Source organism: Viridibacillus sp. FSL R5-0888 (assembly GCF_038009105.1).
In the GTDB taxonomy this organism is placed as follows: domain Bacteria; phylum Bacillota; class Bacilli; order Bacillales_A; family Planococcaceae; genus Viridibacillus; species Viridibacillus arenosi.
Genome location: NZ_JBBPAU010000001.1, coordinates 2,479,877 through 2,537,547, shown reverse-complemented (window position 1 = coordinate 2,537,547; position 57,671 = coordinate 2,479,877). Strand labels below are relative to the sequence as shown.

Genomic DNA, 57,671 nt, shown 5'->3' with positions numbered 1-57,671 from the left:
TATACGAAATATACAACACGCATATCCCGAGGACTTGGAAGTTTTAGAGAAATTTTTGAAATAGAGATTATTATTATTTTGTGTGTAATATTTTTACTAACGGGGCTTTACTTGAAGATCATTGAGCTGCATATGCAGTTCTTTTTTTCTTTATTGAACTAACGGGGCAGTTTAGTTGAAGAGTGTTGTTTAACTTTAGTTCAACAATCTGGCCATATTGTTGAGTAAATATTTACTTGTATAGCATTATACAAGCTGAAAAGTATCGCAAATAGTGGTGAAACAAAGGGTAGATCTAACTATAAATAGCCATTGGCTGTCGAAGATTAATTAAATGTAATCAATATATTTTCTAATTTATATCTTCTAATGAATTTGGCGAGAAGCGAAAACTTTCTTGCCAAGTTCTTTTTTTATTTCACAACTAAAGAAATATGTGTTAATGAGAAATAAGTAATATAAATTTGTAATTTTTTTGTTAACCTTTTTATTATTGAAACGTTTTAAAGGTAGGAGGTTTGAAATGAACGATTCCATGATGGGAAAAAAACTAAATGAGATACTAAAATTTGTCTACTCTTACCTAATAAAAATGGGTGCATCAAAGGAAGATGCAGAAGATATTATTCAAAATACTGCTTATAAATTTTTACAATATATAGACTCAATCCATAATACCCAAAGTTGGCTTTTTAGAGTAGCAGTAAATCAATATTATGATATGTCTCGTAAGAAATCTAGGCGAAGAGATATATTATTGAAATTCAACTTACAAGAAATATTTGAGGAAGAAACACCTGAAAAAGCCCTCATGCAAAGTGAATTAGAAAGGGATATTCATGAAATCTTAACTAATTTAAAACCAAAATACAGGCAGTTACTTCTTCTAAAATATAGTACAGGATTAAAAATAAATGAGATAGCAGAGCTGTATAGCATGAAAGAAGGATCTGTTAAGACTATTCTTCATAGGGCAAGAAAAGAATTTATAGAACAATATAGGAGGTATGAAAATGAACAAGGAAAATGAGTTTTTTCCAAAAGATTTTGAGTTTGAGAAATTGGTGAAAAAAGCAAAGAAACGTTCAATGATAAAAGTGGTGCTCATTTCATTAGTTATTAGTCTGATTGTTTTAACTGGTCTATATTTTATTGGAGATACAGTGATGAAAATAAAAATGGAAAAGGAGACCAGCTTAGATTCGACCTGGAATGGAATTATGGGCGCCAACATTGAAGAACAAGGTACAACATATAATTATTCTCTAACTTCAGCAACAGCAAAAACGAAATTAGTAAAAAAAGTCGGAGGAGTTCCAATTCCATGGGGTGAACAGGAAAAGGTCTTTCCTGTTTTGGGGACATCTAGATTGATTACTATTGATGGTCCTTCTGGATCAGGCAGCATAGAGGATGAGCGAATTCCTTTATATTATCAAGGAGAAAGAGTAGTTGAATTTTTTCATCCACAAGTTAACTATAAGCAAATATTTGATGATAGGACTGTACTGAATATTATTGACGATAACACTGTTGTAGAAATGGCTTTTTCATTTAATGATGGATACTCAATTGAGGAAGTAAACCAAGTATTTAAAGAACAATTAGCATGGTATTGGGTAGATACTTTTAGTAAAGATGACATAAAAGATGATAATAAGTTTAACGAAGATGAGAATTTTCCTAGAGACTCTTCGGTAAATGGCTTTCAAGCATATGGCTTTCAATATAACCAACACCCAAAGGCTAATCCGGCATCTAACTTTATATCGATATTAGAGATGGTAAAGGAGGATGGTGGTAATTATCAAAGCGATGCAGAGAAAATTATTAATAGCATAACTAATCAGGGCAAAATAAAACTAGAACCTCAGAACCTTAAAATTATTGGTGTAGTGGTTACAGGAAAACCGAGTGATTTAATAAAGTTTAGTGATGAATCTATGATTCGCGGTGCTACATTAGGAGCAACAACAGACCTATATTAAACTGTAGTGAATACCAATGAAACTGACTTATGAGGAGAGGTGCTACGATAAGGTGGCATCGTTTTTAAAGGATAAAGAACTAAACACTGAGAATTCAGTTTATCTTTTCTTACAAGACGATCTTCCTCCTTTTAGTACATTACCTTGGGTGAAGACGCCACTATCAAAGGTTATTGAAAATATTGCTCATCTAGCAGCAAAAGACTCCTATCAACAGTATATATTTTCCCAACACCTAAATTTGTAATAGAATTCGTTGAACCAGACTTAATAACCATTGCTTGGTAATTGGGCGTTACCTGATGGATACATATTTTCACTAACGTGGGCTTTACTTCAATAAGGAGTAGAGCCTTTTTCTTATTCAACTAACGAGGCAGTTTAGTTGAATAAGTTATATTAGTATAAATGTGGTAAAGTATAGTAAAATCGAAAGAAACAATAACTCAAACGTATTTTGTTCAACTTCCTCTATTGGACCAAGTGAGTTACATTTTAGGGGGTTTTTAAATGGAGAAAATCTTAGTGAAAACAGGGGTATATTCATTTGTTGTTACTTTCTTCATATTAGTCGCTTTTATGCAAATAGAAGAAAGTACAACTGATGTAGAGGGGATGACTTCATTTGTTGTAACACCTTATCCAGAGTTTTTCTTTCATATTTTTAGATATTCTATAATTACTTCAATCATTGCGGTTATACTTGGATGTGTTTATATACTATCAAATAAGAAAAAAGAGTAACAAACTCAACAGGTGAAGGAAATGTACTTAAAGTAATGGGTGCTTAGTACAAGATCGTTAGAGCTGTCCAGAACAGCTCTTTTTTCTTATTCAACTAAAGGGGCAGGTTAGTTCAATAAGACTTTGTTAATGGGAAGGAGAGGACTAATTTATGTTATTTATGCTTTTGCTTGTCATTCCATTATTAGGCGTTTTCTGGTTTTTAAATTTTACTACGTTCTTTAAGAACCTAAAGAATGGAAAAAGCACTCATAACCAAAATGTTTTTGGAGCAGTCTTAAATACCCCTATTAGGAAAACACAAACGCCTATAATTACATCTTAGGTCTCACTTCTAAAATGACACAATTGTCCGCGTGTGGTCAAAAGGTATAAAGTCGGGTGTAATAAAGAGCGCTATAAAGAATGGATATTTAGAACCTGGGGAGAAATATAAGATCAAAAAGTCACCTGGTGCACCTGGTTATTAGGATCAATGTTGGGATATTTTCCATTTACAGAAGACACTTGTAACGGTAAGAATAGACCAATGGACTTAACGTGGTGGGATAATGATGATGGTGAATATTGGCATGACTTTGTATTACACCTAGAACGTGAAAATTATTTCAAAAAAGATGAAGAAACTTTGGAGAAGCTTTTTTGTGAACGCGAGTATACTCCGTCTAATATTATTGGGATAATGAATGTACGTAATCAAAAAAGGATTGAAGAACTACTTACACAAGCAAAAAGTATGTGCAAAGTTGCTAATGCTTTACTAATTTTCAAAACAAATTCTAGCGGAAAAAGTCAAAAGTATTTTGATGAAGTTTATGCTTATTTACTAAATAAGCATAATATTGTTGAATCAAATACTGATTACGTTTCTGATATTTCTGGGACTTTATATATGTATTATAAAAATGAAAAATAACTTTTATTATAGACTCCTATTTGGAGTCTTTTATTTTTATGCTTGTTTATGATAAATAGTATTATTATAAAAAGGAAGAATATTCCGATATAATTATATGAAAAGAACAGAAGACGGTTGTGAGGAACACAATCAAACTATATGAATTAACTCTTAATAATAAGAGCTTTGTATATATTAAATACTAGGAGATGATTAAATGGGGAAATTAAGTAAAAGTATTATGTTAGGTATGTTAAGTACTGGATTACTATTATCCAGCGTAGTTGTAGTAGACACTGAATCTACTGTTCAAGCAGCTAGTACTATTAATAATAGCAAGGAAGTTAGTCAAAAAGCGTATGTTTCGTCCGCAAAGAAAAAATTAAGTGTGTATAAGAAGCGCTTGGACGAAAATATTCCTAAATTTAATGAGTATACTGCTATTCGAAAGAATTTACCTGCACTAGGTAATTTAGAAGACGAAGACTACTACTTTGAAGTGAGACATTATTATATAGTTCCAGATTATATGAGTTACGAAAGATCAAAGTATATATCTAAAATACGTGATACAAATAAAATTAACCTTTTAGACGATTACTCGCCTAAATATCCGTCTAGAAAAATACTTGATGAATTCGAAAAAGTAGAGTTGGAGTTAAAAAAGAAGAAAATAGATAGAAAAAAGGTAGATAGTCTTCTGGACAATATAAAATCATCATTACCTTCAAGCAGTACATTCATGGATTTTCCGTATAATTTAGTACTAAAAGTTAACTTTGATCGTAAAGAATTGAGATTCTTACATAGTGAGATGTACGGTGGAAATGATGAAAGAAGTAATGTAGTAAAGAAGTTCACTCCTATAGAATTAAATTATATTAAACTCATGGAAACTAAACGTGTGGAGCTATCTTCTCTGAATACTCGCTATTTGGAAACAAGGAATTCCATTGAAAATCGTACAGATGAATTAGAGAACTATACAAAATTAAATAAATACGGTGAATACCTTAAAAACCTTGTATACGATACCAGTGCATATAGTAAATTAGCTGTAAAACAGAGAGAGAACGTAATGGCAGCACTTGATTGTTATAGAAATACGAGAGCTGAATTGATGAATAATGGTATATACAGTGAAGATGATATAAGTAAAAGAAAAGAAGATATGCTAAAAAGGACCGAAGAATACTACGAGGTATACTCAAAAGCCTCTGAAGAGGTAAAAAATACGAACGGTAAGAAGAGCGGTAAGATTGATATATACAACAAAGCAGCTACTGACATGGTGTTCAACATACAACTGGCTAATGATATTTACGACCATTGGAACGAGGTAACGAGTACACAACCGATTCAAACTATGTCTTCGCTATTGAAAAAAGCAGGAATGGATATGGAAGAATAAAGAGTAGATAAAACCAACCAAAAACAACTAATGCAGAACGAGAGCTGATTTATATTAATAAGGAGATGATACAATGGGGAAATTTAGTAAAAGCGTTTTGTTAGGAGTATTAAGTACAGGAATACTATTATCTAGTGTAGTTGTAGAAAGTCCTAAATCTACAGTTCAAGCAGCTAGTACTATTACCGATAAAGTAGTAAGTCAAAAAGCGTATATTTCGTCTGTTAACAAAAAAATCGAACTATATAAGAAACGTATAAAAGAAAATGAGGTAAAATATCAAATATTTTATGGTATGCAAAAGGATTTGAAACCTCTGCATAAAGAAGTATTCAGTAAAATACCAAAGGAAGATATAAACAGGGGAGAAAAGTATTACACTGAACTTACACCTTATGTCAGCTTTGAAAAATCGAAATATTTATATAGAGTAAATAATGTAGGTTCTATTAATAGATACCAATCATTTGCAGATCAAAACAAGAAATACCCGACAAAAAGCGTAACTGATGAATTCAAGATAATAGAGAAGGAACTAAAGAAGAAAAAGATTAATAGAACAAAAGTAGATCGACATTTGCGCTATGCAAAATCAGCGATACATTCAGCCTATTCATCCATAAAACTAATGAATACTGCAACTTCACGAACTACCTTTTATATAAAAGAATTGAATTTCTTGCACAGTGAACTGTTTGGTGGAGACGTTAAACGTAGTAATGTAGTAAAGAAATTTACTCCTGCCGAGTTACATTATATTGATTATATGTCTAGAGCCAACAGAAAACTATCGTTGAGCTACGCGAGTAGTATAAAGTCCTTGGATGAATTAGATACCTATACAAAATTGAACAAATACGGTGAATACCTAAACGATATAGTAAACGATGACAACGTATACAGTAAATTAAGTGTAAAACAACGAAATAACGTAAGTCGCGCACTTAAGCTTTATGAAGAAACCAGAGATGAACAAATAAAGAATGGTATATATAGCGAAGATGATATAAGTAAAAGAAAAGAAGAAGTATTAAAAAGAATGGAAGATTATTATGACCGTAATGTTAAAGCGTTCGATGTATTAGTAAAAACGTACGGTAAGACAAGCGGAAAAATTGATGATTACATCAAATCGTCAACTGACATGACCACGAGTACGATTATGATGGACGCTACGCGTGACAATTGGCACAAAGCGTTTAGAGAACAAACGATTAAAGATATCTCTTGGTACTTGAAAGAGGTAGGGCTGGATATGGAAGACTGATAGAAGATAAAAATAAACTTAAAAACCACAAAGAATAATAATTTTTCTGTGGTTTTTATGATTATTTTACTTGTTAATCCACAGCGTGTGCAACTGTATTTTAATCAAACTTTATTACTAAGTTACAGTAACTTTATAAAAAAATTGATAAAAATCACCTCTTGAGTTTTTCTTAGAGGTGATTTTTTATTGGATATTTATGTTAAAATAAATGTAAAGCTTGTGAAGAAATGTACTTAAACTAACGGGTGCTTTACTTCAATAAGGAGTAGAGCCTTTTTCTTATGGAACTAACGGGGCAGGATTGTTGAAGCAAGAATTGAATATTAATAATAGTGATTTATTGAAGAATAAGGAAGTGGAAATAACAATGAACTACATAATAAGATTAGCGAATGAAAACGACATATCGGGTTTATGTGATATTAGAAATAATAAAGATTTATTCACGAATTATTTAAAGCAATTTGCAAAAAGGGAAGTATATTTGGCAATCGCTGAACAAGACGCACTTATATTGGGTTTTGGAGTTCTTAAATTAAAAGGCTCTTTGCTTCCTAAATTAAGTGACCTATATGTAAAAGAGGATTATCGGGGCAATGGTATAGGTTCAGATTTGATTCGGTATAGAGAAAATATTGCAAAGGGTTTAGGCCATTTTGAGATATTTGTGAGTGTTGACCCAATAGAAAATCCCAGAATGATAAAGTTAATTAGCAAACACGGTTACGAACCTATCTCCGAACCATATTTAAAAAAAGCCATATTTTATAATGATGATGGTACGACCTATAATAAAGCCTACACAAGAATTGATTTAAAGAAGTTGTTGAACTAACGGTTCAGTTTAATGCAAGAAGGGACGTGTGTTATGAAAGAAATTAAATCGACATCTATTCAACCTAATGTAAGAGAACTTTTATCCTTCGCAACCTCTGAAAAGAATGTCGAGAAAGAATATGAATTATATATGCAATCTCCAGTAAGAGAGTTATATGGATATGACCTTGAATCTGAGTTTGCTAGTTGTATTGGAATAGAATTTTTAAGCCCAAAGTGTTGTGAAATAAAACATATCGCAGTATCTCCAAATCATAGAGGAATAGGTATTGGGAGTAAAATGATTAGCTTTATTTTGGAAAAATATTCTTTATCTTTTATGTTTGCTGAAACCGATAAAGATGCTGTGAATTTTTATAAAAATTATGGATTTAAGATAACGAGTTTAGGTGAAAAATATCCAGGTGTGGAACGATTTCGATGTATTTTAAATAGTTAATAGGACTAAGTCTTCTTCAACTAACGGGGTGCTTTAGTGGAATAAGGAGATTAAAATAATCAAGCTTTTTTATATACAGTAAAATCAAGGAGTTAGAGTGATTTATAATCAAACTCTAAATCAACAAAAAGAAGGAAATCACTTCATTGAAGTTTAGAACGAATCGGTTCCTCAGGATAGTATAGATCTATACGTAGGCAGACATCTCGATGTGTAAGTGTTTCACCTTTAAAACGAATCCAAATCTCATCATCTGCCATGACTCCATGTGTTTTTCGTACAATGCCCCAGCGATTATAAGTTTGCATATCCAGTGAAGCCAGTAATTCTTTTGCGTTGACCCGAGTAGGAGGGAAGGTACGCCATTTTAGCCAACGTTCTATTTCATCTAAGCTAATATGCCCTTCCATATTCGGTGAAAATTGTTTGTTAAAATCATCAATATTGTTAATTACATATGGGGTGCCGCCATTTGCTGGTTTTAAATCAACATGGGCAATAATGTCATCCATCCACATTACGTCAAAAGTCAAGTAATCAATCAATGAATTCACTTCCTTCAATAAATAGGTATTTTAATGCTGGATCCCGCAAATGTGTAAGTAATACGTCCTTAGCACGTCCAAAATCGTACTGAGACTTTTCGATTGCAGTTTAAAATCGTTAATGGTTTGTTAGGCGCATAGTCTTTTTTATCAGATAATAGGCTCAGTCCATTATCAAAAATCGGAGTCAGCTCCTGTTTCAATAAGATGCTTTTAATCAGTTGCTGAACATGGTTAGGGATAAAGTGATCCATGTTGTGTAAACTACACATAGTGCAAAAAGAACTGGAGGAAGAATACGAATGGATAACTGTAAGGATAACGTTCAACAATTTTTTGCATTTTTTGATATGAGTTAAATAAATAATGAGTGAATGTCATTCTTCGCAAAATGAAATTTAACTATACTAAAACTATAGTATTTAAAATCTGCTTAATCCCTTGATACAAAAGGGATTAGGCGCTTTTTTTGTTGTGATATATTGGAACTTAAAGAAGGATTAACGCAAAAACGACTGAAAATCGAGCAAATTAGAAGGAAGAAATGAAGATAAAGCGGTTTTCGCTCGAGTTGAACCTGAATAAAGTGTAGATTTGTAAAAAAGCTTGATTTAATATTGGGAATTTTTGTTACTATCAATATTGAGATTGTGAAAGAATGTACTTCAACTAACGGGGCAGGTTAGTTGAATAAGGGATTAGAAATAATAATGGGTTTTACCAATTTTCAAAGGGGAAAATGGGCATTAGAAAAAGGGTTGATAATTCATCCGTTAGTATGATTTAAAGCCAGGATAACCAATTTATAATATTATAAATGAGGTGATTATATATGTTAGATTTAAAAGAGTTAATGAAATCGAAAACTAAATTTAAAAAGATTTGGGAAAGCCCTTGTAAAAATCATCGTGTTCTGTATTTTCAGATCAATAATGAAGACAATGGAATTAAAGCACATTTTCACCCTTATGGAGAAGATCATGCATTAATTTTAGAAGGAGAATTGACTTATGATGTTTCATTTAAAGAGCAGATAGTTGCTAAAAAAAGTGACCTTGTTTTTGGATGGACAAACTATGTGCATGGTTATCATAATTTCAACGAAAAACCTTTACATATTTTAGTTTTTGCCACACCCGAAAATAATTTATCAGTGTATGATCAAAGTGAACTGCCTATACAAAATGATGCTAATATTAGAATAATTGAAAAGTTACCAAAAGCAGAAAACCTCGCTTCAAATAGAGTGATTTTTTCATCAGTACCTCCAAAAGATTTTTCTAACACTCTTATAATTGATCTTGAAAGTCAAAAGATAGAATATACTCAGTACAAAATGGATAAGGATAATAATAACAATAAATTATATATAACATTCAAATTACCTATACAATAGATGTGGAATTATTCCCTCATGCAAAAACCAAACCCGAAAACTCGTGGGTTTCTTTTCTTTTAAAATCGATGTTTATAGCATACTTTTAATCAAACTTTATTCTAAAGCTACATTTTGAACTAACTTGTGCTTTACTTTAATAAGGAGTAGAGCCTTTTTCTTATTGAACTAACGGGGTAGTTTAGTTTAAAAAAGGTATCTTTTGAAAGTGACAGATTATCAGTGGGAGGAATAAATAAATGGAAGAAAAAAAGTTTGATATTTTAATGTTATTTCAAATAATTTTTGCAATCCTTGTAATGTTAATTAGTATTTACAGTAAGGTTACGGAAAACTACAACTTACTACCATTGATGCTCATACTTCTGAGTATAACGTTACTTATAATGGGATTACGAGAATATAAAAGAACTCAGAGTTTATTGTGGGGTATCTTCATTTTATGCACTTCGTTATACATTTTATTCTCTGCGGTTGAAAGCATTATGATTAATTAAATAGAAGTAATATTGAACTAACGGGTGCTTTGTTTGAAGATCATTGAGTTGCAAATGCAGCTCTTTTTTTCTTATTGAACTAAAGGGGCAGTTTAGTGCAACAAAGAGTACCTTCAGAATTATGGGGATTTACAACGCTAAGAAAAGAAATGTGACCAAACGACATTTTGGTAACTTTAATCTTTAAATGGATATTTATGTTAAAATAACTATTAAGATTGTGGGAAAAAGTACTTAAACTAATGCAGCAGGATTCTTGAAGTAGAAAAGGAGGAGTTTCTGATAGATTTGAAAGTAAATAAGAATTATATTTGGGTATATTTCATAACATTTTTTGCCCTATGGTGTATCAGAGAATTATGGTTAGTTCAATATTTAGATTTAATGGATTCTGTTCCAAGAGCTATAACGTCAGCCGTTATTAAAGTAGTTATTTGGATAATTCCAGTTTTATTATTAGTTAAAATTACGGAAAAAGGTGTTCCATTTTCCTATTTAGGGTTACGTCATAACTATATAAATGGTTTAAAATGGGCATATTTGGTATCTTTAGTATTAATATCTTATTTTGTAATTTTAAATTTCACTATTTTAGATAATAATGTCGATTTTCGAATAGGGTTTAACGAATGGCTTAATACTATTCTATTAGTTGGGATAACTGAAGAAATTGTCTTTAGGGGTTTTTTGTTAAGAAAACTTATGGATTCTATTAAATTTTGGATAGCTAATACCATTACATCTTTACTTTTTGTATCAATTCATTTTCCTATTTGGTTTTATAAAGGTCTTTTCGAATTCCCTTATATTTTTACTGCGTCATTAACAGCTTTTATATTGGGCATTATATTTGGCTATGTGTATAAGAAAAGCGGCTCTCTTTGGTCAGTAATTGTTATCCATTCTTTGTATAATTTGTTAGTATCACTCTTCTACTAACTAATACTTTATTCAAATAACGTTCCCAAATCAAAGTTTTGGGACGAAATAAAACGCTTAAAACGTTGTCATACCAATGTATTAAGTGTTTTTCTGTATTTCATTCATATTCACTTTATTATGCACTATCGTTTGAACATAGATACAACAAAGCTTGAAAACCTGGCGATAACCTCAAAAGCTTACCTATCACTATAATAAGCGTCACTGTTCTTCTTCAACTAACTGGTGCGTTGATCTAAGTAGGATTAACGTTCTTTTTTGGTGGAGTTATTGAACTAACGGGGCAGTTTAGTTTAAGAAGAAGTGCTCAAACAAGGTTGTCAACGTTACAGTTTAAGTAAGTGATTTTTTTAGGGGAGGGATGAATATGTATAAAAAATTAGGCTATGTTAAATCTTATTGTTGATAATAGAATATTCCGAACAACTTCTTGCTGAACGGGTAGTCTTGTTGAACAAGTTGTAAATTTAACATTTTAAAGTAAGAGCAGTAAGAGCATTTCTTTGTAATAAGAAATGCTTTTTATTTTTATCAAAACTAAATGAATATAACAATAATAATATAACAAAAAACGATATTAATTTATTGTATAACGATAAATTTTGTGTTAAAGTCATTTTATTATCAAATCAGTGAGGTGCTTTAAATGAATGTTAAACAAAGTTCAACCACCATCTTAAAGGTAATTATTTTTCTGATTGGAATTGCGATGCTTGCTTTATGTATCTTTTGGTTGCCTGAGATAGCATATAAAGATGCAAAGATACATCCAGATACGGCTTACTTCCTAATCCCATTTTTAGTATGTGCATATGGATTCTGTATTACGTTTTCTGTTGCGTTGTGTCAAGCATTTAAACTACTAACCTATATCGAAAAAAACAATGCTTTCTCTGAATTATCCCTTAAATCTTTGAAAGTTATAAAAAAATGTGCTTTTACAGTCATTTTCTTCATTCTGTTAGGAATAGTTTGCTTAAAGGTACTTGCTAAAGTCACTGGAGATGATGCTGCAGGTCCTATATCATTAAGTCTAATGGGTATTTTAGTGACGAGTATTGTTGCAACATTTGTAAGTGTTCTTCAAAAACCAATTAAAAATTTCCTAGAAAAAAATGAAATAAAAATGTGAGGTGTTATTTTGAGAAAAGTCACAACATTATTTTTAAAAATAGCTGTTTTTATTATAGGACTACCGGTTCTTGCTTTATGTATATTTTTAGTGCCCCATATGGCGAATTTCGCAGCAAAATTGTATCCAAATATTGCCCTAATGAAATATCTCGTTTTCATCGTGATGTATGGAGCGGCTGTGCCTTTTTACTTTGCTCTCTATCAGGCTTTCAATCTTTTACGGTACATTGACGAGAACGCAGCGTTCTCGGAATTATCTGTAAAGGCGTTAAAGAACATAAAGTGCTGTGCGATTACAATCAGTGGTTTGTATGTATTAGGTTTGCCACTCTTTCGTTTTATAGCGAAGGAAGTTGACCCTCCTATTGGATTAATGGGACTCATCATCATTTTTGCTTCGTTGGTTATCGCCGTTTTTGCTGCTATCCTCCAACGGCTACTACAAGAAGCGATTAACATAAAATCAGAAAATGATTTGACGGTCTGAGGTGAATAACATGGCGATTATAATCAATATTGATGTGATGTTAGCTAAAAGAAAAATGAGCGTAACAGCACTTCCGGAGAGTGTTGGAATAACAATGGCTAACCTTTCTATATTGAAAAATGGAAAGACAAAAGCGATTCGTTTATCAACTTTAGAGAGGCTTTGTAAGGCTTTAGAATGTCAGCCTGGAGATATTTTGGCGTACAAAAGCGACGAAGATACTCAATAAAAACAGACAACTAATTAATTTAACTAACGCGTAACGATAGTTAAATTAACCGTCTTTTCAAAGGGGGTTTTCTTTTGGGGCAAAAAAACAACATTAAGATTTAACATAGCCAAAAATTAAGTAATATTGATTTTAAATATTTTATTGGTCAGAAGATTACAGAAGTAAATACAGAAAAGAACTTGCCTTTAGGGATGGCTTTTAAACTTATTGTACTAACGGGGCTTTAGTAGAAGATTTTGAGCTGTTCGTACAGCTCTTTTTTTTCACTAACGGGGCAGGTTAGTTGAAGAAGAAAATTGGAGTGAAAGTAATTCACAAAAAAAGGAGGTATAAAAGGTGGACTTACTACTCTGGATAACTATTGGTTTCATAATAATGGGATTTGTTGTTCTCACTTCTATGAAAAAAGGTATGGAAAGTAAGCTCGCTTTTATAACAGCAAATATGGAAGGCGAGGAAAGTTCAATAAAAGCTAAATCCATAATTTGTTGGATAGTGAGTACCACAGCTTGGGGAATAGTGAGTATGATTCTTATTGTTTGGTGTTTTCATAATCACTTTGGATAACTGTTGGTTTCAAATGTACTTAAACAAACGGGGGCTTTACTTGAAGATCATTGAGTTGCATATGCAGCTCTTTTTTTTTATTGAACTAACGGGGCAGTTTAGTTGTGTAAGGAAAAATGTAGCTTTTGTTGAAATTTATGTAATAATAGATATATTAAAACATAATTCAGGGAGGTTTTTATGCAAACTGAAATACCAGCTAGTGTAGGTAAAATTACAATTCGTGCAAAAAAAGAAAATGGTGAAATTGTATATTTAGATTAGATTGAATGAAGTGCGTTGCTGCGATATGTAGGAACGTTTTTTCAATAATGGGTGCATTAGCAAAAGATTATTGCGCTGCACAGACGGCTCTTTTTTTCTTTTTCAACGAACGGGGCAGGTTAGTTGAAGAGTGTTGTTTATCTTGTGTTCAACAATCGGGCCATTTAATTTAATAAGTGAATATCTGCATCTGTTATAAAGATGCAGTTTTTTTATTGAAAAATGTTGTAACGAAATCAATAAATTTGTGATACATAGGTGAATGGCCAGACGGAAAAGGGAGGGTGGCAGTGGATAAGGACAATATATATCAAGATTATGGGGAATTTATTTTTAAATACTTGTTAACTTTGACAAACAACCTTGATTTAGCTGAGGAGCTAACTCAAGAAACATTTTATCAAGCGATTAAATCCATTAATAACTATCACGATAATGGTAAAGCCAAGTTTTCCACGTGGCTCTGTGCAATTGCTAAAAACTTATGGCTGCAAGAATTAAACCATAAAAATAAAAACCAACAATTGAAGGACTCACTAAAAAGTGAAAGCACAACATTTTACGACTTGGAAGATAAGTATATAAAAAACGAGGATAAAGTTATGTTTTTTAAAAAGGCTCATCAACTCAGTGAGGATAAACGAGAAATACTTTTTTTAAGATTGTTGGGTGACTTATCGTTCAAAGAAATTGGTTCAATTTTTGAAAGGACAGAAAACTGGGCAAGAGTGACTTTTTATAGAGCAAAACTTGAAATCAGAAAGGGTGAGTAAGGTTATGAAACATAGTGTATTTAAGGATTTGGCTCCTGCTTATATTGATAAATTAACAAGTGAAGAAACAAACGAACAGATAGAAAAACATATGGATCAATGTGAAGAATGCCGAAATTATTTAAACAAAATGAAGGGAGATTTATTTTCAGAAGATGAAAATGAGAGAAGAAAAGATAATAGGAACATTGATTATTTCAAAAAGGTACGCTCCAAAAATAGAAAAAAGATCTTAGTTATCGTATCATCACTTCTAGCAATGTTTCTTGTTCTGATAACTGCTTATTACTTTGTGTTTGTAAATATGTGGCAAGCAAGTTCCAGTAATGTTGAAACAAACATTAAGAGTCAGGGCACGATGGCTACGCTCTTATTCAAAGCAAAAAAGGACAATCATTATATAATTTTAACAGATGCAAAAACAGATGAGGAATATACAGATACTATATTTGTGTATGAAAAAAGGAACGATTTCTCTACCCCAGCAAAACTCCTAAAAGATGGGGGTGGCATTTCTTTCACATTTGCAGATGAAAACACACTATTACTGTACAATGGGAAGAAGAAGAAACTAACGGATGAAGATAAGGTAACTATACAATATAAAGATAAAACCGATGTAATACCCATAAAAGATTTATATGATAAAGGTAACGATGCTGAATGATTTAAAAATGGGATAGAAGTTATACCGCAAACGGGCGCGATTGTTGAATAAGCTTCACTTTTCTTGTTCAACTAACGGGTGCTTTACTTCAAGTAGGAGTAAAGCTTTTTTCTTATTGAACTAACGGGGCAGGATAGTTGAATAAGAAGGTATATTTACGTTGTTTATCTAAGAATAAACGTTCCTAATTTAGCTATCAAAAGGAGTGCTTAAATTGACTCTACAAATAAAATTCCCTAATTTAGAAACTGACAGATTGATTTTGCGGAATTTGAGAAATGAGGATATTGACTTTATTTATCGACTCTTCAGCAACGAAAAAGTATGTGATTTTTTATATGATGAAGAATTGTTAACGATTAGAAATGAAGCTACAGAGTTTGTTGAATGGAATTCAAATCCTGAAGAAAAAGGATTTAATCGATGGATATTAGTCTAATCGATTTCTATAATAGTCGTATACTGTTCTATAAATATCAACGTAAAAATACACCAAGCGTAATCTTTATTGCAGGGTTAGGCGATAGCCATGAAACATGGAAAAAAGTCCAAGACAGAATATCTGATGAAACGTCAACCTTGTCCTATTACAGGGCGGGTATTGGCAGGAGTCAAGACGTAGCAGTCCCGCGAACTTGCTGTGATCTTGTCGAGGAGCTCTCCGAATTGTTGCAAGTGCTTGACGTGAAGAAGCCCTATATATTGGTAGGACATTCCTTTGGTGGGTTGTTCGCCAGATTGTATACCAGTCTTTATCCGCTGGATATCTGTGGTTTGGTTTTGGTTGACGCTGCACCGGAATATAAAGAACTTGCCTATGAAAAGGATCTACCAGAAAATCTCCTTGCAGGAAATAGGGAATATTTTGAGAATCCTATGTTGAATAGTGAGAAGATTGATAAAATACAGAGTTATAAGCAAATTGTTGATCATTCAAGACAAAGTGACATCCCTCTCTCAATTGTTACAAGAGGTTTACCCGATAATGGAGAAGATGGATGGCCCTCTCAAGAAATATTAAAAATTGAACAAAGTCTACAAGCAGAATTCCAATGGCTGTCAAGGTCAAGTAAGTTCCGGATTGCTACTCGTAGTGGACATTATATACATCATGATAGCCTGATATTGTGATAGAAGAGATTTTATTAATGTTAAAGGGGATGGGAAAGTGAGCGAAATAAGGCTGGAATTTATGGCGAATTTGAAAAGAATTGAGGAGGAATAATACCAACTTCGTTAAGGTGAGTAGATGAGGAATTTGTAACTTTAATGTTGCAATATATCGGTGATCCCCCTAATTACATATTTGCGTTGAATTTGGTATTGAAATAGCAGATCTTATTCCTCAATCACAGTTAATCATTTTGAGGAATCAAATCATAATCCATTTATTGAGGAAGAAGGGAAGTTTAGAGAGTTTGTAAGGACAACTTTATAATGAGTAACAATAACTAAGAAGTTTTATAACATGTTTTCGCAGAAGTTATTAAGCTAACGGGGCAGTTTAGTTGAAGAAGGGAAGCGAATTTTAGGTAGCGAAATAATAGATAAAGAAACCAATAATTGGAGTTGAAAGGGAGGAACCTTTCAACTCCAAAGTATTTTATATTAAACGGTTATCATACATTAATTGAATTTGTATACCAAATGGGTCTTCAATAATTCCATATGCTTCACTAAAAATATTTTTGTCTAGAGGAACGATTATATTCACTTTACGATCAGATGTTAAATTATAATAAAATCTTTTTATTTCCGATAGATTAGCACTTTGTATACAAAAAGAAGTATTATTTCCAATTTTATAGCTTTCTTTTGGGTTCATTACATCTTCTGCAATCATTAATTTCGTTTTCCCTATTTGTAAAACAGAGTGAGAAATATAATTTTTGTTTTCGTTAGTAATTTCAAACGAACTATCCCTTCTTGCCAAATCTTCATATGTAACAACCATTAATTCATTTGCCTCCAAGTTTTTTTTATAAAACTCTATTGCTTCACGTGCTTTTCCATTCATTGAAAGAAAAATTGCAATCTCTAACGTCATAGCTATCTAGCTCCTTTTCTAATTGATAGTCTTAGTATAAAATAAAAAGGTATCAATATATGACACCTTTTATGGAGAAAATTATGAAGAAAACAGAACGTATAAATGATATGCTCATATTTTTGAATAACAAGAAAAGTTTTAATTTAAGTGATTTAATGGAGAGATATTCTATTTCTAAAAGTACAGCCCTTCGAGATGTTCAATCATTAGAACAAATAGGTATGCCTATATATTCTGAGTTAGGTAGAAATGGAAAATATGAGATATTAGCTAGTAGTATATTGTCACCGATTTTTTTTACTGTAGATGAGATGTATGCATTATATTTTTGTTTACTCACTTTAAATGGGTATAAAACAAAGCCATTTGAAATAGAAAACATCGTATTAGAAAATAAATTTAGTAATATATTACCTGAAAATGTGCGTAATAATATTTTGATTATGAATCAAGTACTTTCATTAGAGGTAACAAATCACAGTAATTTTAGTCCGTACTTAAAAGAAATTTTACAAGGGATTTTTACAGAAAAGGTCTATCGTTTAACCTATTTAAAAAAAGAGAAAAAGAAACAATTAATAGCACAATTTATTCGAATACAATCTAAATTTGGACAATGGTATGCTAAAATTTTTAACTTTACAACAGAGAAGATACAAATACTTCGATGTGATAAAATCCTCTCAGTAATAGAAATTAACGATTTCAAATCTAAAAAATTAGAAGAACTATTAAATTATATCGGTGATTTTCACAAAGAGCATGATGCTATTAATTTTACTATCATCGTTAATAAAGAAGGGAAAGATTTTTTTACTAAGGAAAATTACCCCTCTATGAAAATTCATAATGATAATGAAAATTTCTTAATAACTGGCTATTTTAATAAAGGTGAGGAAGATTTTATAGCTAACTATTTTTTGAAATTTGGACAATCAATTATTTCTATTAGTCCTGTAATGTTAAAAAAATTGATCTATGATAAGGCAAAGTTTATAGAAGAGCACCTAAACTCTTTATGAGTACTGCCCTTTAATTTCAAAACAACAAATTCTTCAACTAACGGGTGCTTTACTTGAAGATTATTGAGTTGCATATGCAGCTCTTTTTTCATTATTGAACTAACGGGGCAGGTTAGTTGAAGAAGGAATTTGTTACATCACGTGTTGAAAAATCATCTCCCGTATCAACTCCTTAAATTCATTCCGCTAACTCTACTGTTGACGCATTATATGGAATTTTTTTAAACGAAGTTCGACATATGTAGCATTTTAAAAGAGATTGATTATTTATAAAAAAGTTTGATAATTAATAAAAAAGATTGATAAAACTTTTAATTCTAATAAAACACATTAGTTGTTTCATGTTTTTATAATAATTATACTTAGATGTATAGTTATTATAAGGGGTGATAGGATGAGTAAGAACTTTATTATATTTGGAGCAAGCCATGGGTTAGGCGATGCATTTGTAAAAGGCTTACCCACTAAGGGAGATACAGTATGGGTGGTATCACGGACACGACCAAGTAGTTTAGATGTAAATGATGGCGTAAATCGTAAATGGGTCGCAATTGATTTATCTAGTCAACAACAAATTCCTTCTTTAAAAGAAACTTTAAAAGACAATCCTATTGATGTATTAATTTATAATGTAGGAGTATGGGAAAAGCGTGGTTTTGAAGATGACTATACGTTTGATAAGGATGAAGTTAGGGACATCTCGAACATAATTAATATTAATTTAACTTCCACTATTACTTATATTCAGGCGCTTTTACCTAATTTAAGACAGGCGGACAATGGGAAAATTATATTAATTGGTTCAACAGCAGGTTTAGATCATACGAATAGTGCACAAGTTTCATTTGTCACATCTAAATTTGGCTTACGTGGTATTACAAATGCTTTACGAGAGCATGTGAGAAAAGATATGATCTCTGTAACGTGTATTAATCCAGGAGAGCTTGCTGCTGAAGTACCATATGAAGAAGGTGCAGAAAAGGCAATTATGTTGTATCAAGGTACACGTATTCCTGTACAAGACATTGTAGCTGTTGTCCATTGCGTTATTAATTTATCGCCTGTTTCATGTGTAAAGGAAATTAATATTCCTGCCATAACAGACTTAAATGCATGATTGTATAACATATGACTAGTACTACATACAGCTCCCATTTTGATCAAACTTTTTTCAAAATGGGAGCTATTTAATTTCCCTAGAATCAATGTTTGCAGTTCCCCTTCTTTAAAGACAATAAAATGCTGGCATATGTCATTATTGAAGATACTAGGAACCCTTTACAAAGGAAGATAAAAAGTTAGAGCCACTTTGTTTTTTAGATGACGAAGATATGGTTGACGATTTACCTGAAGCATTAGTAACAGGACGTGAATATCAGTACTTAAACTACTACTTTAAAAAACTAGCATACAACCCAACATCAATTAAAGAAGAGGATGTAACTGAATACATTCGTCAATATTCTAGACCAGGTGCATTACATGCAGGGTTTAATTATTATCGTACATTGTTAGATGATGGCCAATATAATCAGCAATATAATGAACACAAATTGACGATGCCTATTTTAGCGTATTGCGGTGAAACATCTACAGGGGACTATTTACGTCAATCAATTCTCTCGATTTCGGAACATGTAGAAGGTGGTTCTATTCCAGAATGCGGCCATTATAGCAGAAGAACAACCTGGATTCTTAATTAATGCACTGACAAAATTCTTGAGCCAATCGTAATAAACGCTTTGCTTTTATAATTGAGGCTTTCCCAAATATCGTTGCATAACGATTTTTGAGGTCAGTTTTTTTGTATGTTAATATTTTTTTGCAAAAAGCAAAAAAATCGCTCTCTTCACTATATGAAGTAGAGCGATACTTAATCTTACTGATAAATCACATGTTAAATACCAAATAGCTGATAGTCTAACTATTGGTGTTTTAAAATTGTTAATCCATTTTTCTTACCCGAAGCAATTAATTTTTCCGCTTGTTCTTTTGAAATAGGTTGATTTGGCAATTCAGTTGCAGAAATAGCAGGTCTAGCGATATCACGAATGACATTTTCAAAATCGGTTGATGTAAGTGATAAAATCGCTTTTGCTGTATCTGTTTTTAAACGGAACGTATGAGATTTTCCTCTTGGTACAAAGACTACATCACCAGCAACAGCCTTAATTTCTTGATCCTCTAAATAGAATGTAATTTCTCCTTCAACCACACGCCAAATTTCATCTTCATTTTCATGAATATGAAATGGAGCTTCTAATCCTTTTACTTCATTAAATTCAAACACTGAGAAATTCCCTTCAGATTCTGTACTTAATAATAAAGGTTTTATGCGAGCGCCCAAAAAAATATAATGCTCATTCGTCAATAATTCAGTCATATCATTTTCTCCCTTTGTCGATAACGATGTAAAGTAGTTTAATAATAAAAAGATCCATCACACTTATCATTTTATATATTAAATGATAGATGTTCAAGTGGTACGCCTTCGGAATTAACTTGAATACTATTCCATTGTGATAAAGTGGTAATAGTTTGGCTATATGGGAATTGATATAATGTTTATGATTTATACAAACAGGCGAGAATTCAAGGCAACTTCACGTATGCATTACCAATTGGGCTTACCCATACTGTAAAATGGAGAAGAAATAACCTTTATGAAAAATTTCTATAAGGGATAAAATCAATCTTTAGCAATTACAACAAATATCAATTAATATATAAAGTGATAGGAGATTATTATGAAATACTCATTAAGAAGAATTCGTTTAAGTTATATCACCTGGTTTCGTTACACACGTTTTTTTAACCGTAGTATGACCTGTAGCAATCGTCATTTAGCTAAGTGGGGATTACGAACAGGTCAGTTTGATATTATTAGTCATTTAAAAGAAGGTGAACGAGTTACGCAATCAGAATTAGCCAATCGTCTTGTGGTGACCAATTCAAATATTACTCAAATTTTAAATAAGCTAGAAGATGCGGGCTATATTCTACGCGAACAAGATTGGAAGACAAAATATATTTCACTCACACCAAAAGGCGTAGCACTACGAAACGAAGTTGTCCCTGCACAAGAACAATTCCGCGCATCGCAATTTGCGCATTTAACAGAAGATGAACTCGAACAGCTGAACCACTTACTAAAAAAAACAAATCAAGGAGTGTATGAAGAGTGAATATTTTACGAAACGAACAAGCATATTCAAACGGTGGAGGAGTTTTTTTCCTGAAAATAAGTCGACCAGGTTTAATCGATGGAATCTTTGAGAAAGAGGATCATGCATTTGGCCCACTTCCGAATTGACCACGCAATTGGGCAGATTCCATACGCAAAACTTCCACTAAATCACGAACAGCCCACTTGGCTTGGATGCACCATAAAGGTGGTTTTTAAGAACGAAGATAAATCAAAGTTATTCCATTAAAGGGCTCTTTAGTTTAATAAAGCAACAGTAGAAGAATGATAAGAAAAAAAGGACTCGATTCCTCTAAATAGGAATCGAGCCTATATAATTAAACCCACCAGCACCAATGTGTTGCCACGTACACTCGACACATTGTGAGGCTGTCGAGTGGTTGGAGTTAGTGTAAGTAAATAAAAATAGCTGTGTTGAAAATCCTTATGTGAATCTCAGCCTCTCTGATTTTTTAATTTAAACTTTTAATTAGCTAGCTTTATTTATTCAATTCCTTATATAAAACATATTTTAAAGCAGAAATTTCATCTTCAGACAGTTTACCTTCAATTTCGGATAATACTTCATCCTTACTAATTGAACCGTTTTGCGCTTGTTTCTGAATATCAAGTAAACGATTAACGCCCACTTTTTTTATTAACACACGTGTCGCTTCTTCCTTAGTTTGGAAGGGAAGAGTATCCGGATTTATAGTTGCTGCCTCGCTTACAATTTCTTGAACCTTCGAATCGTTCTCGATATAGGATTTTACTTCTTCTAGATTTTCGTCATCTAAAGTAGATTCCACTTTTTCGATTATTTTTTCGGAAGCGATATTTGTCCCAAAATGCCACACAGCATAGCCAGCTGCTCCGAGTAAAACAAGAATTATTGCGGTAATTGTTAAAAACTTTTTCATCAACTCACTCCTGACACTTTGAATATAGCACAACTTCTCAAAAACCACGAAGAAAAGATGTTTTCTATAATTGGTTTAATTACAATTATTTGCGAACACAGAGCAGATAAGTTTTCACCCTAATATATAGATAGCATAATTATTATCTATTGTAGGTATGTCTATATTTCCATCTGGGTACTTGTTAAACAATCAGGCGCGAGTGTTTAATAAGCGTCTCTGTTCTTCTTCAACTAACGGGGTGCTTTAGTGAAAGTTCGTTGAGCTGCTTATGCGGCTTTTTTTTTATTCAACTAACCCGGCAGATTAGTTGAAGAGCGTTGTTTAACTTTTGTTCAACAATCGGGCCATTTAATGGAATAACAATTTATTAAATACAACTATTGAGTTAGGGTAGTAGCTGTAGAATAAAAGCGTTACTCCACTAGAATAACGCTTTTTAAATTACATTATGATATTTCATTCTTTAATAGCTGCCTAATTATCAAACTTGATCTTCTAAATACTCATCTGGTGATTTACTGCTGTTTTGTTTCCAATCAATTGAAGCTCCGTATACCAACCTACTTAACATGGTACTTCTATTGCCGAAGGGTAAATGCATAAGGAATGAATTTATTGATGGAGCAGTTGGTTTGTAGAGAGAAGGTTAATTAGGTATTAGAAGGGGCAATTAATATAATAGAATGTTATTAAAGGAAGTCTATAACAAATGTTAAAGTCTTCTATTTGTATGGTTAGTTGCACTTATTGAAACAATTATCGTTGATGTAAAATTAAAGTTTTTTTACAAGAAAGATATAAGAAAATGAAAAAAAGATTATAAATTATTTTTTAGTGGATTGATTTTATTATGGAAATTAGTGGACATCTGAAATAAGACTGATTAAAGCCGATAATTTTTAACATAATAAAAGTAATATTAAAAATTAAAGGTGTGATGAGATTGAAAAGAGCAGTTTTTTTAGATCGAGATGGAGTAATAAATGAAGTACTAACTGATCGAGTGAAATTTGTAAACGAACCGAATCAATTTTATTTTTTACCTGGTGTAGAAGAAGCAATTAAAAGTTTAAATGAGTATTTTGATTATGTGTTTGTCGTAACAAATCAAGGTGGAATTGGATTAGGTTATATGAAGGAAAAGCAGTTACATAAAATTCATGACTATATGGTGGCTGAACTGGAGAAAAAGGGAGCAACGATTCATGAGGTTGCCTATTGTCCGCATAAACCAAAGGCTGGATGTGAATGTAGAAAACCAAATAGCAAAATGATTTTAGATTTAGGTGAAAAACACAAAATTGATCTTGAAAAATCATATATGGTTGGAGATACTGATACGGATATTCAGGCAGGTGAAAAAGCAGGTACAAGAACCGTTTTTATTGGTGAGAGTGATCCATTAGCAAATGCAGTGTGTCCAAATTTAAAAGAGGCAGTACAATGGATTATTCATGATATTAAAAATCATAAGAAATAACCCACAGTGGAAAATTATCCATTATGGGTGTTTTTATCTCAACGCATTGTGAAGTGGTCACGGGTTAGAGCCAAAATAATGAATGAAAGAAGAACGGATTCCAAGCGGTGGAATCCGTTCTTTTTCATTGGTTTTTATTAAAGGACAAAAGTTATTTTGGTTGGAGTTTTATTGAACTAACGATAAGCTTAGTTTAATAATCTTATCTAGTTCTGTTCAACTAACGGGTGCTTAGTTGGATCTTTGAGCTAGAGAAGGTAAACATGGAGAAGGTGGGCTGGGCATTTATGTTATCCCAAGAGGTATTACAACAGTAGGTTATCCCTTTTATCTCCTGATATTATCCCGTATGTATGGGGTGTTATTTTTTTCTTGGCTTTTTTCGTAATAATTGTTGCTTTTAAATAAATCGATTTACAATATTATCCACTTATAATAAGATATTTGTAAACAGGATTACAAATACTAGGTTTTAATTAGAAGAGGATGGTAGATATAAGATGATACCAACATTCGAAACAGAAAGATTAGTCATACGACCTTATGTTAAAACTGATGCCGATAAAGTAGAACTGTTAGCAGGGAACCCAATAGTTGCTGAAACAACAGTCGCTATACCACAACCATATCCAAAAGGGTTAGCCGCCTCTTGGATAAGTAAGCATGAGAAAAAGGCTATTGAGATAGGGAGCTATACCTTTGCTGTAGTATTAAAATCGACTAGCGAACTTTAGGAACACTATCCTTTCGCGTGGACATCGATAGGTATATTTTAAAGACTGTCGAAATATTAAAGACGTAAAGATTTAACGTTGTTCATCTAAGAATAAACGATCCTAATTTAGTTATCATAAGGAGTGCTTAAATTGACTGTACATAGTAAATTCCCTAATTTAGAAACTGACAGATTGATTTTGCGGAATGTGGGAAATGAGGATATTGACTTTATTTATCGACACTTCAGCAACGAAAAAGTATGTGAATTTTTATATGATGAAGAATGGTTTACGACTAGAAATGAAGCTACAGAGTTTGTTGAATGGAATTCAAATCCTGAAGAAAAAGGATTTAATCGATGGATATTAGTCGAAAAAAATGATCAGCAAAAAATTGGAACGTGTGGATTTGATTCTTGGGATAGAACGAACCATATAGCGGAGATAGGCTATGATTTATGGTACGAATATTGGGGACAGGGATATATGAAAGAGGGATTGAAAATTGCTATCGAAAGTGGCTTTAATAATATGGCACTGAATAGAATTAACGCATTTGTAGCTTTGGAAAATATCAATTCTATAAAATTATTAGAAAAGCTAGGATTTAAGAATGAAGGGGTTTACAGAGATAAGCATTTATTTAGAGGTAAGTATTATGACCACTACTCTTTTTCTTTGTTAAAAAGAGACTGGAATCAATTCAAGGGTTAATTCAACGATTCGACTAACGATTCCTTTAGTATGTGAATGATTGTACTTAAAGTAACGGAGCAGGTTAGTAGAAGAGCGTTGTTTAACTTGTGTTCAACAATCGGGCTATATTGAGAGTATTTTGTTGGTGACATGAAAACAGAATGAGTGACGCAAGGAATAAATGTTATTTACACTTTACTACGGGGGTACTTATGAAAACTCACTATTATTTAGGTTGGTTTAACAATTTATTTCCAGAGAATCTGGGCATGGTGTTACAGGAGGATATAACTGATAGAAAATCGCTTGCTATGATTAGCTCGAATCCATCTATTTATGAAGATGATGGTGCTACTGAACGCTCGTGGCTTGACCAGGCTGGCATTATGTTTGATGAATATCATTTAATTAATTATCGCGTACAGAAGGAAGATGCCCAAACGATAATTCAAAATGCTTCAGTCATTTTCTTATTGGGTGGGAATACGCTTAAACAAAATGGTTTTTTGATGGAATATGAATTATCGGATTCGATTAAAAAAAGCAGCGCCGTTGTGATGGGAGCAAGCGCTGGTGCAATCAACATGTCCGCTAAATGGTTATGCTCGAAAAACTTTGGATATAAAGTTGAAATGAGCTCTGTTTACGACGGAATCGGTCTTGACAATTTTTCCGTCCTGTCTCATTTTGATCTTGAAAATAACATTGCACTGGTTCAAAGCGAACTATCTCTCCTATCGGAAGAAATAAATATTTATGCGTCGAACAAAGATTGCGCTGTACGTGTAAAGGGAGACAAAATCGACGTTTTGGGCAATGTTTTTTTAATTTCCCACTCAAAGATTCAGAAATTGGATGAGACGCTCTAGTTGTAGTGAATGGCTATAGCTTAATTGAATTAATTTCTTTATGCAAGGCCTCTATTTTTAAATTTAGTGAAGGAGAACTAGGTAAAATAGGATTGTCCGGAAAGCATAGATGTGCAGAACGGTCTACTGCTATCGGTGCGAGTGTTGAATATGCGTCTCTTTTTTCTTCTTCAACTAACGAGGGCTTTACTTCAATAAGGAGTAGAGCCTTTTTCTTATTGAACTAACCGGGCAGTTTAGTTGAATAAGCACTTAAAAAAGAGACAGTACCTATTTTGGGTACTGCCTCTTTTTCCTTAATACATTTACTTTTATAAACTAACTGCAAAGTAGGGAATTTTAATTGTTCAGTTGTAAAGAGAGCCCAAATGTAATTCCAATAACTACTAGTTAATTTTCTGGTTTAATATAAGGAACAATTTGGGCAGTAGAACCTGCTTATGCTCCACGAACAAAATCTTGATTTTCTAACGCTTTAAAATTTTGCGTTTGGCAAGTCAGCATCGCTCCTGAAATGCCCATTTAATCCCATTTTTATTCATATTCATATTCAAAAAATCCTGGATTATTTCGATAAAGCCATTGTATGCCTCCTTTGGTGAAGGAGATGGTTCAAATCCATAAACATGTGTACAAGAAGGTTCCTTACTTTCATCTACAATTGGTGAGGTAATATATTGATCCGTGTTAAACCGATATTGCTAAGAAAACACAATGTAGCGAGAAAAAACTATCGACTTGTGGCTATTTAGCACTTTATGATCCTTTGTGCCCCGGCTTCCCGTTAACTTCTAGGTTTACGCAATCCATCACGGGAAGGTGGATTACTACCATTGGGACAGGTTAGCCCAACTTGGATATAAAAAATTATTAATAGAATGTTACGTTTTAAGAAATGAATCGTTTATTAAACTGGATAGATTAAATGGGGGAAGTGAGTTGGATGTGAAGTTTGTTGACTTGTATGATGCTTATTTTGATGATATTTATAGGTATGTGTATGTGAAGACGAGTAATAAATGGGATACGGAAGATTTGGTTAGTGATGTGTTTCGGAAGGCGTTTGAAAAGTTTTCTATGTTGGAAGGACATCCGAATGACAAGGCTTGGCTGTTTACCATCGCGAGGAATACGGTCATTGATTACTATCGGAAAAAGAAGAGTGTGTTAATGGGAGTTGAATTCGAACAGTATTTGAGTCAGCTTCAATTTGAAGATCCGTTTGATGGTACAACGGAGAAGGAATGTTTACAGAAAAGTTTAAGGCATTTATCAGACGAAGATTTAGAAATTACGGAATTACGGTATTTTGCTGATTTGAAATTTAAAGATATGGCGGTCATTTTGAAAAAAGAGGAAGGGTCTCTTCGTGTGAAGTCAAATCGTATTACGAAAAAGTTAGGTGTTTTAGTTAGGAAGTGTTGGGGGGATTATGATGGAGAACGGAAAAATAATGAAGACACTTTACGAGTTAAGAAATGAGATAGAGGTTGACACTGATTTAAAAAAACAATTGCGTAAAACATTTGTGAAGAAAAGTAGGACGAGGAAATGGAAGAATGCTTGGATTCCTTTACTTGCTGCAGCTATCTTGTTTTTAGCTTTTTTATTGTCGAATGAACAAGTACCACAACACGTGAAGGCAAGTTCGTTAAAGATTGCGAATGCAATTTCGTTTCTCGATATTGGGAGCGGGGAGATAACAGCCTATACGTATCATGATGGACGTTTGTATCTCTCATTAGAGGGCAGAGGTATTTTTGTTTATGGGAATGAATTGAAAAAAGTTTTAAATAATGCTGCGGATAGTTTTAGCCGTTCGTCTAAGGGGGAGAAGCTACTTTTTACGTATAATGGAGATGTATTTTTGTTTGATGTGAAAACTACGAAGTCGGAAAAAGTGCTAGATGGAACTCCAGATTCTAGTTATATTTATCCAGAATGGAAGGATCAGAACCATATCTATTTAACAAAAGTAACGGATAAGGAAAAACAAATTGTAGAAGTGAATGTGCAAACAAAGGAAGAGACCTTCATTGCAAGCGGAGAAATGGCCTCTCTTGTAGAGAAGGAACAAAAACTTGTCTTCGAGCGCCATGGAGAAATTATTATTTATAACGTAAAGAGTGGAAAAGAAACCATTGTGGATCGCGGTAAGGACCCATCTGTTACAAACGATGGCAATTATATTTCGTATGTGAAAGAGCGTTCTGGGTTTGAAGATGTATGGATTTCGGATATGGATTTAGAGACAAAAAATAAGGTCACGACAAATCCGTCTCCACGCTTTGAGCCTTCTGGTGAAGGGATGTATCGTTATCAATTTCCCATTTGGGGTAATGATGAACGTACATTGTATGTTATGAAAAAGAGAAACGATGGTGAAAACGGACCTGCTAAGATTATGAAAATCGAATTGAGTGAACAATCGAGTACGGAGATTGAAACGGTGAAAAGTTATTTACAAGCTTTGATGGTGCGAGATGATGACTTTGCAAAAAGCTTACTAAAAGACCAACCGGAATTTTTAACGTATTCGAATCCTAAACAAATTGGTTTTCAAATACTGGAGACGACAAAAAAAGAACAGTCTACTTCAGTAAAAGCTGAAGTCTATTGGACAGACACATCTCTTGCTTATTACAAAGTGTCCACGTATGACTTTACCCTTATAAAGGAAAATGAGCGATATGTGATTGAAACAGTGAAAGAGCTATCTGCCACAGAACTTCTGTCAAATGAACAGAACGAAATTGAATTGGTGAAGGATGGCAAGGGAGAGGCACTTTTTTCTTTACAAGACATTCCTCAGTCTTTTATTCAAACTGAAAATATTCGATTCAGTTCCTTGCTCCGTACACATGATGAAAAAACAGTTATTTTTAGTTTGCAGGGAATGGATGAAACGAGTAAAGTTACCTTATTTTCTTTCAATGGTGAAACAAAAGCCTTCAACTTGTTAGCTACACTTGAAGGAGGAGTTATGTATAAAGTTGCACTGGATGCTACTGGACGCTATTTAACCGCAGACTATTCTACAGACGCTCTTGATTCGAAAATGTTAATCATTGATTTAGAAAAAGGAAAGCAAACAGACTTTACCAACGTCCGCTCCAAGTTCTGGAAGGGAGACAAACTCATCCTAGAGGAAGTGGCGGAAACACATTCTATGTATTATCAGTATGATCCACATACGGGAAGTAAAATAAATTACTAATTCACTCAACTTTCGCAGAGTGAAACCGGCAAATACGAATTGATATAACTGGGTTGGCCGTTGATCCGCTGTTGTAGTTGATTATCAATCGACTTTCTTATTTTCGACTTATTAAACTATGGATAAAGCAAGGCAGGGGAGGCTTTACTTCAATAAGGAGTAAAGCCTTTTTCTTATTGAACTAACGGGGTAGGTTAGTTGAAGAAGGGTATACATTTAAAATGTAAAAATGGTATTATTTAGGTAGTTGTGCATTTTTCTTAAATTAAGGTATAAATGGTGTGAATTTAATGAAAATACTAAGCAAATTACCCAAAAGTTGTAGATTTAAAATAAAGATTGATCATTTGTAATAAAGTCCGATAATTTGTAAAAAGGTTTGATACAATTGCATTGACAAGATTGATTATGACAATTCAACAAACGGGCCATTTTGCCGAACAAGGATTAGAAATCACAGGGGAAAAAGAGTTAGCATTGGTGAATATTTTGTGTACCCTATTTTGAGAATTATGGAAATGATATTTGGAATTTTTTAGGCCATTTGTGGAAGTGGCTTGTCTTAGGAGAGGAGATAAAAAAATGATTGAATTACGAAAGATAACCGGGGATAACATAGATGAAGTAATAGCACTTGAAGTTGAAGAAAACCAGGAAGACTTTTTAGAAACTACTAACCTCAGAAGCTTTGCAGACGCTCATATGTTGAACGCAGACGGTATACCAGCGACTCCCTTTGCCATTTATGTCGATGAAGTTGCGGTTGGATTTTTGATGTATATTTATGATACGTTGGATCATGAATCATTTGAAAATGAAGTTTTTTACGGGAAGAAGAGCTATTTTATTTGGCATATTATGATTGAAAAGAGTTATCAGGGGAAAGGATATGGCAAACTTGCTTTTGAAAAAATGTTGATGGATATTGAAACTACGCCAGATGGAGAAGCAGAATATGTAGCCCTCTTTTATCGAACAAGTAATGTCATAGCTAAAACATTATACGCTTCATTTGGTTTCGTAGATACAGGAATCATTCAGGATAATTCGATGTTGGCGATTAAAAATCTAGATGGGAAAATAACAGAATCCTTAGTAGAATAGGAACTATTGGAAAGAAATGTAAGATATAAACGTTTTGACCCATAATAAACATAAATATCCAGAAGAATAAACCGATTTTGTTAACTCTGTCTTAGCAAAAATATAATATTTATACCGCAATAGGGCGCGATTGTTTTAGAATTACTAGGTAGAAAATGATCAAACTTTATTATAAAAATCGCATAGTATTTCACAAAGAATTAACCCGTTTTGATCAATCATTTTTCAAAACGAGTTCTTATCATTTAACTTAAAATATGGATTTTGGGGATACTTTAGATCAAACTTTATTCCAAACCAACAAAAGTAACCCACGTTTACATTTGGAATTAATTAAAAATTCGGATTTTTATCTAATATTCCGTGGATTCTTAAAGAAAACCCTGATGATTAAGGAAAAGTCTTATTCAACAAACGGATGCTTTACTTGAAGATCATTGAGTTGCATATGCAGCTCTTTTTTTCTTTCATTCTTGAACTAACGAAGCAGGTTTGTTCAATAGGAAATCACAAAAGGAAGAGCATTTATTATAAAATAAGATTTGACGTATTAATGTCTAAAAAAAAAGTAATACAAAAAATTGAGATGATGCACATTAGTATTATTACACGACAAAAATAAAAATATATGGAGGTTAGTAATGTTTATAATATTTGGGGTTATTGCAATAGTAGCAACTTTTATAAATCTTTATATGTATAAAGTAGGAAAGGATTATAAGATTGCTATGGCGATAGGACTATCATTTACAGCATTAACACTTTGTTCAGAATATAGTCTTGTATCTCGGTGGGTAAAAGTGGAAGATTGGTCAGCTTTAGGGGATGTAGTACCTGGTATGGAAAAGGCATTATGGTTTTTGACAATTGTTTCTATCTTACTAAATATAACACCTATACTTTTAGAACTAAAAGGTAAGAAATAATTACTTATTGTCACATCATTTATATAATATGCAATTACTGTGGAAGTCTTTATGTATAACTAACGGGGGCGTTTCTTTAAAAAGGAAAGCTCTTTTCGTATCCAATTAAAAGGAAGTAAATGTTTTTTTTATATTAAGGATGGTTGCTCTTCTATTATAGGTGGAGAAAGCTTTAATACGATATATGCTACAATTTTAAAAAAGTAAACTTTGGAGGCACACCACTGCAATAAGACTTATAACGAAATTAAGTCCTTGATATATCCCGTCAAGGACATATTATGAAACAGTGCTTTAATAAAGGAGTTGTATAAAATGGATGAAAAAAAAGATACAGAAATAAAACGCTCTTCAAAAGCAGAAAACATTCTACCTCAGATCAATAGTAAAACTAAGCTAGGCGACTTACGAAAAATCGCGAAGGACATTAAAAAAGATCACGAACTTGCTATGGAACTTTGGTCAACCGAAGAGTTTTTGCCCAGACTATTAGCAATCTTAATTATGGACAAAAAACTTCTTTCACATGATGTGCTAAATAAGCTTGATAAGGATATGCAGACTCACACTTTTGATGAGCGGAATAACTTAATGGATTGGTTAATGGCTAATCAGCTCACCAAAGACAAGAAGAAGATTGCATTGATGGAGTCATGGGAAAATAGTCTTTCTGCTCTTCAAAGGCGAGCTTTCTGGTATTATCAAGGGCGATTGAGATGGACTGGACAAACACCGCCTGTTAACACCGCAGACTTGCTATCTGCATTAGAAGCTAATATTACGCAGGAAGAACCGGAAGTTCAATGGGCTATGAATTTCACCGCAGGCTGGATAGGCGTTTATGATGAAAAGAATCGTGCACGTTGTATTAAACTTGGTGAGAAAACGGGTCTTTACAAAGATGAAATAGTAGCAAAAGGATGTACTCCCAGCTATTTGCCGGAGTTCATTACGATTGAAGTTAACAAACGACATAATAATTAGTTATCTCTGAAAAATTTATTAGGGTTTAATGCAAAAAATAAAGGAATTCAAAGCCTCAATATGAAAATTGTAATAGGTTTGGACCGAAAAATAAAGAAAACAACGCGTTATGGCAGCTAGTTAGTGGAATAATGCAAGGAAGATGTAAAGGATTAACCCACTATCTCTTTTTGATCTGTAGGGCGCTTATCTTTTAGAAGAACAACTTTCCAGCTGCGCAGTACGACGATACTATTCAATAGAAAAAAATCTTCCACAATCGGGCGCATTTCCAGAGGATGGATCTGCGTTTTTTTTACATAAAGATGCAGGTTAGTTGGATAACTGCTTAAGGAATTATGAATAATTATTATTTCGGAACTTGGTAATATGTGTAAACGCCCTTTTTGGAAAGGAGCTGAGTTGCTGAAATGACGAAAAAGATTAACATTTGGGCATTTACCTTTTCAATAATCTTTATTTTTCTGTTTATGTTAGATAATTCTTGGGGACCAATAGCTTCCTCCATTTTGGGGATAAACTCTTTAAATCTGCTCTTATATTTTACATTGATAATTTTCTTTGTACGATTGATAGGTTTTGCGGGTGTTGAGGATTGGAAAGGAATGGCAAGGAGAAGGGAGACACCATTACTGGTGGTTTACTTAGATGGACGCAAGATGGAACGTATGTAGAAATGAATAGTTCGAGATTACCGAAAGAAAAAATGTTAGAAATTGCAAGATCAATGAATTAATGTTCTTCAACTATAGGCGGCTTTACTTCAATAAGGAGTAGAGCCTTTTTCTTATTGAACTAACGAGGCAGGTTAGTTTAAGTAGTGGACTTTATTTTATGTGGATTATTCAAAACGTAAATATTCTAATTCTGCTTTTAGTTCTTCTACAGATTTTTAAGATGGAGTTTGTCTTTTGATTGGTTATTGACTGTTTTTTCATAGATGGACACCTCTTTTTCTTTTATTCAAGGGTCGTCAAACCTTATGTAATTAAGGTGTTTTTTCAATGCCATAGATTTGAATCGGCAGACAAATTAAAAATCGCTGCCATTTCAAATGTGGAGGTCCCGTGTTCGTTCATACATGCAAGTAATACTTTGCTTATGCCGTATTTTCGAAGTTGAAACACGAAACCATTCGATTCCCGATCAAAAATCTAATGTGGACTTCTAATAACAAGATAAAGTTTACTTAGTCACAGCTTCTATTAACTGAGTGACAAATAATTGAGATTTCAGACCTTCTAGTCCATCAATCAGTGGTTTCTCATCATTTTGAATACAGTCAATAAAATGTTGTACAGCATCTTCAAAACCTCTTTGCTTTAACGTAGTATCCCAAGGAGGAGAAAACGAAGTAGTTACGCTGTTTTTAGATGCAATTTCTAAAGTGTTCATGTTTTTAATACTTAAAATTGCTCCATCTGTTAATAGTTCAAGTTTTTCAAGGTTAGTTCCCGCTTTTCGATGCATGTCTGTAAAAATAGAAACACCTTCCTTAGATTTATAAGCATGTCCGGCATAGACAAGATAATTCTCACTACTTAGATTTACTGTTCCATGGAGCAAATCTAAATCCCCATTTGCTAACCATCTAGCTGTATCAACTACATGCAAATAATCATCTAACATACTAAAGTCATAAGAGTAAGGACCCACACTATCTGTTCTATGTTTTTCAATGCGGACTGATGCAATGTTTTGAGCTTCTTGTTTTGCTTGTACATACATAGGTGCAAAGCGTCGATTAAATCCAACCATAAGCTTTCTTCCTGATTTTTCGCTTAGTTCTACTAATTTTTCAGCTTCAGCAACAGTTGCCGCTAATGGTTTATCTACATAAACATCTATTCCTTTAGTTAAAAGGGAAGATACTACTTCAAAATGTGAGCTAGTGGAACTATGTACGAAAACAGCATCACACTCTGCAGCAAGTGTTTATAAACTATTAAAATCTTGGATACGATATTGATTGCAAATCATTTTTCGTTTATCTTTGCTTGGTGAAAAAGCACCTACAAATGACCAATCTGTTTCTCGAGAAAGAATCGGTAAATATGCTTTTTGCGCTATACTTCCTAACCCTATCATGCCAATACGTGGTTTTTTCATCTTATCATCCTTTAAATGGAAATTTTTAATAGCAAAAATAGTATACAATGTTTTTGTGGTCTATACAACCAGAGTATTGTTATTTCCATTGTGGGTATGATTTCGAAGGAATAGCTAATATTATTTAGATGTTTTATTGTACAATAGGGTGATTCTTCATTAGAAAAAATCACTTTTTTATGTCACTAGACAGGCTTATAGTTTATGTAGAAACATACTTCAACTATGGGAGTTAATTAAGGATTATTGAGTTGCATAGGCAGCTCATCATTCTTTATTGAACTAACGGGGCAAGTTAGTTGAAAAAAATTATGTAAAAAGAGTTATTACGCCACCTATAAACAACAGAATTTTTGAGAAATGGTTCTAAACAGTAAAATTAATCAAGACCGATGTATTCAAGTTATCCTAATTATTATAAGCTTCAACGAGTTTACTGAAAAAGTTTAACTGGTTTATCCAAAGTTAATTTAGGATTAACAAATTGTTTGATATCTTTACAGTTCCCGTATCAATAAGTATAATAAATCCTGTAAAGTCGATTTCAATGAGCATATCAATTATTTTATAAGAGGTGCATTTGATGAGTGCGGTAGTTTGTTTCTAAATAAGAAAACATTATAGGAAATAAGGAAGTTTTAACAACAGGGGATTTAAGTTAGTTTTACACCCCTTGTTTTGTTGTGGACTTATTTCTACTTATGAAGATACCTACCATACTTTACAAACAAGCGCATCACTTCATGATTAGGACTATCGTTATTGATGGTTTTATTTATGTATTTTACTTTTGCATTGTAAACGTAAGCTGCGGTATCCACCGCGGCTTTTTTATATTTATACCCAACTCATTGGAATTTTGCCATTAGGTTTCTTCATTGCTCATCTATTAATCACATTGAGGAGAATGAAAACATGAATGAAAGTACTTTTGAAAAATTACAGTACAATGAACTAAAAGAAATCATAAAATCTTATTGCGTTAGCGGACTAGGCAAACAACTATTTGATAAATTAATTCCAAGTTCTAACTTAAAAGTAGTCAAACATCGATTAACCGAGACTTCTGAAGCACGTGCCATTCTAGATGCAGGAGGAAACGTGCCTTTCATAGGTGTTTCCAACACTGAACATATTATTGATAAATTAGAAAAAGGCATAATTTTAGACCCATCAGATCTTTTAAGTATTTCCGATTTTTTAAGAGGCTGCCGAAAAATAAAAATTTTCATGACCAGTAAAGAACTTTTGGCTCCGACATTAGAGGCCTATGCTAATTCCATGACAGAATTCATGGAGGTAGAAGAGGAAATTAATTTTTCTATCAAAAATAATCAGGTCGACTCGTCCGCCAGCAAGGAACTCAAACGTGTTCGTCACCATATCCAAACAACTGAACAAAAAATAAAGGAGAGATTAAATAAATTCTTAAACAGCAGCGCTAATAAAAATTATATCCAGGAATTTTTAATTAGTATCAAAGATGATCACTATACAATACCAATAAAAGCATCATACAAAAATCAAGTACAGGGAAACATAATTGAAATATCTTCTAGAGGTTCGACAGTCTTTATGGAACCTAGTGTGGTAGGAAAATTAAGTGTTGAATTAGCAACATTAAAATCAGAAGAGGCAATGTTAGAATATCAAATACTAGCCACTTTAACTGGGCTAGTGGCAGAAAATCTTCAACCTATTAATATTAATATTGAGCTTGTATCCCAGTACGACTTTATTTTTGCTAAAGCTAAATATAGCAGACATGTGGATGGGGTTGAGCCAAACATAAATGATCATGGGAATATAAAATTAATAAATTGCAAGCATCCATTATTATCGGGTCATGTTATACCACTTCAATTTGAGATTGGAAGCAGTTATCGTAGCTTAATTATAACGGGACCTAATGCTGGAGGAAAAACAATTGTGCTTAAGACAATTGGTCTTGTTACTTTGGCTACTATGTCCGGGTTTCATATTACAGCTTCGAAAGAAACCGAAATTGCAGTATTTGAGCGCATTTTTGTAGATATTGGCGACAATCAGAGTTTAGAAAATGCACTTAGCACGTTCTCTTCTCACATGAAGAACTTATCAGAGATACTTCAATCAGTAAACAACAGTACCTTGTTACTATTTGATGAGATTGGCAGTGGGACAGAACCAAATGAAGGAGCAGCGTTAGCAATCTCCCTCTTAGAAGAGTTTTATCTTAAAGGATGTATTACTGTTGCGACAACGCATTATGGAGAAATAAAACGTTTTTCCGAAATGCATAGTGACTTTATGAACGCTGCCATGCAATTTAATCATGAAACATTAGAACCATTATTTAAACTTCTCATAGGGCAGTCTGGAGACAGTAATGCCTTATGGATATCTAGAAAAATGAATGTACCAGAAAATGTTCTAAAAAGAGCAGAAGATTATATGAAAAATAAAGAGTATCGATTGGAACGATTAAATGAAAGTAAAATCCCGAGACCAAAAGCAGTTGTTGAAAAAGCAAAAAATAATATCGACTATCAAAAAGGAGACCGTGTAAAACTGTTTGACCACGACGATTTTGGAATAGTGTACAAAGAAAAAGACAAATATTATAACATTACTGTGTATTATCAAAATCAATTTATTGAGGTAAACGAAAAACGGTTGGCTCTAGAGTTAAAAGCTGTAGAGTTATATCCAGAAGGCTATGACTTAGATACTTTATTCATTGATTATAAAACAAAAAAACTAAATCATGATATTGAACGAGGCTCGAAAAAAGCACTCCGTAAAATCCATAAAGAAATTCGGGAAAATAAGTAAATAGAAAAAATCCTTGCTTTTTGAACGAAAAGCAGGGATTTTTCCTATTTTTATTATAGCTATAACAAAATCAGTTTTATTATTTGCATATTTATGTTTGTAATATTTTTTAATTTTGTAATTCCTGTTTGAGTTGTTCATATTGTATTTTTGCAGTATCATTTTTTCTTAAATAAAACTTTATTCTAAATCAACAACAAGAAGGAAATCATCTCATTGAAGTTCAGAACGAATCGGTTCCTCAGGATAGTATAGATCTATACGTAAGCAGACATCTCGATGTGTAAGTGTTTCACCTTTAAAACGAATCCAAATCTCATCATCTGCCATGACTCCATGTGTTTTTCATACAATGCCCCAGCGATTATAAGTTTGCATATCCAGTGAAGCCAGTATTTCTTTTGCGTTGACCCGAGTAGGAGGGTAGGTACGCCATTTTAGCCAACGTTCTATTTCATCTAAGCTAATAAGTTCAATAACCAATGGATGTTATACTAAAGGAATTATAAAAACTAGATGTTCAGCTATTTAATTAGAATCTAAGAATATGTTAGTGAGGTATTCAAAATAATGATGAAAATAGTACCCCCTAAGCCTTTTTTCTATAAAGGTGGAGAGAAAGCCGTTTTACTATTACATTCTTTTACAAGCAATACAATTGATATGAAAAAGTTAGGGAAGTATTTGCAAAAGAACAATTATTCTTGTTATGCACCATTATACAGTGGACATGGTTTAACAGCCGAAGAACTTCTCACATATAGACCTTCAGATTGGTGGCAAGATGTACTAAACGGTTACCAGTTGTTGAAGGATGAAGGTTTTGAAAAAATAGCTGTGATTGGTCTTTCTCTTGGTGGTGTGTTTGCATTAAAAGTTGGTCAAGAGTTGGAGGTAAATGGTATTGTGACAATGTCAGTGCCAATACATAGGGAAGCTCTTTTTCTACAAAAGCGTGTCTTTCATTATGCAAAAGTATACAAAAAATTTGAAGGGAAAAATGAAGAACAAATAAATTTAGAAATGAAACGACTTCAAAATATGTCTATCGATTCGTTAGTTGAGTTCCAACAGTTAATTGAAATAACGATGGATAAATTAGCACTTTTAACGTCACCAATTCGTATATTATATGGTGAATTAGATGATCCTTTGTATAAAGAGAGTGCAGAGGTGATTTTTCAAAGCTCTGCGACGAATCAAAAAACAATGAAGGGGTATCCGAACTCTAAACATTTAATGACATTAGGCACGGACATTAACGACGTGAATAAGGATATTCTTACATTCTTAAATGATTTAACTTGGTAGTTTTAATGAATCTCCTAATAACGATAGCTTTACTTCAAGAAGGAGTAAAGCTGATTCCTTATTCAACTAAAGGAGCAGTTTAGTTGAATAACAAATACTGTGAATTTAAATTAAAGTTCAATAATTTATAAAAAAGTCTGATCATTTATAACAAAGTTTGATAATAGATCTATTTTGTAAAGTATTTCTTTGTTCAACAATCGGGCCATTTAATTGAATAAAAAAAGGAATTTTTCGTTGATAATCTTCTTTTAACAGCCACACTTTTTTATGAAATAACGCTACTTTATATTAATAAAAGCAAAAAAATTCTGAATATTCAATTGACTTTTTGCTGCGATACGAAATATAATTTGGTTGGTCGACCAAACAATAAGGAGAGATAAAATGAGTGCTAAGGATAAACGTCAAAGATTAATTGATGCAGCATTTAAAGTTTTTAGCAGGAAGGGATTCAATAGTGCCTCTATAAAGGACATTGCTCACGAAGCTGGCATTACTCCTGGACTTGTTCATTATTATTTTAAGAATAAGGAAGAGTTGTTATTCTCCGTCCAGAGTGATATTCAAAAACGATACCATATTCAATATGATGGCAAAAAAGAGTCGGAAATAAATCCATTGGATGTTTTGTTTGAAATTAAATCAAGAGTAGAAAAAGATCCTGATTGGTATCGTTGGAGATATGAGCTTTATTCTTTAGGATTAAAGAATGATCCATATAAACAAGAAGTAGCAAACATTTTACTAAACGGGAGAGAGAGTCTTTCTAATCCCTTAAAGAACCTAAACTTTGAAGCTAAAGAAACTGATGCCCTTGCCGGTATTTTATTGGCTTGCTTCGATGGACTAGCCCTCCAAAAAATGTTCGATGACGAATTTGACCTTGATCAAACGTATAAGTTGTTAATTGACTTATTAGAGACCTATTTAAAAAAAGAAACAATTAGAGTTTAATAGAATGTTGATTGTTCATATGAGGAGAAAAACAATGAAAAAAGCAATCATTTTTTTAGGGAGCTTACTACTCCTACTACCCCCTTTTTCTGCTTCTGCTAAAACGGAAGATACTAAACAAAAAATAACAAATTTTATGGATGAGTCCTTAGATATGTATAATATTCCCGGCACATCATTGGTAATATTAGAAAACGGAGAAACGATTTATCAAAATCAATGGGGTGTTTTAAGTGATGGGTCAAATGTAACAGCAGACACACCGTTTCTTATCGGTTCTTTAAGCAAACCAATTACATCTCTTTCTATTATGATGTTAGTGGAAGATGGCAAAATAAAGCTGGATGAACCGATACAGTCCTATATCCCATCGTTTACCTATCAAACAGACAGTTCAAAACAAATTACAGTTTTGCATCTATTAGAACAAACAAGTGGTATTAGTGAGATTGAAGGTCTTAAAGTGACGGACAAGGATAGGCCGAAAGAGGGGGGAATCACTCAAGCTATAAAAGAACTTAGCGGTGTAGCGTTATCTCACGAGCCTGGAGAGGCTTATGAATATAACTCTGCTAACTATTTACTCTTAGGGGCAATTGTTGAAAATGTTTCGAATCAAACCTTTTCAGATTTTTTGAATACGAATATTTTCACCCCGCTTGGTATGGAAAATTCCGCTGCTGATTATGAAAGTGCGGTAGAAAAAGGATACATACCTGGTTTTGAGTCATGGTTTGGTAAGCCAGTTGTAAGTGATGGATTTTATGATCATGCGGGAGCACCTTACGGCTATATTGCTTCAAGTTCAAATGATTTAGCGAAATTTTTAAAATTTATGTTAGAGGGCGGAGACTTATTATCAGAACAAAACCTTGAGTTATTAAAAACTCCTCCAGTAGAAGGTAAAACATACGGTTACGGTTGGCATTTTTCTAAAACAGAACATTACCCTTTCCACGGTGGGGCCACATCTGATTTTAGAGCGCAAATGTTTTTTATACCTGAAGAAAATATTGCAGCAGTACTTTTAACCAATAAATATAATTTTATAGAAGATGCTCAAGTTTCTCATATAATGAATGGAATTCGATCTATCCTGAGCGGGAAAGGACCAGATGAATTGCCTGTACAAAGCTATAGTATCCAATGGAGTTTACTGGGGATTACATTACTCTTAGCTATTTTAACGATAATCTATTTCTTCAGTCTTAGAAGAAAGAAGGTTCTAAATAAAAAAATACCGTTAACTGTTGGAATCATTTCACTCCTCCTAGCTGTGGGATTGATCCCACTATTTGTTTATGTTATAGGTACCCCATGGAAAAGTATTAGTTTCTTCGCACCGGACATAGCATTATTAATCTATTGTTTGGTAGTAATATTTGCTCTTAATGGAATTATGACTTTAATAATAACAATTCTTAAAAAGAAAATTACATAAGCATTTCCATGGGCAAAATACTACAAATAAAAAAACATTCAATTATAGGGCGCTTTAATTAGCAAGGAGTGAAAGAATCAATTCTTGTACAATGCTAACTACATCACCTAATGAACTAATGAGTTCTTTACTGATTGGATCTGACATTGGAATAATGATTGGATTGGTTTTTCTCCAATGTGTGTTGGGTTTGATGCAACCGATATACTCAAGTATTTCCTTTTCATTAATTCCAGAAATAAGTAAGGAAGATGAACTTGTTGAAGCAAACGGTTTGTTGGAAACTACACTAAGACTTATGAGCATTATCGCTCCGGGAATTACATCTTTATAACTTTTAGTTATTCCACTGCAATACTTATATATAATTTCTTCATTCATGTTTTTGGTTAGTTTTATATCACTATCAAAAATACCTGTTACGAGTATCCAAAACTTGTAACGAATTTGATGTTGATGAATTCATCTATTTCTTAAACGAGAGAATTAATATTCTCAAGTAACAACTTTTAAAGAACGAGTAGATTTTGATAACTTACCATAAGTATGACGGTAGTGGTATGGGGACTCGCCATCGTTAAACAGATCGTATCGCTTCATCAAGATGACATCCGAGTGGAAAGTGAACCTGGTCAAGGAACGACCTTCATCGTCACCTTGCCAATCACTACACCAACAGATTAGTTAGATTCATTCTCTATGCTACGGCTCATATGCAAGCTTCCTTGCATATGAGCCGTAGCATTTTTTTGACAGTTCACATTCAGTTCATATTGTCGTCATGGGGAGTACATCTTTGTTGGTTAAGCTTTCATTAGTCGCACCGTTAAGGTAGCTGAATAAACAGATTAGAACAGGAGAAGATGAGAGTGACACAAACAGAGGAAATGAAAACGAGGAATGGAACGAAATCAAAGAAAGTACGAAGCATTTTGCTTAAAATCATAGGAGCAATCGTACTAGCAATCGTGCTTTTTCTAGCCATTGTTTATACAGTTAATATCATCAGTAATCATTCGGAGCAAAAAAGATTAGAGCCCTATGGTCAGCACGTAGCGATAGATGGGAAAAATATGAATGTTCTGATTCAAGGAGAAGGCGAAGAAACTGTCGTGCTACTACCTGGTTTTGGAACTGCAGCACCTGCTCTTGATTTTAAGCCGCTAATAGAAGAGCTATCACCATATTACAAAGTCGTCGTAGTTGAATCTTTTGGTTATGGATTAAGTGATCTAACCGAAAAGGAACGAAGTACGGAGAATATTGTAAGTGAAATTCATGAAGCTTTACAGGGTCTTCATATTGATCGTTATATTCTAATGGGCCACTCCATTTCAGGGATTTACGGACTCGATTATGTGAACAAGTATCCAAATGAAGTGAGTGCATTTGTCGGGCTCGATAGCAGTGTTCCAACGCTAAGCGAGAAGAGGTTTTCATCTTCAGAAATAGAAACTGTTAAACTACTCAAAAAATCAGGTTTCACCAGATTGCTAATGAAACCGGATACCGATGTATATGCTGAACTACCCTATGATGATCAAACAATAGAACAAATCAGAATTCTTATGCACAAAAACATGTATAATCCCAACCAATTAAATGAAATTGAAAATATGTATTCTAATTTTAAAAGGGCTGAAAATTCAACATTCCCCAAAAATCTTCCTGTTATTTTCTTTATCCAAGCGAATCATCCAGCAACGGATAGATGGATACCCGAGCATGAAAAGCAAAAAAAAGATTCTGTACATGGAAAAGTGGTACTACTGGAAGCAGGACATTATTTATATCGTTCCCATTACAAAGAAATCGTTAAAAACTTTAGGACGTTTATGGAAGAAATCCAATGAATTCATCATGTGTAAGCTTCTAAGATATGATGCCGCAGTATTTTTTGCTTGTTCATATTCAGTTCATATTATCGTCATGGGGAGTACATCTTCATTGGTTAAGATTTCATTACCGGTACATTAAGGAAGCCAAACAAACAAACAGATCAGGACAGGACAGGAGAAGATGACAGTGACACAACAAGAGGAAAACAAAACAGGGAGTGGAACGAAAATAAAGAAAGTGCGAAACATCTTACTTAAAATCATAGGAGCAATCGTTATAGCCATTGTTCTTTTTCTAGGTATTGTTTATATCACTAATGTGATGAGTAGTCATTCGGAGCAAAAACGAATAGTGCCCTACGGTCAGCACGTATCTGTAGACGGGAAAAATATGAATGTGTTAATTCAAGGCGAGGGCGAGGAAACGATCGTGCTCCTGCCTGGTTATGGAACAGCTACACCAGGGCTTGATTTTAAGCTTCTTATCGATGAATTATCTCCATTTTACAAAGTTGTTGCGGTAGAGCCTTTCGGTTATGGATTAAGTGATGAAACTGAAAAAAAGCGAACCACGGAGAATTTGGTAAGTGAAGTTCATGAAGCTCTACAGCAGCTTAATATTAACAGATACATGCTCATGGGCCACTCCATTACAGGCATTTATGGAATTGATTATGTGAACAAATATCCAAACGAGGTGACTGCATTTGTCGGAATCGATAGCAGTGTTGCAACACAACCAGGTATGGATATCAAATTCCCATTAAAAACGTTTGCATTCCTCAAAAAATCGGGTCTCTTAAGATTGACCATGAAAATAAGTGCTGACCCCTATGCTGGACTGGCATTTGATGAAAAAACCGTAGAGCAAATGAAAATGATTTCGAATAAAAACATGTATAATGACACTACCTTGAATGAGATGGAGCATATTTCGTCTAATTTTAAAGGGGCTCAAGTTTTAACCTTTCCTAAAGATCTTCCACTTCTTCTCTTTGTACAAGCGAATAATGAAGGTGTAGCAGGATGGATACCTCTGCATGAAGGGCAGATCAAAGACTCGGTACATGGAAAAGTAGTAACCATGGATGGATCACATTATTTACACCATACCAAATTCAAAGAAATCGCTAAAAACGTTAGAGTATTTATGAAAGAAGTAAAGTAGAAGTAAGGATAACGTACAAAATTAGCTTTATTCTTTCAAATTTTTTGTGTAACCAAATCTATTTTTACATAAACGAAATTTAATTATAAAGGGGACTAAATTATTGGGGATTTATAAAGGAGTAGAAATGCTTCATCTTGAATTTAATGGGATTATTATTCATCCAACTCTTTTATGGAATCAAGAAATGGCTGTTTTAATAGACACTGGATTTCCTGGACAAATTGAAGATATACGAGTGGCAATGGAAAAGGTGGGAATATCGTTTGATAAACTAAAAGTCATAATATTGACGCATCAGGATATAGATCATATAGGTAGTATTCCTGAGATATTACAGGAGTGTGGAAGTAATATTAAAGTATATGCTCACGATCTGGATAAGCCTTATATTCAAGGGGATTTATCTCTTTTAAAAGACGGGCATCTAGAGAACCCCCCTAAGGGCAAAGTGGACGATACCTTGAAAGACGGTCAAGAATTGCCGTATTGTGGTGGAATTCGTATCATCCATACTCCAGGGCATACACCTGGCCATATCAGTCTATATTTGGAACAAAGTAAAACACTGATTGCTGGGGATTCAATGTACAGTGAAAACGGAATAATTAAAGGGATTCATGCCCCGACAGTCCTGGATATAAAAGAAGCTCGTCTCTCTTTGAAGAAATACTTAGACCTCGACATTGAATCAGTGGTTTGTTACCACGGAGGGTTAAGTAAGGGAAATATTCATGACCAGATTCAAGAAGTAATTTCATATTAAAATTCTAGAACTTTCTTCAGCAATTGAGCACTTTACTTGAAGATTATTGAGCTGTTTAGACATTAGACAGCTCTTTTTTCTTATTCAACTAAAGGGGTAGGTTAGTTGAAGAAGTACAAAATAAAAAGACCAATAAGTGGTCTTTTTTAAAGGGAGATATCTAAAGTTTTTAGTAACGTATCAATTTCTGTTTTAATGGTGAAAAAATGAGGCTTACTTTCATTATCAAATATGAGTAAATAAGGCTTTTCATCTTCGGGAATAATAATGATAACTTCATCAATCAAAGTATTCACCCATTTATTTTCTATACGAAGAGATGGAGTTAAGGGGATTTTAACTATAAAACCTTTGTCTGGAATAGGTTTTATTTTTACAACAATATTGTCAATTTCTTCAATAATTTTTTTGGTCTCTAATTGTATTTCCGGATTTATTGGGATTTTTATAATCTTATGTTTTTGAATATCAAGAAGTTCAATATTTGTTGTGCTTTGTGCACTTACTATAATTAGATTAAATAGGAAAAGTATAGGAATTGACGTAAATAATATTTTACGAATCACATTTATCACCTTAGATTTAGACTTACCAAAGAATATTTTGTTATACATGCTTATTCAACTAACGGGTGCTTTACTTGAAGATCGTTGAGTTGCATATGCAGCTCTTTTTTCTTTATTGGACTATAGGGGCAGCTTAGTTGTATAAGTGAAAATATAGTTTTTATTGAAATTTATGTAATAATAGATATATTAAAACATAATTCAGGGAGGTTTTTATGCAAACTGCAATACCAGCTACTTCTATGTTTCTAATTATTGGATTGTTCATTTTAGTTCGTAGAATCCGTTCTATGTACAAACCAACCAAAGGTAGAGGAGGGCGAATAATTCTTCCTATTCTATTTTTAACACCAGGATTTTCATTTCTTCTAAACGCTTCTGGGCACGTCACATACCTTCAATTATCAATAGCAATTTTTTTAGGAGTGGGTTTTTCTATTCCTCTTATTTTATGGTCAGATTATGAAATACGAAATGATGGTTTAATTTATGCTAAGAAAAGTCCTGCTTTTATAATTACTTTCGCCATTATGATTGCTTTACGTTATTATTTTCGACAACATATTTCTACTATCGAATCAGGTACACTCAATATGCTAATTTTCTTACTTGTTATTTGTTATTTAATTCCTTGGAGAATAGCTTGCTATATAAAGTATAAAAAGGTTCTTAAACTAAAAAATACAGTCAGTTTGTAGAACTTCGTATATCTCTAACACCCTCCAAAATGAAAAAAGAAGTATAAGTTTGTGAATAAATGCACTTAAACTAGCGGTTGCTTTAGTTCAATAAACGAGTTATAAAAACAAACGAACATTTAACAAGTAAAAGATCGATTCCTTAAAGGAATCGATCTTTTTTGTTAATTTAGAAGTGGGATTTCTTATTTGCTGTACAAAGACGAGGGGTTTGATCTAAGAAGGATAACGTGAACTTATTGAACTAACGAGGCAGGTAACAAATAGAGGTGATTATCGGTATTGAGCCTGGTCTTTTTTTTGCAACAAATGTAAGTAACAATAATCTTTTATCGTTTTACGATAAAAGATTATTGACTAAGGATGTTTTTTTAATTATTATTATAGCTATAGGAAGTTGAGAAGGCGGTGAATTATGAAACAAAAGGAATTAGCAAAATGGTTAAAATTAATAATTGTTTTTTGCGGATTATTTGGATTGTTATTCTGTATCTTCGTTGGACCAGAAATCGGAAGGAATGTATTACTAGAATCTAAATCTTTAAAGCCGTTATTTAATCCTTTTTTAGTGTTTATTTGGATAACTGGAGTTCCATACTTTATAGCTTTATGTGTAGGTTGGATTATCTGTTCAGATATTAGCGTGGGTAATGATTTTACAGTTGAAAATGCGAAAAGGTTAAAGCTAATAAGTGTGTTAGCAATGATAGAAGGGGCATTATATGCTGTTGCATTGCTATACACCGTTATCATTAGAAATTACAACACTAATCTATTAATGATTCTTTTGCTTATTCTGTTTTTTGCAATTGTTATTTCTGTATTTACTTCTTTGCTTTCTTATTTAATGCGTAGAGCAAGTGAAATAAAGCAGGATAACGAATTTACGATTTGAGGTGTAACATGGTTATCATAGTTAATCTTGATGTAATGCTGGCAAAGAGGAAAATGAGTGTTACTGAATTATCGGGAAAACTAGGTATCACAATGGCGAACGTTTCAATATTAAAGAATGGAAAAGCAAAAGCTATCAAGTTTTCAACTTTAAAAAAAATATGTGAAGTATTAGACTGTCAACCAGGTGATATCTTGGAATATAAAAAAAATGATTAAACTAATTTTTAATGGGAGGAAAATGATTATGAAAAAGTATTTAATTGCATCTACACCAATTTTTTTAGGAGTAATTTGCCTTATTGCAAAAGCAATAATAGGGAGTAACGTGGCTTCAGACGGTACCTTAGAAGAACCCTTTTTCTTGATTCCAATTGGTTTTTTACTATTCTTCTTAGGCATTGTATTAGTAATTGGTATGGCATTAATTTCAATGTTTAAAAAAACTCAAATTTCTAATTAACAAACGTACACTATTTACCTTTTAAACATAATATTAAATTGTAAAATATTTAATTTTATTAATATTATACCAATCTTTAATTATGTAGTTTTATTGTAAAAGTGCAATTAAAAAAGCTCCTTCTTCAACTAAAGAGGCAGTTTAGTACAAGAAGAGTTTAAAAAAATATTAGCAAGGACATTTGGAAACCAATATTCTATAATGGGATTTAAATACAAAAGAGGTGAATGAAATGCGACCCATATTATCAAGGGATTTGAATGAAAAAGATTTCAGAAATTTTTACTGATTAAAAGAAGAACTACTGGTTTTTTGTAGAGAAAATGGGTTAAGTACTTCAGGTTCTAAAGTTGAAATCACAGATAGAATTGTTTTCTTTCTTCAAACATTGCTTTTGGAGTACCAGATACTAATAAGTTTTTTTGGTAATCATTCATAAGGGGAAAATTGATCAAGCAGATGATTTAACAGCGTATGATGCATCTCCTTATCCCAAAAAGGAGTTTGTAATATTGGAAGATATTAAGTATGATTCACCAGAGTTGCTTAAAATAGCACTGAAAACGGGCAGTATTTATCCTGGTAAATATTGGGCGAAAGGTTATAATTTTATACTTAGAAAAGACACAGAGAGAAATATTAACCTAATATTAGTGATAGGTTAGAATAGTGACCAGACAGAAATGAAAGCAGCGAGCTTTAATGCTTCAACAGGAGAATACATTAAACCTAGTTTATCAGTTATTGTTCCTTATTAAGCTAACGGGTGCTTTAGTAGAAGATCTTTGAGTTGTTCAGACAGCTCTTTATTTAATTAAAGGTAGAAAGTATTCATCAGAAACCTCTTCGCAATATCTCAACAAAGTTTAACGCCGAAATTAGGCATACACGCTGCCTTGGGTGAATATCTTAATGGGAAATTACTTTTTAATAATTGGGGTGATACACCTGGGATACTTTGTAACTGTCGAACCAGGCGTCAACGTATTTATAGAGGACATCAATCCAAAGGGAAATAAAACGATACTTTTTATTCATGGATGGCCGCTAAACCATAACCAGTTCGAATATCAGTTCAACTTCCTTCCAACACTTGGATATCGTTGTATCGGAATGGACTGGAGGGGATATGGCAATTCGGATAAACCTTTTAGCGGGTACAGTTTCGATAGATTAGCAGATGATGTCCGCATGGTCATCGAAGCGTTACAGTTAAAAAACATAACACTGGCAGGACACTCTACAGGAGGAGCAATCTCGATTCGTTATATGGCTCGTTACAAAGGGTATGGGGTATCTAAACTCGTCCTGATTGACGCTGCCTCTCCATCTAGCGTTCCAAAAGAATTTATAAATAAAATCATCGAAGATACAAATCATGACCGACCGCAAATGCTGCAAGACCAAACGGGAATTTTTTTCTTTCAGTATATTTCCGAACCGAAATCCGATTGGTTCGTTTTAATGGGATTACAAGCGGCGAATTGGGCGACTTCCGCCATTATGGTCACGCTTAGAGATGAAAATGTTTACAACGATCTTGGTCAGATCGATGTACCCACATTAATTATTCACGGAATTCATGATAAAGTCGTTCCGTTTACCCAAGCTGAGGAAACAAATAAGCTGATCAAAAATTCGAAGCTAGTTCCGTTCCAATACAGCGGCCATTGCGCTTTTTTAGAGGAGCGAGATAGATTCAACCAATTATTATCTTCTTTTGCATAACGACTCGGAATAGCAACACCGTCGCCAATTAATTTGTAAGCGTCAAATAGCCCCCACCTTAAATAGCTACATGCCTTGGTCGAAAAATATCCAAGCCATATGTGCAAAATAGCCATCTATTTGAATAAATTTCAGATAGATGGCCATTCGTCGTGCGTACCGGAAAGGTGCGCATATTAATTGTATTTCGGGCTTACTAACAACTATCGATATCAGTGGAGCTTGAAAAAGATGACCCCTAGAGAAATTGCTTCAAAGCTACAAAGTTGATGAAGATATAGCAAATAATGAAAGTTCTATCAAGGTTAATACAGATTTATTTGAACGAATCAATCAGTTCAATAAATTTAATCTTTTAGAAATAATCCAGTATAACAAGAAGATCAAGTAGCAAGTCAATTCCATTACACCTATGATAAATCTGGGAATATAAGACAAGAAGAAAGTGACAAAGGAACATCTAAATTTGAATATGATGCAAATAGTCAGTTAACAAATGAAAAACTGCCAGATGGTTCAACAAATGCTTATGATTACGATGCAGTAGGCAATCGTAAAGAACGCATATCGATTAAACAAACAGATTCCTTTGAATATAACGCAGCCAATCAAATCAAAATAAAAAATGGACAGGCCTACAACTATGATGATGATGGAAATCTAACTCAAGATGAAAACTTTAAGTATGAATACAATGGACTGGGTCAACAAGTTCGAGTGACAGATTTAGCGGATAAAGAGATTGCTAGATATGAATATGATGAAACAAATCTTCGGAGTAAAAAGATTGTGGGTTCTAAATCATACGAATATTATTATGGTAATGATAATTTAACACTGGAAATCATTAAAGAAAACAATAATATATTGGAATATAGATATTATCAATGGAATGGTAATACGCCGCTTGGTATGATTGTGAAGAAGAAAGGTTCGGAAGGTAATTGGAAAGAAAAAATATTCCATTACTGGACGAATCAACGTGGTAATGTTATTTCGATTCGAGATAATAGTAACAATGAAATAGGTTCATATACGTATGGTGTGATTGGAAATGTGTTAGATGAAAAAGGCGAAATTGCTAAGTACAACACTATTCGTTATGCAGGTTATTATTACGATCATGAAACAAAAAATTATTATCTACAAGCTAGATTTTATAATCCTGAAAATGGTAGCTTTTTAGCATTACCTATGAAATAGAAAAGAGATGAAGTAGTTTTGAATATAGAAGAGTTTTCAGAGGTTGAACGATTATTAATAGAGAAATTTGGAAGATTAGATGTTCAAGAAGATGAGTTAGCTTATAAACATTTTATTACAGGAAATCTTGATCGTTTTAATAGGTTATTAACTAACGAGGAATGCATTAATTTAATGATATTGTTTAATCCGCGAAATGATTTTGAAACTCAAGAGTTCTTTGGTATAGAAGAAAAATTCTTAGAAATTTTTAGATATTTATTTAGGAAAAATGGGGAAACTCCAGTGTATATATATTGCCCAGAACTAGAAAGTAAAAGGAAGTATATTTTCAGATACCTGAAGAAGGTGTTAGATAAGCAAGAGTTCTCTCTTTTTAAAAAAATAAAAAATACTATTGTTCCTCATAACGGTTTATTTGAAATTAAGACTCAAGAGCATTTGGAAATTTTCGCAAAGCTATCACTAAGACATTTACATTTTTCTAATTTCTTTTTTGAAGACTCTGTAATAATTGGTAATTACGAATTAAATATTCCGATTTACTGCTTTGATATTTCATATCTCAAAGAATGTGAAAGCGAAGCAAATAAGGTAGGCTTGTATATACGAAGTAAATACTGATTAATACTGTATAATTCAAGCAGTTCGCCATGTTGGTTTATAGAGAAGTCGTTTTATCATTATGATCGAGTTGATCACGAAGAAGGAGAATGTCTCCAACAATGCGAATAAAGTCCGCTGCAAAGCAATGACGAAGCTTGTGAGGGCTGATGCCATTAATACTAATCATATTATAGTTTTGAGAAACTAATTGTTCGAAAATAGATGGATGCCAGGATTAAATGATGAATCAATAATTCATGTTTCCTTTGAGTTAAAAAAGAACAACAATTAGAAAAAAAGAGTAAGTATCCAACAAAATTACATTGTTCGAAAAATATCAATTAACTCTAAAATTATAATATTTAAAATGTACTTAATCCCTTGATACAAAAGGGATTAGGCGCTCTTTTTTATTGTAATATATTGGAGCGGAAAGAAGGATTACCGTTTTTGTTTGGAACATATTGTACTAACGGAGATGGTTAGGTTGAACGAGCAGGGACTTTTTTGGAGGCGAAGAAGTAATTTTGTAAATGAAGAATTATTCTAGAATCTGTAGAGAAATCGAATGGGGTGTGTATCAATGTTAATTAAAGGTTATAAAGTTATGGATCATTTCTTTGTAATGAGGAATGCTTCTATTTTGTCTGGGGTTAAAAAGGTATTATTATAACAATAAATGAATAAAAAAATCGATATATATTTATTGTAAAACGATAAATTCGGTGATAAGATAATATTTATAATAAATAAGTGAGGTGCTTTTTATGAAACAAGTATCAACGCTCTTTTTAAAGGTAGCTGTTGTTCTTATTGGAATTCCGATTCTTGCTTTGTGCATCTTTTTAGTGCCTGAGATCGCGAAGTTTGCAGCAGAATTGTTTCCAAATATTACTTATATTAAATATCTTGTAATAATCTATTTTTACCTAACGGCGATACCTTTTTACTTTGCTCTATATCAAGCTTTTAAACTTTTAATCTATATTGATAAGAGCAAAGCTTTCTCGGAACTATCTATAAGAACTTTAAAAAATATAAAATTTTGTGCAATTATAATTACAACTCTGTATGTGGTAGGCATGCCACTCTTTTATTTCATAGCGGAAATGGACGACGCCCCAGGTATCATAGTAATCGGAATGGTTGTTATTTTTGCTTCGCTTGTAATTGCAGTATTTGCTGCTGTTCTTGAAAAGCTTTTAAAAGATGCGATTGTTTTAAAATCTGAAAATGATTTAACGGTCTGAGGTGAATAAAATGGCAATAATAATCAATATTGACGTCATGTTAGCGAAACGGAAAATGAGTGTCACAGAACTTTCCGAGAGAGTTGGAATAACGATGGCTAATCTTTCTATATTGAAAAATGGAAAGGCAAAAGCGATTCGATTATCAACTTTAGATGCGATTTGTAAGGCTTTAGAATGTCAGCCAGGAGATATATTAGAATATAAAAGTGATGTAGAAACTCAAGAATAATAGACGACAAATTTCTCAAACTAACGAGGTGCTTTAGTTTAATTTGAGATAAATGTGTTCAAACTTTTTATGAGAATTGTATATGACAGCAAAGTAGATTTAGTTGTAATCGGAAATCGTGGTTTAAATGGACTACAAGAAATGGTTCTTGGTAATGTCGTTTAAAAAATTAATAGTGTAAATGTAGCTTTGTAAAAAAGATTGATTAAACTCATCTCACCTCTATAGATTTCTTAGAGGTGAGATGAGTTTTTTATTGGATACTTATGTTAATGGCACTATAAAGATTGTAAAGAAATGTACATAAAACAACTGGGCAGTTTAGTTGAAGAATAATGATACAAAATCTTTAAAAGCTTCAAGGAGGTATTACTATTGGAAATTAAAACGAAGACTTACTTATTGTTGAAGAATTTTAAGGAATGGTCTGAATAACAAAGCCATATAAAAGGTGCAGCGGTTGTGGGTTCATTTGCAATGGGATCTTCTAGTCACCTTCACCAGAGGAGCTAGACATCCGTCTACCAAAATGAGCTACCCTTAAGGTTATTTACCATGTGATTAATTGTCACTTCACTTAAATCAGGTAGGCTTGGCGAATATCTGCTTTTGTGAAAAGTCCCATAAGTAGAGATGCTAATGTTGTTTAGCCTTATAAGCTGACTAATTTACTACTTTCCCTTTGTTATTTAAAATTTTTATTTCATATGAGTCAATATGAGATACTGAGTTCAGTTTTTTAGAATGTAAGATTTCATTTATTTTCTCTTCAAGTCCCATAGTAAACTTATATGTATCTTTATCTAAAGTCTTTATGGATGTATGAATGGTAATGGATTTTTGATAATCCGTATTTATATTTTCAATTATGTCGTAATCTTTAAGTCCTTCCATTAAAGTCGATGTTAAAAGGCTAAGTTCTTTCTGTCTATTTTTAACTTCTTCTGTAATGATAGATAGATCCAGCCTCTCTACAACAACTGTATAGTCTTTTAGTGTTGAGGATTTAATTATACTTTTTGCAATGGACCCCATATCCTTTTTAACGGATTTAAAATATTCTTCATTCGCTTCAACTTGTATCACCAATTCTTTCTTTGAAGTCATTTTTACAACAAAGCCCTCGTATTTTTCATGAAGTTTTTCACTTACTCTTTTCAATGTAGTTATATTTAGAACTTCTTCTTTAGTAGCTAAAGGTTCTTGTTTCTCTTTAGTTGATATAGAAGTATCAACTTCTAAAGGCCGATTTAACAGGCTAAATGAAGCTATTCCTACTATAAGTATTCCAGCAATTATCAATATCCTTTTTAACAAATAATCCCTCCCGTTAAGAAGGTATGCCCTATATCACCTCAAAATGTCACGAAAACACAATGTCCTTCTGGTTGTTTGTATATTGACTGATGATTCCTAAAGGCTGATTGTTGTCATCTTTCAATTATCTAATTTTTGCTACGAGATCTCTTTTCAGTAATGAGTGAGGAGATAAAAATGGCTTTTGGTACTTTGATAAGCATTATTACAAAAAATAGCTTATCTAATTAATATATAGGTAGATTTACTGTTTAAAGATGTCATGACTCGGGTAATGGGAAAATGATAATGAAAAAAACAGTCTATATGTTTATATTGGTCTATCCAGATTCATTTAAAACTTTGTATCATTTTTCAATAAATGATAATAGTAGATAAATTGGAGGAATTTGAATGAACGGTGAAGTTATCCAAACACGCTATGGAAAAGTAATCGGAATACCATCCGATACGCAAGGTGTAACTGTGTTTAAAGGGATACCGATTGGTGCAGACACGGGGAAAGAAAATAGATTTCGTGCTCCTCAGCCTCCAAAATCTTGGGAGGGTGTAAGAGGTTGTGACCATTATGGAGATCGTTTTCTGCAAAATCCAGATCCAAATTGCCAAGGAGCATTTTGGTTTAGTGAATTTAACTATGCTTCAGAATATAGACCACCAGTAAGTGAAAACGGTCTAGTAGTAAATATTTATCAACCAGAAGTACAAGAAGGAAGAAAGTTACCTGTATATGTTTGGATTCATGGTGGTGCAGGTAATTATGGGAGTGCTTCTGATATTAAATTTGATGCAACCAAACTAGCTGCAAAAGGTTTAATCGTTGTATTAGTTCAATATCGATTAGGTTTCCTTGGATGGTTGACGTTACCTGAACTGTGTAAAGAAAATGATCACGGTGCGTGTGGTAACTACGCTGTACATGATAATATCTTTGCATTAAAATGGGTTCAAGAAAATATCGAAGCCTTTGGTGGGGCTAAAAATAAAGTCACTATTGGAGGTCAATCTGCAGGTGCTATGCAGGTTATGAATCTTCTACGTTCACCACTTGCAAAAGGTCTTTTCCAACGCGCTATCATTCAAAGTGGATTAACTGGATTCCTAAATGATCCAGGCGCTATGGGAGAAGCTTTTGGAGCAGGAAAACCATTTCCTACAGTAGAAGAAGCTGCCACTCTTTCAAAAGAAGCTATCCGTGAATCGTTTGGTCGTGATGTTACATTGAAGGAACTTCGAGAAATGGAAATGGAGGAATTCCTAAAACCGCCATTTGCTAAAAATATTGAAGAAAAGGGTGTAATGCCGTCCGCAACTATTCTAGAAGACTTAGCTGCCAGAATACAAGGAACGGTACTAGATGGTTATGTGTTCACTGAAGAGTCTATTGACCTTATGAATCCTAGAAATATTGAAGGTATTGATATTATTATGGGTGGAACTACAGATGAAATGACATCCTTGATGGCAGTTAATTCTACAGAAAGCCCAGCCTCAAATGAGATATTAGTTACAAAACTTAAAGCAATGCATGGAGAGGACATCCTGTCTCTTTACTCAACTTCAACAAAAGAAGAAAGTTATGCTTCTTTCTTACGTGCCTTCAGTGATGATGGCTTACAGAGATTGTTATTATCCGCTGGGCTGAACCAAGTGGCCAAAAAACCTTTTGTTTATTCCTTTGCCCATGTAGCTCCAGGTAAAAATGAAGAGTTTTATGGAGCCTATCACTCTGGGGATTTATGGTTTACAATGGGTTCTCTAAAGCCAGGGAGAGCTCATAGAGAATGGAGAAAACTAGACTGGGGGATGATGGATGTCATTACAGATTATTGGTCTAACTTCATTAAAACAGGAAATCCAAATAGGGAAAGTTTATCTGAATGGATACCTTGTGATGAAAAAGATGAATATCCTTTCATGCAGTTTAAGGATGGGCAAGCAAATTTAATTACTACAAGTGGAGAGGAAAAACGAGAACAGTACTTTAGAAAGCGTATATTAGAAAGTTTGAATTTAAATTAAAATTTATACATGCTGAGATGATTAAGTTGTTTAAAATCGAGAGAAGTTACCAAACGAAAAAGTACCGAATTTTTCCGATTTAAGTTACTATAAAAATAAGAAATGTTATTAAACAAAAGGGGAGTTTAGGAGGAATACAATGCACAATCTAAATTTACTGAAATTTCAAGAGGTTGATTTTAGTGATTATTTCAGTCTTGTTTCTAATGAGAAAGTTATGGCACAAATTACCGAGTACGCTATTCCTTTTGAAGAGGCTCAATCCAATTTTCAAAAGTTATTAAAACGAAATGAAAAATATGAACATTCTGGCTCATACAAAGTCTACGATAGTTCAATCAATGAATTTATCGGACTTGGACATTTAACTTTGGATGAAGAAAACGACGAAGTAGCTGAAATCGGCTATATGATAAAGCCAGAGTATTGGGGTAAAGGATATGGAAGTGAAATAGCGAAAGTATTGATTGAAAAAGCTATAAAATCAGAATTAAAGAAACTAAAAGCCATTATTGACCCAGATAATATTGCTTCAAGGAAAATATTAATTAAACAAGGATTTGTCTCTGAGAGGATTTGCGAAATTGGCAGTTTACCTGGAGAAATACTGAGTAAAAAACTATAAAAATTAATTTACTCGAAAGATGGTGTTGAAAAAATCAGATTTATTTTAGGAATCTAAATATAAAACGCTGTATTTCGAATTGTTAATACAGGATTTGAAGGTTGGTTTTTATAAAAGTTATAGATAAAAAACCATAAAAACAGTAATGTTTTATCTTTATCAATTTATGGGTGCTTTAGTTGAAGAAGAGCTACTAAAAAAATAATCAAACGTTTAGACTAAGATCAGTTCATTTTTAATGTTAACTTTCATAACTCTTTAACTTTGATACTACACTTAAAACTGGGTAACCGTTAATTTGGTCGCTTAGTTATTTTTTAATCTGAGTAAGAACGAATGTTCTTTATGATGAATAAAAAGGAGTGGACAATGTTAAAGAGCAATTATTGAAAGCAATGCAGCGTAATCAATTGGTGAACATGATTTATATGTCGAGCAGTGGAGACATAACGAAACGACGTGTGAAGATCATTAAAATATCATCAGATAATTTTCAAGCTTATTGCTTTGTTAAGCGTGCTAAACGTACTTTTATAATAGAAAATGTTCTTGCAGCTATTCCGATTATTCGTAGTGAAGAAAAAGAATTATGATTTTAATAGGAATTCCATTTGAATAGATAAATTGTTGCGATTAAAAATTATAGAGATTTCCAACGTGGCTCTTTTATTGAAGGGATTTTCAATTGGATAAGTCCTGTAACGCTTAAAAATACATAGACTTTTTGAAAGAATTCATTTTGAACATGCTTTTTCAAAATGAATTCTTTTTATTTTCTAATGAATATGGATACAAGTGTTTTTTTAGCGATAATGAAATCCTTTTCATGTGAGTTTTTATAACATATTTTCATTTTATTCTGAAAATTCTGTTGACAAGGAGTGAAAACGAGGTAAAATAAAGGATATAAATAACATGTTAAGTTTTATTACATATAAATAATAAGAAAACTAACATGGTGAAAAGGGGAGTTTGAGGATGGATGTTATGTATTTGATGAACAGCCTGTGGACGATGCTAGGAGCAATTTTAGTAATCTTTATGATTGGTGGATTTATCTTACTTGAGGCTGGTTCTACAAGAATGAAAAACGCAGGTCACGTAGCAGGGAAAACAGTCTTTACTTTTGGTTTAGCATCATTAGTTTTCTGGGCATTAGGCTATGGGTTTATCTTTGGTAGTGACACAAATTTCTTTGTCGGTATGTCGGATTTCTTCTATTCAGGAGAATTAGTTAAAGATTCAGGACTTGCTACAACTGTATTTTTCGTCTTCCAACTAGCATTTGCAGGTATATCAGTTACAATCGCACTGGGTGGATTTGCAGAGCGTGCGAAGTTTTCAGCATACGTCATCTTCACTATTCTATTTGGAGTATTAGTTTATCCCGTAATTGCACAC

At 33.0% G+C, this 57,671-nt stretch carries 63 protein-coding genes and 5 pseudogenes (2 of these 68 running past the window's edge); 59 read left to right on the top strand and 9 right to left on the bottom strand.

The annotated features are described in order from the left end of the window. From MKY02_RS12565 to MKY02_RS12525, 9 genes are all read left to right on the top strand, one after another. A protein-coding gene (locus tag MKY02_RS12565; RefSeq protein ID WP_038191365.1) for an NUDIX hydrolase crosses the window boundary here: on the top strand, nt 1-64 show its end. 326 nt of this gene lie to the left of the window's left edge; the window shows 64 of its 390 coding nt (coding positions 327-390); its start codon lies off the left edge, out of view; its stop codon occupies nt 62-64. A 459-nt stretch (nt 65-523) separates the two neighbouring features. Then, nucleotides 524-1,030 carry an RNA polymerase sigma factor gene (locus MKY02_RS12560; RefSeq protein ID WP_340711294.1) on the top strand — a complete coding sequence of 169 codons (507 nt, stop codon included), beginning with the start codon at nt 524-526 and terminating at the stop codon, nt 1,028-1,030. Next, nucleotides 1,014-1,988: an anti sigma factor C-terminal domain-containing protein gene (locus tag MKY02_RS12555; RefSeq protein WP_340711292.1), complete on the top strand. Its 975-nt coding sequence runs from the start codon at nt 1,014-1,016 to the stop codon at nt 1,986-1,988. The genes MKY02_RS12560 and MKY02_RS12555 overlap by 17 nt, the downstream gene beginning before the upstream one ends. Nucleotides 1,989-2,498: 510 nt before the next feature. Further along, on the top strand, nt 2,499-2,732 hold the full coding sequence (locus tag MKY02_RS12550) for a hypothetical protein (RefSeq protein WP_038191377.1): 234 nt from the start codon (nt 2,499-2,501) through the stop codon (nt 2,730-2,732). Nucleotides 2,733-3,207: 475 nt separating this feature from the next. Beyond that, entirely contained in the window at nt 3,208-3,648 is a 441-nt protein-coding gene (locus MKY02_RS12545) for a hypothetical protein (protein WP_340711288.1), read from the top strand. 199 nt (nt 3,649-3,847) lie between these two features. Further along, nucleotides 3,848-5,041, top strand: coding sequence for a hypothetical protein (locus MKY02_RS12540; RefSeq protein ID WP_038191380.1), 1,194 nt, complete (start codon nt 3,848-3,850; stop codon nt 5,039-5,041). A gap of 73 nt (nt 5,042-5,114) precedes the next feature. Continuing rightward, nucleotides 5,115-6,308 carry a hypothetical protein gene (locus MKY02_RS12535; protein WP_038191382.1) on the top strand — a complete coding sequence of 398 codons (1,194 nt, stop codon included), beginning with the start codon at nt 5,115-5,117 and terminating at the stop codon, nt 6,306-6,308. A 307-nt stretch (nt 6,309-6,615) separates the two neighbouring features. Beyond that, complete coding sequence (locus tag MKY02_RS12530; protein ID WP_340711286.1) at nt 6,616-7,146, top strand: GNAT family N-acetyltransferase; 531 nt, start codon at nt 6,616-6,618, stop codon at nt 7,144-7,146. 33 nt (nt 7,147-7,179) lie between these two features. Beyond that, the gene (locus MKY02_RS12525; protein WP_038191385.1) at nt 7,180-7,587 is read left to right on the top strand and encodes a GNAT family N-acetyltransferase; all 408 of its coding nucleotides are present in this window, start codon (nt 7,180-7,182) and stop codon (nt 7,585-7,587) included. Between the two features lie 143 nt (nt 7,588-7,730). Here MKY02_RS12525 and MKY02_RS12520 read toward each other — a convergent pair whose 3' ends face one another. Then, entirely contained in the window at nt 7,731-8,132 is a 402-nt protein-coding gene (locus MKY02_RS12520; protein ID WP_038191387.1) for a hypothetical protein, read from the bottom strand. A gap of 832 nt (nt 8,133-8,964) precedes the next feature. On the opposite strand from MKY02_RS12520, the gene MKY02_RS12515 reads away from it, so the two are divergent. From MKY02_RS12515 to MKY02_RS12465, 12 genes and pseudogenes are all read left to right on the top strand, one after another. Continuing rightward, complete coding sequence (locus MKY02_RS12515; RefSeq protein ID WP_038191388.1) at nt 8,965-9,528, top strand: hypothetical protein; 564 nt, start codon at nt 8,965-8,967, stop codon at nt 9,526-9,528. Between the two features lie 239 nt (nt 9,529-9,767). Then, nucleotides 9,768-10,025 (top strand): DUF3953 domain-containing protein, encoded by a 258-nt coding sequence (locus MKY02_RS22035; RefSeq protein WP_038191389.1) that lies wholly within the window; start codon nt 9,768-9,770, stop codon nt 10,023-10,025. Between the two features lie 288 nt (nt 10,026-10,313). Next, the gene (locus MKY02_RS12510) at nt 10,314-10,964 is read left to right on the top strand and encodes a CPBP family intramembrane glutamic endopeptidase (protein ID WP_340711285.1); all 651 of its coding nucleotides are present in this window, start codon (nt 10,314-10,316) and stop codon (nt 10,962-10,964) included. Nucleotides 10,965-11,613: 649 nt separating this feature from the next. After that, nucleotides 11,614-12,099 carry a DUF2975 domain-containing protein gene (locus MKY02_RS12505; RefSeq protein WP_038191391.1) on the top strand — a complete coding sequence of 162 codons (486 nt, stop codon included), beginning with the start codon at nt 11,614-11,616 and terminating at the stop codon, nt 12,097-12,099. Between the two features lie 9 nt (nt 12,100-12,108). Then, on the top strand, nt 12,109-12,588 hold the full coding sequence (locus MKY02_RS12500) for a DUF2975 domain-containing protein (protein WP_038191392.1): 480 nt from the start codon (nt 12,109-12,111) through the stop codon (nt 12,586-12,588). A 10-nt stretch (nt 12,589-12,598) separates the two neighbouring features. Next, nucleotides 12,599-12,817: a helix-turn-helix domain-containing protein gene (locus tag MKY02_RS12495; protein WP_076035373.1), complete on the top strand. Its 219-nt coding sequence runs from the start codon at nt 12,599-12,601 to the stop codon at nt 12,815-12,817. Nucleotides 12,818-13,156: 339 nt separating this feature from the next. Then, entirely contained in the window at nt 13,157-13,387 is a 231-nt protein-coding gene (locus MKY02_RS12490) for a hypothetical protein (protein WP_340711283.1), read from the top strand. Between the two features lie 554 nt (nt 13,388-13,941). After that, on the top strand, nt 13,942-14,424 hold the full coding sequence (locus MKY02_RS12485; protein ID WP_076035371.1) for an RNA polymerase sigma factor: 483 nt from the start codon (nt 13,942-13,944) through the stop codon (nt 14,422-14,424). Nucleotides 14,425-14,428: 4 nt separating this feature from the next. After that, nucleotides 14,429-15,091: a zf-HC2 domain-containing protein gene (locus MKY02_RS12480; RefSeq protein ID WP_340711282.1), complete on the top strand. Its 663-nt coding sequence runs from the start codon at nt 14,429-14,431 to the stop codon at nt 15,089-15,091. Nucleotides 15,092-15,305: 214 nt separating this feature from the next. Further along, entirely contained in the window at nt 15,306-15,530 is a 225-nt protein-coding gene (locus tag MKY02_RS12475; RefSeq protein WP_076035369.1) for a GNAT family N-acetyltransferase, read from the top strand. Beyond that, nucleotides 15,515-16,263: pseudogene (locus MKY02_RS12470) on the top strand (alpha/beta fold hydrolase). Before MKY02_RS12475 ends, MKY02_RS12470 begins: the two are co-directional and overlap by 16 nt. A gap of 144 nt (nt 16,264-16,407) precedes the next feature. Next, nucleotides 16,408-16,529 (top strand): annotated as a pseudogene (locus MKY02_RS12465) (alpha/beta fold hydrolase); the annotation flags it as partial. A 165-nt stretch (nt 16,530-16,694) separates the two neighbouring features. On the opposite strand, the gene MKY02_RS12460 reads toward MKY02_RS12465, so the two are convergent. Beyond that, complete coding sequence (locus MKY02_RS12460; protein ID WP_038191404.1) at nt 16,695-17,138, bottom strand: VOC family protein; 444 nt, start codon at nt 17,136-17,138, stop codon at nt 16,695-16,697. 59 nt (nt 17,139-17,197) lie between these two features. Between MKY02_RS12460 and MKY02_RS12455 the strand changes: the two genes are divergently transcribed. From MKY02_RS12455 to MKY02_RS12445, 3 genes are all read left to right on the top strand, one after another. Further along, nucleotides 17,198-18,163 carry a helix-turn-helix transcriptional regulator gene (locus MKY02_RS12455; RefSeq protein ID WP_340711281.1) on the top strand — a complete coding sequence of 322 codons (966 nt, stop codon included), beginning with the start codon at nt 17,198-17,200 and terminating at the stop codon, nt 18,161-18,163. Nucleotides 18,164-18,557: 394 nt separating this feature from the next. Beyond that, a complete protein-coding gene (locus tag MKY02_RS12450) occupies nt 18,558-19,280 on the top strand; it encodes an SDR family NAD(P)-dependent oxidoreductase (protein ID WP_340711278.1) in 723 nt (240 codons plus the stop codon). Nucleotides 19,281-19,494: 214 nt separating this feature from the next. Further along, nucleotides 19,495-19,866 carry a hypothetical protein gene (locus tag MKY02_RS12445; protein WP_340711275.1) on the top strand — a complete coding sequence of 124 codons (372 nt, stop codon included), beginning with the start codon at nt 19,495-19,497 and terminating at the stop codon, nt 19,864-19,866. 221 nt (nt 19,867-20,087) lie between these two features. Here the strand turns inward: MKY02_RS12445 and MKY02_RS12440 are convergent, their stop codons facing one another. Continuing rightward, the gene (locus MKY02_RS12440; protein ID WP_038191410.1) at nt 20,088-20,546 is read right to left on the bottom strand and encodes a cupin domain-containing protein; all 459 of its coding nucleotides are present in this window, start codon (nt 20,544-20,546) and stop codon (nt 20,088-20,090) included. A 364-nt stretch (nt 20,547-20,910) separates the two neighbouring features. Here MKY02_RS12440 and MKY02_RS12435 point away from each other — a divergent pair, with 364 nt between their 5' ends. Next, on the top strand, nt 20,911-21,348 hold the full coding sequence (locus MKY02_RS12435; RefSeq protein WP_340711273.1) for a MarR family winged helix-turn-helix transcriptional regulator: 438 nt from the start codon (nt 20,911-20,913) through the stop codon (nt 21,346-21,348). Next, nucleotides 21,345-21,476: a hypothetical protein gene (locus MKY02_RS12430; RefSeq protein WP_281489853.1), complete on the top strand. Its 132-nt coding sequence runs from the start codon at nt 21,345-21,347 to the stop codon at nt 21,474-21,476. The genes MKY02_RS12435 and MKY02_RS12430 overlap by 4 nt, the downstream gene beginning before the upstream one ends. Before the next feature lie 371 nt (nt 21,477-21,847). Here MKY02_RS12430 and MKY02_RS12425 read toward each other — a convergent pair whose 3' ends face one another. Continuing rightward, nucleotides 21,848-22,267 (bottom strand): hypothetical protein, encoded by a 420-nt coding sequence (locus MKY02_RS12425; RefSeq protein WP_038191422.1) that lies wholly within the window; start codon nt 22,265-22,267, stop codon nt 21,848-21,850. Between the two features lie 946 nt (nt 22,268-23,213). Between MKY02_RS12425 and MKY02_RS12420 the strand changes: the two genes are divergently transcribed. The 4 genes from MKY02_RS12420 to MKY02_RS12405 all read left to right on the top strand — a co-directional run bounded on the left by MKY02_RS12420 (nt 23,214) and on the right by MKY02_RS12405 (nt 26,031). Further along, nucleotides 23,214-23,750: a D-glycero-alpha-D-manno-heptose-1,7-bisphosphate 7-phosphatase gene (locus tag MKY02_RS12420; protein ID WP_038191424.1), complete on the top strand. Its 537-nt coding sequence runs from the start codon at nt 23,214-23,216 to the stop codon at nt 23,748-23,750. Between the two features lie 500 nt (nt 23,751-24,250). Further along, on the top strand, nt 24,251-24,484 hold the full coding sequence (locus MKY02_RS12415; protein WP_038191472.1) for a GNAT family N-acetyltransferase: 234 nt from the start codon (nt 24,251-24,253) through the stop codon (nt 24,482-24,484). A 132-nt stretch (nt 24,485-24,616) separates the two neighbouring features. Then, complete coding sequence (locus tag MKY02_RS12410) at nt 24,617-25,180, top strand: GNAT family N-acetyltransferase (RefSeq protein ID WP_038191426.1); 564 nt, start codon at nt 24,617-24,619, stop codon at nt 25,178-25,180. Nucleotides 25,181-25,374: 194 nt separating this feature from the next. After that, nucleotides 25,375-26,031: a Type 1 glutamine amidotransferase-like domain-containing protein gene (locus tag MKY02_RS12405; RefSeq protein WP_038191428.1), complete on the top strand. Its 657-nt coding sequence runs from the start codon at nt 25,375-25,377 to the stop codon at nt 26,029-26,031. A gap of 438 nt (nt 26,032-26,469) precedes the next feature. Here the strand turns inward: MKY02_RS12405 and MKY02_RS12400 are convergent. After that, nucleotides 26,470-26,708 (bottom strand): annotated as a pseudogene (locus MKY02_RS12400) (hypothetical protein); the annotation flags it as partial. 268 nt (nt 26,709-26,976) lie between these two features. Between MKY02_RS12400 and MKY02_RS12395 the strand changes: the two are divergent. The 6 genes from MKY02_RS12395 (at nt 26,977) to MKY02_RS12370 (ending at nt 32,998) form a co-directional block, all read left to right on the top strand. After that, nucleotides 26,977-27,513, top strand: coding sequence for an RNA polymerase sigma factor (locus MKY02_RS12395; protein ID WP_235175794.1), 537 nt, complete (start codon nt 26,977-26,979; stop codon nt 27,511-27,513). Further along, the gene (locus MKY02_RS12390; RefSeq protein WP_340711271.1) at nt 27,467-29,248 is read left to right on the top strand and encodes a hypothetical protein; all 1,782 of its coding nucleotides are present in this window, start codon (nt 27,467-27,469) and stop codon (nt 29,246-29,248) included. Before MKY02_RS12395 ends, MKY02_RS12390 begins: the two co-directional genes overlap by 47 nt. Nucleotides 29,249-29,830: 582 nt before the next feature. Beyond that, nucleotides 29,831-30,352, top strand: a complete 522-nt coding sequence (locus MKY02_RS12385; protein WP_038191437.1) for a GNAT family N-acetyltransferase — start codon at nt 29,831-29,833, stop codon at nt 30,350-30,352. Nucleotides 30,353-30,993: 641 nt separating this feature from the next. Next, nucleotides 30,994-31,278: a hypothetical protein gene (locus tag MKY02_RS12380; protein WP_340711269.1), complete on the top strand. Its 285-nt coding sequence runs from the start codon at nt 30,994-30,996 to the stop codon at nt 31,276-31,278. Between the two features lie 315 nt (nt 31,279-31,593). After that, nucleotides 31,594-32,262, top strand: a complete 669-nt coding sequence (locus MKY02_RS12375) for a DNA alkylation repair protein (RefSeq protein WP_340711268.1) — start codon at nt 31,594-31,596, stop codon at nt 32,260-32,262. Nucleotides 32,263-32,857: 595 nt separating this feature from the next. After that, nucleotides 32,858-32,998 (top strand): hypothetical protein, encoded by a 141-nt coding sequence (locus MKY02_RS12370; protein ID WP_340709072.1) that lies wholly within the window; start codon nt 32,858-32,860, stop codon nt 32,996-32,998. 449 nt (nt 32,999-33,447) lie between these two features. On the opposite strand, the pseudogene MKY02_RS12365 reads toward MKY02_RS12370, so the two are convergent. Then, nucleotides 33,448-34,371 (bottom strand): annotated as a pseudogene (locus tag MKY02_RS12365) (Gfo/Idh/MocA family protein). A gap of 915 nt (nt 34,372-35,286) precedes the next feature. Between MKY02_RS12365 and MKY02_RS12360 the strand changes: the two are divergent. The 4 genes from MKY02_RS12360 (at nt 35,287) to MKY02_RS12345 (ending at nt 40,894) form a co-directional block, all read left to right on the top strand. After that, complete coding sequence (locus MKY02_RS12360) at nt 35,287-37,185, top strand: endonuclease MutS2 (RefSeq protein WP_340711266.1); 1,899 nt, start codon at nt 35,287-35,289, stop codon at nt 37,183-37,185. Nucleotides 37,186-37,755: 570 nt separating this feature from the next. Further along, entirely contained in the window at nt 37,756-38,496 is a 741-nt protein-coding gene (locus MKY02_RS12355) for an alpha/beta hydrolase (protein ID WP_038191450.1), read from the top strand. 387 nt (nt 38,497-38,883) lie between these two features. Next, nucleotides 38,884-39,453, top strand: coding sequence for a TetR/AcrR family transcriptional regulator (locus MKY02_RS12350; protein WP_038191452.1), 570 nt, complete (start codon nt 38,884-38,886; stop codon nt 39,451-39,453). 34 nt (nt 39,454-39,487) lie between these two features. Beyond that, nucleotides 39,488-40,894, top strand: a complete 1,407-nt coding sequence (locus tag MKY02_RS12345) for a serine hydrolase (protein ID WP_081730169.1) — start codon at nt 39,488-39,490, stop codon at nt 40,892-40,894. Nucleotides 40,895-40,948: 54 nt separating this feature from the next. Here MKY02_RS12345 and MKY02_RS12340 read toward each other — a convergent pair whose 3' ends face one another. Continuing rightward, nucleotides 40,949-41,200, bottom strand: coding sequence for a hypothetical protein (locus tag MKY02_RS12340; protein WP_155981219.1), 252 nt, complete (start codon nt 41,198-41,200; stop codon nt 40,949-40,951). Nucleotides 41,201-41,436: 236 nt separating this feature from the next. On the opposite strand from MKY02_RS12340, the pseudogene MKY02_RS22030 reads away from it, so the two are divergent. The 4 genes and pseudogenes from MKY02_RS22030 to MKY02_RS12325 form a co-directional block, all read left to right on the top strand. After that, nucleotides 41,437-41,578: pseudogene (locus MKY02_RS22030) on the top strand (ATP-binding protein); the annotation flags it as partial. Between the two features lie 179 nt (nt 41,579-41,757). Next, a complete protein-coding gene (locus tag MKY02_RS12335) occupies nt 41,758-42,747 on the top strand; it encodes an alpha/beta hydrolase (RefSeq protein WP_076035361.1) in 990 nt (329 codons plus the stop codon). A gap of 172 nt (nt 42,748-42,919) precedes the next feature. Beyond that, nucleotides 42,920-43,900 carry an alpha/beta hydrolase gene (locus tag MKY02_RS12330; RefSeq protein WP_340711261.1) on the top strand — a complete coding sequence of 327 codons (981 nt, stop codon included), beginning with the start codon at nt 42,920-42,922 and terminating at the stop codon, nt 43,898-43,900. 103 nt (nt 43,901-44,003) lie between these two features. Continuing rightward, nucleotides 44,004-44,666 carry an MBL fold metallo-hydrolase gene (locus MKY02_RS12325; RefSeq protein WP_340709068.1) on the top strand — a complete coding sequence of 221 codons (663 nt, stop codon included), beginning with the start codon at nt 44,004-44,006 and terminating at the stop codon, nt 44,664-44,666. Nucleotides 44,667-44,812: 146 nt separating this feature from the next. Here the strand turns inward: MKY02_RS12325 and MKY02_RS12320 are convergent, their stop codons facing one another. After that, nucleotides 44,813-45,232 carry a hypothetical protein gene (locus MKY02_RS12320; RefSeq protein ID WP_038181061.1) on the bottom strand — a complete coding sequence of 140 codons (420 nt, stop codon included), beginning with the start codon at nt 45,230-45,232 and terminating at the stop codon, nt 44,813-44,815. A 215-nt stretch (nt 45,233-45,447) separates the two neighbouring features. On the opposite strand from MKY02_RS12320, the gene MKY02_RS12315 reads away from it, so the two are divergent. The 11 genes from MKY02_RS12315 (at nt 45,448) to MKY02_RS12270 (ending at nt 52,306) form a co-directional block, all read left to right on the top strand. Beyond that, nucleotides 45,448-45,930 carry a CcdC family protein gene (locus MKY02_RS12315; protein ID WP_038181063.1) on the top strand — a complete coding sequence of 161 codons (483 nt, stop codon included), beginning with the start codon at nt 45,448-45,450 and terminating at the stop codon, nt 45,928-45,930. Nucleotides 45,931-46,345: 415 nt separating this feature from the next. Further along, nucleotides 46,346-46,825, top strand: coding sequence for a DUF2975 domain-containing protein (locus MKY02_RS12310; protein WP_038181064.1), 480 nt, complete (start codon nt 46,346-46,348; stop codon nt 46,823-46,825). Between the two features lie 8 nt (nt 46,826-46,833). Continuing rightward, a complete protein-coding gene (locus MKY02_RS12305; RefSeq protein WP_038181065.1) occupies nt 46,834-47,043 on the top strand; it encodes a helix-turn-helix domain-containing protein in 210 nt (69 codons plus the stop codon). A 28-nt stretch (nt 47,044-47,071) separates the two neighbouring features. Continuing rightward, a complete protein-coding gene (locus tag MKY02_RS12300) occupies nt 47,072-47,287 on the top strand; it encodes a DUF3955 domain-containing protein (RefSeq protein ID WP_038181067.1) in 216 nt (71 codons plus the stop codon). A gap of 304 nt (nt 47,288-47,591) precedes the next feature. After that, nucleotides 47,592-47,726, top strand: a complete 135-nt coding sequence (locus MKY02_RS22025; RefSeq protein ID WP_235175705.1) for an SAP domain-containing protein — start codon at nt 47,592-47,594, stop codon at nt 47,724-47,726. Nucleotides 47,727-47,799: 73 nt separating this feature from the next. Next, nucleotides 47,800-47,952, top strand: a complete 153-nt coding sequence (locus MKY02_RS12295) for a hypothetical protein (RefSeq protein ID WP_235175685.1) — start codon at nt 47,800-47,802, stop codon at nt 47,950-47,952. Nucleotides 47,953-48,235: 283 nt separating this feature from the next. Then, nucleotides 48,236-49,015 (top strand): alpha/beta fold hydrolase, encoded by a 780-nt coding sequence (locus MKY02_RS12290; RefSeq protein WP_340711691.1) that lies wholly within the window; start codon nt 48,236-48,238, stop codon nt 49,013-49,015. Between the two features lie 717 nt (nt 49,016-49,732). Next, nucleotides 49,733-50,218, top strand: a complete 486-nt coding sequence (locus tag MKY02_RS12285; RefSeq protein ID WP_235175686.1) for an RHS repeat-associated core domain-containing protein — start codon at nt 49,733-49,735, stop codon at nt 50,216-50,218. Between the two features lie 18 nt (nt 50,219-50,236). Then, nucleotides 50,237-50,842, top strand: coding sequence for a hypothetical protein (locus MKY02_RS12280; RefSeq protein WP_038181078.1), 606 nt, complete (start codon nt 50,237-50,239; stop codon nt 50,840-50,842). Between the two features lie 749 nt (nt 50,843-51,591). Beyond that, complete coding sequence (locus MKY02_RS12275; RefSeq protein ID WP_038181081.1) at nt 51,592-52,074, top strand: DUF2975 domain-containing protein; 483 nt, start codon at nt 51,592-51,594, stop codon at nt 52,072-52,074. 10 nt (nt 52,075-52,084) lie between these two features. Next, the gene (locus MKY02_RS12270) at nt 52,085-52,306 is read left to right on the top strand and encodes a helix-turn-helix domain-containing protein (protein ID WP_038181085.1); all 222 of its coding nucleotides are present in this window, start codon (nt 52,085-52,087) and stop codon (nt 52,304-52,306) included. A 663-nt stretch (nt 52,307-52,969) separates the two neighbouring features. On the opposite strand, the gene MKY02_RS12265 is transcribed toward MKY02_RS12270, so the two are convergent. Then, on the bottom strand, nt 52,970-53,623 hold the full coding sequence (locus MKY02_RS12265; protein ID WP_038181087.1) for a hypothetical protein: 654 nt from the start codon (nt 53,621-53,623) through the stop codon (nt 52,970-52,972). A 393-nt stretch (nt 53,624-54,016) separates the two neighbouring features. On the opposite strand from MKY02_RS12265, the gene MKY02_RS12260 reads away from it, so the two are divergent. The 4 genes from MKY02_RS12260 to MKY02_RS12245 all read left to right on the top strand — a co-directional run. Further along, nucleotides 54,017-55,645: a carboxylesterase/lipase family protein gene (locus MKY02_RS12260; RefSeq protein WP_340711259.1), complete on the top strand. Its 1,629-nt coding sequence runs from the start codon at nt 54,017-54,019 to the stop codon at nt 55,643-55,645. Between the two features lie 139 nt (nt 55,646-55,784). Further along, on the top strand, nt 55,785-56,270 hold the full coding sequence (locus MKY02_RS12255) for a GNAT family N-acetyltransferase (protein ID WP_038181109.1): 486 nt from the start codon (nt 55,785-55,787) through the stop codon (nt 56,268-56,270). Between the two features lie 362 nt (nt 56,271-56,632). Continuing rightward, nucleotides 56,633-56,863, top strand: coding sequence for a transcriptional regulator (locus tag MKY02_RS12250; RefSeq protein WP_327192112.1), 231 nt, complete (start codon nt 56,633-56,635; stop codon nt 56,861-56,863). Between the two features lie 385 nt (nt 56,864-57,248). Beyond that, nucleotides 57,249-57,671, top strand: partial view of an ammonium transporter gene (locus MKY02_RS12245; protein WP_038181111.1) — the beginning only. 858 nt of this gene lie beyond the right edge of the window; the window shows 423 of its 1,281 coding nt (coding positions 1-423); it begins with the start codon at nt 57,249-57,251; its stop codon lies off the right edge, out of view.

Bases quoted from the DNA above. Each gene is read 5' to 3' on its own strand.
- MKY02_RS22035 (WP_038191389.1), top strand. From the start codon at position 9,768: ATGGAAGAAAAAAAGTTTGATATTTTAATGTTATTTCAAATAATTTTT.
- MKY02_RS12340 (WP_155981219.1), bottom strand. From the start codon at position 41,200: ATGCTCATAAGTCTTAGTGTAGTTTCCAACAAACCGTTTGCTTCAACA.
- MKY02_RS12555 (WP_340711292.1), top strand. From the start codon at position 1,014: ATGAACAAGGAAAATGAGTTTTTTCCAAAAGATTTTGAGTTTGAGAAA.
- MKY02_RS12435 (WP_340711273.1), top strand. From the start codon at position 20,911: ATGAAATACTCATTAAGAAGAATTCGTTTAAGTTATATCACCTGGTTT.
- MKY02_RS12375 (WP_340711268.1), top strand. From the start codon at position 31,594: ATGGATGAAAAAAAAGATACAGAAATAAAACGCTCTTCAAAAGCAGAA.
- MKY02_RS12440 (WP_038191410.1), bottom strand. From the start codon at position 20,546: ATGACTGAATTATTGACGAATGAGCATTATATTTTTTTGGGCGCTCGC.
- MKY02_RS12525 (WP_038191385.1), top strand. From the start codon at position 7,180: ATGAAAGAAATTAAATCGACATCTATTCAACCTAATGTAAGAGAACTT.
- MKY02_RS12350 (WP_038191452.1), top strand. From the start codon at position 38,884: ATGAGTGCTAAGGATAAACGTCAAAGATTAATTGATGCAGCATTTAAA.
- MKY02_RS12315 (WP_038181063.1), top strand. From the start codon at position 45,448: ATGCAAACTGCAATACCAGCTACTTCTATGTTTCTAATTATTGGATTG.
- MKY02_RS12505 (WP_038191391.1), top strand. From the start codon at position 11,614: ATGAATGTTAAACAAAGTTCAACCACCATCTTAAAGGTAATTATTTTT.
- MKY02_RS12380 (WP_340711269.1), top strand. From the start codon at position 30,994: ATGTTTATAATATTTGGGGTTATTGCAATAGTAGCAACTTTTATAAAT.
- MKY02_RS12550 (WP_038191377.1), top strand. From the start codon at position 2,499: ATGGAGAAAATCTTAGTGAAAACAGGGGTATATTCATTTGTTGTTACT.
- MKY02_RS12260 (WP_340711259.1), top strand. From the start codon at position 54,017: ATGAACGGTGAAGTTATCCAAACACGCTATGGAAAAGTAATCGGAATA.
- MKY02_RS12455 (WP_340711281.1), top strand. From the start codon at position 17,198: ATGACACCTTTTATGGAGAAAATTATGAAGAAAACAGAACGTATAAAT.
- MKY02_RS12545 (WP_340711288.1), top strand. From the start codon at position 3,208: ATGTTGGGATATTTTCCATTTACAGAAGACACTTGTAACGGTAAGAAT.
- MKY02_RS12425 (WP_038191422.1), bottom strand. From the start codon at position 22,267: ATGAAAAAGTTTTTAACAATTACCGCAATAATTCTTGTTTTACTCGGA.
- MKY02_RS12560 (WP_340711294.1), top strand. From the start codon at position 524: ATGAACGATTCCATGATGGGAAAAAAACTAAATGAGATACTAAAATTT.
- MKY02_RS12495 (WP_076035373.1), top strand. From the start codon at position 12,599: ATGGCGATTATAATCAATATTGATGTGATGTTAGCTAAAAGAAAAATG.
- MKY02_RS12540 (WP_038191380.1), top strand. From the start codon at position 3,848: ATGGGGAAATTAAGTAAAAGTATTATGTTAGGTATGTTAAGTACTGGA.
- MKY02_RS12300 (WP_038181067.1), top strand. From the start codon at position 47,072: ATGAAAAAGTATTTAATTGCATCTACACCAATTTTTTTAGGAGTAATT.
- MKY02_RS12445 (WP_340711275.1), top strand. From the start codon at position 19,495: ATGGTTGACGATTTACCTGAAGCATTAGTAACAGGACGTGAATATCAG.
- MKY02_RS12405 (WP_038191428.1), top strand. From the start codon at position 25,375: ATGAAAACTCACTATTATTTAGGTTGGTTTAACAATTTATTTCCAGAG.
- MKY02_RS12415 (WP_038191472.1), top strand. From the start codon at position 24,251: ATGATACCAACATTCGAAACAGAAAGATTAGTCATACGACCTTATGTT.
- MKY02_RS12305 (WP_038181065.1), top strand. From the start codon at position 46,834: ATGGTTATCATAGTTAATCTTGATGTAATGCTGGCAAAGAGGAAAATG.
- MKY02_RS12255 (WP_038181109.1), top strand. From the start codon at position 55,785: ATGCACAATCTAAATTTACTGAAATTTCAAGAGGTTGATTTTAGTGAT.
- MKY02_RS12535 (WP_038191382.1), top strand. From the start codon at position 5,115: ATGGGGAAATTTAGTAAAAGCGTTTTGTTAGGAGTATTAAGTACAGGA.
- MKY02_RS12270 (WP_038181085.1), top strand. From the start codon at position 52,085: ATGGCAATAATAATCAATATTGACGTCATGTTAGCGAAACGGAAAATG.
- MKY02_RS12450 (WP_340711278.1), top strand. From the start codon at position 18,558: ATGAGTAAGAACTTTATTATATTTGGAGCAAGCCATGGGTTAGGCGAT.
- MKY02_RS12515 (WP_038191388.1), top strand. From the start codon at position 8,965: ATGTTAGATTTAAAAGAGTTAATGAAATCGAAAACTAAATTTAAAAAG.
- MKY02_RS12390 (WP_340711271.1), top strand. From the start codon at position 27,467: ATGGAGAACGGAAAAATAATGAAGACACTTTACGAGTTAAGAAATGAG.
- MKY02_RS12275 (WP_038181081.1), top strand. From the start codon at position 51,592: ATGAAACAAGTATCAACGCTCTTTTTAAAGGTAGCTGTTGTTCTTATT.
- MKY02_RS12360 (WP_340711266.1), top strand. From the start codon at position 35,287: ATGAATGAAAGTACTTTTGAAAAATTACAGTACAATGAACTAAAAGAA.
- MKY02_RS12345 (WP_081730169.1), top strand. From the start codon at position 39,488: ATGAAAAAAGCAATCATTTTTTTAGGGAGCTTACTACTCCTACTACCC.
- MKY02_RS12385 (WP_038191437.1), top strand. From the start codon at position 29,831: ATGATTGAATTACGAAAGATAACCGGGGATAACATAGATGAAGTAATA.
- MKY02_RS12310 (WP_038181064.1), top strand. From the start codon at position 46,346: ATGAAACAAAAGGAATTAGCAAAATGGTTAAAATTAATAATTGTTTTT.
- MKY02_RS12480 (WP_340711282.1), top strand. From the start codon at position 14,429: ATGAAACATAGTGTATTTAAGGATTTGGCTCCTGCTTATATTGATAAA.
- MKY02_RS12335 (WP_076035361.1), top strand. From the start codon at position 41,758: ATGAGAGTGACACAAACAGAGGAAATGAAAACGAGGAATGGAACGAAA.
- MKY02_RS12460 (WP_038191404.1), bottom strand. From the start codon at position 17,138: ATGACGTTAGAGATTGCAATTTTTCTTTCAATGAATGGAAAAGCACGT.
- MKY02_RS12355 (WP_038191450.1), top strand. From the start codon at position 37,756: ATGATGAAAATAGTACCCCCTAAGCCTTTTTTCTATAAAGGTGGAGAG.